The following is a 57,671-nucleotide window of genomic DNA, read 5'->3' as shown; positions in this document are numbered from 1 at the left end:
TTGTGTGATTTTTTTGGTAGAAATGTCTGGGCGGTTAGCAGCAGTTAGCAAACATACTTTAGCTGCTGCGGTGCGCGAACGTTTTGGATTTAATTTTTATATTATTCCACTGATTGCAGAAGTCGTAGTTGATTTTCTAGTGTTAGCAGCGGAAATTGGTGGTGTTTGCATTGCCTTACAACTGCTAACAGGGATTAGCTTTCAGTGGTATGCTTTACCCGTTGCCTTTGCAATTTGGTTGCTAATTTGGTATGGCAACTTTGGCATTATTGAAAATGGTATTTCCGTATTAGGCTTGGTGACACTAGTTTTTGTTGTCGCTACTTTTAAGTTGCATCCATCTCTAACACAACTTGGCAGTGGTTTGTTGCCAACTCTGCCACAACAAGATACCGCTCATTATTTATATCTTGGAGTTGGGATTTTGGGGGCTTTGATTAGCCCCTATTTATTTTACTTTTACTCATCTGGGGCAGTCGAAGATAAATGGGATGAAGAGTATATCGGTGTAAATCGTGCAGTTGCCGGTTTAGGGATGAGCTTTGGTAGCGTCGTATCGCTAGGGGTGCTGATTGTGTCAGCATTGGTACTCAAACCCAAAGGCGTTGAGGTAGATAGCTACGAACAAGCGGCGTTGATGTTGACAGAAACTTTTGGTTACTGGGGCTTTGTACTATTTGCGGCGTCCTTGGGCATTGCTTGCTTTGGTGCAGCACTGGAGGTGACTCTCGACACAGCTTATATTGTTGCTCAATCCTTTGGTTGGAATTGGGGCGAAAATCTGAAACCAAAAGATGCCGCCCGCTTTAGTTTGGTCTACACTGTGTTTGTCTTTCTCGCTTCTTTATTAATGGTATTTGGAATCGACCCGTTGCAATTGACTTTGTTTTCAATGGCGATTACAGCAGTGATTTTGCCGCCTGTGATTGTGCCATTTTTGGTATTGATGAATGATGAATTATATGTTGGCAAGTATCGCAACGGTTGGATAAGTAATAGTGTTGTCATCTTTACAATTGTGCTGACATTCGTGTTAGCGATCGTTGCTATCCCACTAGAAATTCTTGGAGGGTGATCGCTGCTGTGCGTTCTTGTTAATCATCAACTGGAAGTGAAAGAAAATGGACATTATTAGAGATGTACTCGATAACCAATTAGTTGACAGCGATCGCCGCCATCTGGGTAAAGTCGATGGAATTGTCATAGAGTTGCGCGATGGAGAACCGCCACGACTCACTTATATCGAAACTGGTATGACAATTCTTGCACGACGTATTCATCCACGTTTAGGCAGGTGGGTAGCAGCAATTGAAAGTAGCTGGGGTGCTAAACAAAGCGAACCCTTGAGAATTCCGTGGTCAAAAGTGCGGGATGTTGGTATTGATGTCGAAGTCGAGATTGAAGCTGACCAAACTCCGGCATTAGCTTATGAAAAATGGCTTCGGGAACACATTATTGGCCGAATTCCAGGGGCAGAACATGGTAAGTGAAATTCATCTGGAATTACTACTAGGCAAACAAGTATTGGATTCAACTGGTAAACCCGTCGGACGCATTGAGGAAGTGCGTGCCGAACAGCAAGGTGAAGAATGGGTTATTCAGGAATATCTAATTGGAACCACTGCGATGTTAGAAAGACTATCGGCTTGGGCAATTGGATTGAGAATCTTACACTTTCTTGGGGCACACAAGATTCACAGTGGCTATACAATATCTTGGAAGCAGCTAGATTTGACTGACCCTGAAAAGCCTCGTTTGCTCTGTACCTTAGATGATTTAAAAGCATTAGAGACTTCCAAAAAATAAAAATCTAACGTATGTTTGACTGCTCTGGCTATCAAGCAGTTTCACGAAATATGAGAGCTACGGAACTTGCGATCGCTTCTCTGAGTTGCATTTAAGGCTCAAGCCGATTTTTTTCAAAGTATTTTTGCATAAAAAATACTGTAATTAAGGAGAAATTGATTAAAGTTAATCAAATAATTGGTCACAATATCCATTCCGAAGAACGTTCGCCCAAATCTAGAGGGATGCTGACAGCCTTGCCAAGCCGGGGGCGGTCGCGGGTTTGGGCAATAAAAGTTTGTACCTGTGTTGACCCACCCAAGGCATGAAGATAATTGGCAATGCTATCGAGATGTTCTTGGTACTCTTGCTCGCTCAAGGGAAAAGAAGCTTGCTCTAGATATTTCCACATTACTTGCAAAAATATCTTTCCCTGTGCCCGCCGGAACTGGACATCGTAAGAATATCCCCACTTATCAAGCAACATCTGGCGTAATTCCTGTCCTGTCATAGCTTTTCTCAATCAGATTTTACATTTAGTTATGATGTTAAGTTCCGTGACTCCAGTATGATAAGGATATAAAGAAATGTAATGCTAACAGAAAAGATGCTTTTTATATCTTGGAACAAAGAATTATGGCATCGTTGTCAGCGCTAGCATTTCGACTTAGACAAGAGTTGCTCAAGTACTAGTACTTTTGTCAAAATGCTTAACAAAATACACAAAGAGCGCGTAGATTATGGCTCAATTTTCTGAATCAGCAGACGTGCCCGATATGGGGCGTCGTCAGTTCATGAATCTGCTCACTTTTGGGACTGTCACTGGAGTAGCTCTGGGTGCATTGTATCCCGTTGTCAAGTACTTTATTCCACCAGCAGCAGGTGGCGCAGGTGGCGGTACAACAGCAAAAGACGAGCTAGGTAACGATGTTAGCGTCACTAAATTTCTAGAAAATCGGAATGCAGGCGATCGCAACCTAGTCCAAGGACTAAAGGGAGATCCTACCTATATTGTGGTAGACAGCAAAGAGGCGATCAAAGATTATGGCATTAACGCCATCTGCACCCACTTAGGTTGTGTGGTTCCCTGGAACGTTGCTGAGAACAAATTCAAGTGTCCTTGTCATGGTTCTCAGTATGACGAAACTGGTAAAGTTGTTCGGGGGCCAGCACCTCTGTCTCTGGCTTTAGCCCATACCAGCGTCAACGACGACAAAATCGTTTTAACCCCTTGGACTGAAACCGACTTCCGCACAGGTGATGCACCTTGGTGGGGTTAATAATTTTGTCCTTAGTCATTTGTCCTTTGTTCAGGGCTTAATGACTAATGACTAATGACCAATGACTAATGACTAATTCAATTGTCGCCCTTATAGAGATGAGAAATGTTTTCCTAACAGCGAGGTTAACTCGCAGTGCTAGAGCGATTGTAAAAACATTGCTCATAGCGATCGCTACTGTGACATTTTACTTCACCAGCGATCTAGCCCTTCCCCAATCAGCTGCCGCCTATCCTTTTTGGGCACAGCAAACCTATCCCGAAACCCCCCGCGAACCAACAGGGCGAATTGTTTGTGCCAACTGTCACCTAGCCGCCAAGGTTACAGAAGTGGAAGTTCCCCAATCGGTGCTACCTGACACTGTATTCAAAGCTGTGGTGAAAATCCCCTACGATCTAAGCGCCCAGCAAGTTGGTGCCGATGGTTCTAAGGTTGGCTTGAACGTCGGTGCAGTACTGATGCTACCTGAAGGCTTTAAGATTGCTCCTGAAGACCGTCTTTCCGAAGAACTTAAAGAAGAAGTTGGCGACACTTTCTACCAACCCTACAGCGAAGACAAAGATAACGTCGTCATCGTCGGCCCATTACCTGGCGAACAGTATCAGGAAATCGTCTTCCCAGTTCTTTCTCCCAACCCCGCAACCGACAAAAACATCCACTTCGGTAAATATTCAGTTCACGTAGGTGGTAATCGGGGACGCGGACAAGTTTATCCCACTGGCGAAAAGAGCAATAACGCTGTTTACAACGCTTCCGCTACTGGCACAATTACCAAGATTGCCAAAGAGGAAGATGGAGACGGTAACGTTAAATATTTAGTTAACATCCAACCTGAATCGGGTGATGTTGTCGTTGATACGATTCCTTTAGGGCCAGACCTGCTTGTTTCTGAAGGTCAAGCAGTTAAGACTGGTGATGCTTTGACCAGCAACCCGAACGTCGGTGGATTCGGTCAAACAGATGGAGAAATTGTATTGCAAGATGCCTCTAGAGTCAAATGGATGATTGCGTTCATCGCTCTTGTAATGTTGGCTCAAGTTATGCTCGTGCTGAAGAAAAAGCAGGTTGAAAAAGTTCAAGCTGCTGAGATGAATTTCTAAATTCTTTGCTAAATCATTATTTGTAGGACAGGCATCTTGCCTGTCTTTTTTAATGTTAGTTACACGAGGTCTGGAAATTTTGTTGGGACTTAACTGCTAGTAAACTTTGAGTGTAAATGCTTTAAAATCACAACAAAATAGACCTTTTTCAAGAATAATTTATGGAAGAATTAAGTGTTTAAAAAAAATCTATTGATAAGATGGCAGAGTTGAGGTAGCCATTAAGCTAAATGCTTATGAATGGAAAAAATTAATAGGATTATACTTATACTTTAAACACTTTATCATAACATACTATGGCTCAAGGTTTCGTCTACATTCTACTCAATCCATCATTTCCCGATCAAGTCAAAATTGGACGAACAGAAAAAACTTCTCATCTTAGAGCAAAACAACTACAAACTACCGGGGTTCCAACACCTTTCATTGTGGTTTATGACGAGTTAGTATCGGATTGTGAAGTTGTTGAAAATATCTTGCATAGTAGATTTACAGCTTACCGCACTAGTTTAGATCGGGAATTTTTTCGAGTCCCTGTTCGTGAAGCTATTCGTGTTCTTCAAGAAATTGCAATGGCTTACAGAATTAGTGACGTAGCTCCGTCAAATCGAGTGGATATTCTACCGAGCATTGAACAGAAGTACAAAGATTATCTAAAGCCAAATATCGTTTCTATAGCAATTGTTCAGTTGACAGATGTATGTTTCTTAGAAGTTACCCAACTAACTTATCCAAAAGCAAGGGATCAGATTATCGAACGAATGGATCTTTCAATTTTTGGGGCTAAGAGTGGAAAAATGTTTCCAACTACAAATCCTATTGATATAAATGCCCATCGTTTCCTTGATGAATTAGATGATTACGATTTAATAATGACTGGTGCACCTCTCTTCACTAGTGAAGCCTGCAACCAGATAGCGTATGAATGGGAAAAGGAAGGAGGCAAACTTGATCAACGTCGCTCTCGTTAGTTTCAACTTGTTGCTAAACCAGCCACCTAACAATCCGTTGGAGCAAACTAAAGGGAAATATTGGGTGAGATGCAAAGGTTATTTGAAGCGCACAGTAAATGATTAACAAAGAAACTGCCGAGCATTATCTGTGGGGTAATAATTGTCATAGCTGGCATCTTGTTAAGCAACCATTGAGCCTGATTCACAAACTTATGCTACCAAAAACTTTTAAGGTGAAACATTATCACCAGCTTCGCACCAGTTTTTCTTTATCTTATCTGGAAAGGCAACTTTAGAAATCGATGGTTCCCACCAAATGCTTTCTCAACATGAAGGTGTAAAAGTTCCGCCTAATGTTCCTCATCAGATACTCAATGAAAGTGATGCCTACGGCTGGCTACGCCTACGCAATCTGGAATTTTTGGTAATTTCACAGTCTCCCAGTTCTGGCGATCGGGTTTTGGTTAGTTAGCTGTAGTAAGAAAATTATCTGTGGCACATTAAAGCAACACAAAGGTAATCTGAATAGTCCGCTAGAATTTCCTGAATTTTAAGTTGCCACTCAGCTTCTTCGTCACTGACTATCTGATTTCCCTCTAACGTATTTACAAAGGCTTTTATCCCTGCATCTTCGCCCAATTCATACCATTCACTATTGGGAGTTACAATCGCATACGGTACTACTTGAGGTAAATCAGCAACCCGACACGGATAGGGTATAGGTGTTCCTGATTCTACAGGTTCAAATTCTATAAAACGATACCAATCCCACTTGCCTTGAGGATTATAAGTTAATACTTTATATTCACCTTTTTCATCAATGCCATCTACTTCGTCTTCAAACCATTCCAATTCTATTTTGGCTAAAGCTTCCAAATCATTATTACAAACTTCCCAATCTGCTGCCATCTTTTCAATCTTGTCTAAAGGAAAAGTTTCAAGGCGTTTTATCTCGTTTGCCAGTTTTCCATAGTTCAAGTATTCTCTGTAAGGTTCAACTTCTATATTTTCATTGTAGAAACTTAAAAGTTCTTTTACTTTAGTTTCGATATTGTCTGTATCTAATGGCATTATAACTAAAGCAGAAAAGTGCATTTTCCCTCCAGTGCTATAACTAAACTTAGAGAAACATAAGAAATCTGGTTCACTTTTTATTTGGCTAAAGAATTCAGATGCTAAATTTAATCTAGCCCTAGTTGAGTTGAGTTACTACCCATGACAACCTCAGTAGAGTATATCCCCATTACCCCGATTGAGTATCCAGATGAGGACGGTAAGCCGATGGCTGAAGGTGATTTACAGCGCAAGTGTCTCGTATACGCTACGACTGTGCTGGAAATTTATTTCCAAAATCACCCAGATGTATACGTCGCTGGTAATCTATTTATTTACTACGAAAAAGGTTATCCAGAATCTGTTGTCGCTCCCGATGTATTTGTGGTGTTTGGAGTAGAAAACCGTGATAGACGCTCTTATAAAACCTGGGAAGAAAATAATCAAACCCCAGATTTTGTTCTAGAGATTACCTCAAAAACTACCCGTAGCAAAGACCAAGGTGCAAAAAAAGGAATTTACGCCTTTCTGGGAGTGCGTGAATATTTCCAATATGACCCTACAGGCGATTATCTCAATCCCCAACTCCAGGGTTTACAATTGGTCGATGGCAATTATTTTCCAATGGCAACCAATACCTTACCAAATGGTACAGTGTCTCTACACAGTGAAGTTTTGGGGCTAGAGTTACGCTTGGAGGCGGGAAAATTGCGTTTTTATAATCCAGCGACGGGTCAAACACTCCTAACTCATGAAGAGGAAGCAGCTGCACGACAAGCCGCAGAAGAGGCTCGACACCAAACGGAGCAAAAAGCGCAAAGATTAGCTGCTAAACTTCGAGAATTAAATATCGATCCAGATAGCCTTTAGCTAAAAATAATATAGGGTGAGCAATGCCCACCCTACTGCTGTTAATTATTTTTTGTGAGGCTATAGCGGACGGTAGACGCGATAGTTGATTTCGGGGAAGATATTATCCATTAACTCGACTTTTTCCAGCCAACCACTATCAATTTTGCCAACTTTAACGTCTTCATAGAGCTTATTGAACCGCATCAGGTGCGATCGCGTCCGTCTGACTGCATAGGGTACCATCGTTCCTGTCCGCATAATAAATGCCCAGTCGGAAGATTGTGCTAATAACAATTCCCGCGCTGCTTGGTTCAATGCTTTCCACCCCAACTCATCTTCTGGTTCCAGTTGCGAGATTTCAATCATCCGTTCAGCAGCTTTGTGCAAATGCGGATAAACCCACGCATTCGTTTCATTCAACCAATACTCGTGGAAACCCTTAAAACCCCAACTAGACTGCGAAGGACGACAAACTTGCTGCGTCGGCTGCTCCCGCAAATAGTCTGCTAAATGGGTCATTCGATATGTTCCTTGGTCATACCAAGACTTACGAAATAGGTAATCGATGAACCAAGGGCCTTCATACCACCAATGTCCAAATAACTCTGCGTCATAAGGTGAAACAATAATTGGCGGTCGTTGCATTATACCATAGAGATGCTCAGATTGCCGCTCTCGATTATACATAAAATTAGCAGCGTGTTCTGCTGCCTTTTCTCTAGCCCAATAAGGATCGTAGAGCGCCTTATCTGAAAGACCTAAGCCACGTCCCGTAATTTTGTGATATTTAATGCCCGTGTTTTTTCGTTGACCATTGGGCATAATGTAGGGCTTGATATACTCATATTCTGCTTCCCAGCCCAAATCTTTATAAAATTCCCGATATTCCGCTGCCCCAGGATAGCCTACTTCAGAAGACCATACCTGTTGGGAAGATTCATGATCTCGACCAAAAACAGCAACACCAGTTTCTGTATAAATTGGGGCATAAGTGCCAAAGCGCGGCCGGGGACGGGCGTAAAGGATGCCATGCCCATCAGTGAGGAAATAGCGTAACCCAGCATCAGCTAGCATCCGCTCTAAACCTTCATAGTAGGCACATTCCGGCAACCAAATGCCTCTAGGTGCTTGTCCAAAGGTTTGTTCGTAATGTTCGCAGGCTACCTTAATTTGCGCCCACACAGCTTGGGGATACATTTTCATCAACGGTAAATAGCCGTGAGTAGCGCCGCAAGTGATAATTTCCAGGTTGTTACTGTCTTGGAACTTCTTAAAAGCTGTCACCAAGTCCCCGTCGTAGCGTTCCCATAGCTGACGCGCTTCGCTAAACTCAGTCGCGTAATGTTCGGCTAAATAACGAAGATGCCCGTTGTTGACATTATGTTCTACTTCTAGTGCTACAAGTTCTTCTAGTTGAGCTAAGTGTAATTCATAGCGTTCTTGAAGCAGGGGATCGCGAAGCATCGACACTAAAGGGGGTGTCATACTCATCGTGATTTTAAAGTCGATACCGTCTCGCTTTAAGCCTTCAAATACTTTCAATAAGGGGATGTATGTTTCTGTAATGGCTTCATAAAGCCATTCTTCCTCCAGCACGTAGTCACTTTCTGGGTGACGAACGAAGGGCAGATGTGCATGGAGTACAAGCGCGACGTAGCCGATAGCCATAGTGATTTTGGGGTGATACTTATAAGTTGAAGGTCGAGAGGTTTGGCAGAAATTAACAATATTTTAAGACTTTATGGGGATCGTAAAGTAGATTTATAGCAGTTTTCAATCAATTTAAAAGTCTTGTGCCAATCTTTCAGCCCGTTATCATTCCTGTTCTAGTTTTTGGTTGGCTTATTGCAGTAAAAAAATCAGGTTTCTAAGTTACAGTCCTTTTGTGACCTTTACGGCTTGAGAGTTTAATAATTATTTTTGAGCTACGTTCGGGTAGTTTCAGTTTCAATCAGCGCTTCGCCGCGAATCGCTCAGTTGAACGTTTAATCCACCCCTGAAATTTTCTTCTTTACGAGACGCTATGCAAACAATTTTGAATGCATAAATTTTGCTTTCTCCAATCAAGTTGAGTTGGAACGATGCCTATGATGGTCACTGAGCCTGTCCTGAGCGTAGCCGTAAAGCCTGCGGCATAGCTACGCTTCGGGCGCAGCCTCTTGTAGAGAAGGGCGCAGCCGTACCACTTGCCTACGGCACGCTGTTTGCGTTCGTGGAAGCAAGCTACGCAAAGCAGACGCTCCAGAAGTGCGGGCTACGCCTACGCCAGAATTATACAAAAAATGCTGAACTCGAACGTCGAAACCTGAAACAATGATGATGTGATTTTGCGATCGGCCAGCAAAGTTGTGATCGCTATTTAATTGAGTAGCTTCGTAATTCTAAGTTTGAGGTTGTCCAAGGGACTTTATTCAGATATTGTTTGGTTCATAGCATTATTTTTCCATGTCTAGTTTAGAGCTAAAATTCTATTTTTCAGAATAATTGCTCAGGATCAATACCTGCGGCTTGCAAGCGTTCTGCCAATATTGCAGCCCGTTGACGTTCTTGTTCTAGTTGTTGATTTGTTTGCTCTAACTGTTGATTTACGTGCTCTAACTGTTGATTTGCTTCTTCCTCTGGCAACATCACCAGCTGCCTATCTGGGGTAAAAAAGCGTAATTTCCCTAAATATACTGCCAAATGCAGCCCTAACTGCTGACTCCACAACCAACCCGACTCATTGGGTACAAGTTCTTGGTATTGCCCATCAACTATGTGAAATCCCTGTAATTCTAGGTTATTTGGGTCAAACCAAAAGTAATCTGGAGTGCGAAATGTATTCTGGTATATTTGTTTTTTCAAACCTTTATCAACCGAGGCAGTGGAGTTAGATAATAGCTCAACAATCACATTGGGGTATTTGCCGTCTTCTTGCCATACAACCCAGCTTTTGCGGTCTTTTTTCTCTGTATCTAAAACCACAAAGAAATCCGGCCCTCGAAATTCTTCTGATTTTTTTTGATTGGGACTGAAATAGATTGTCAGGTTGCCGGTAGCATAAAAATCCTGACGATCGCGCCACCACCATTTAATCAGGCGGATAAGCAAATCAATTTGTTCCCGGTGTAAGTCAGATTCCAAGGGGGGTTCGTCACTAAAGATATCACCTGGTGGGAAAATTATACTCTCAGTGACATCTTCTAAACTAGCGGTGACAGCAAGGGGCTGAGACATACAAGATAGTTTTTTATGTTTGTCTCTATGCTATCGTGACTAACCTTTGCATTATGAGTGCATAGGTGCAGCCTGTTATAGACATCGCACTCCTTATTCCTCATCCCGATATAACTCTTGCAAGTCTTGTAACTGAGTCTTGCGGGAAATCCGGCGATATTTTTTACTTTCTAACTTGGGTTCGTATTGACTCTGCCCTTTGCCTTTGCTTTTGCTTTTTAACTTCATGGTGGATTCTGGATCGGCTTGTTGATGTAGCTGTGTTTGATGAGCGATCGCCGCGTCCAAAAATTCTAAATAATGTTCGTATCGTTCCCAGTCTCCCCGCACCACGCACTCAGGCTCGTCTCGATGCAGACAATCACTAAACCGACAGCTAGCAACTGCTAACCGCTTTCTAGCTTCTGGGAAATAATGGATTAATTCTTCTGGTATACAATCCATGTCCGGCTGATTAAAACCGGGAGTATCAGCCAGTAAACCACCGCTAGGCAACTCAAATAACTCTATATGGCGAGTGGTATGACGACCACGAGCTAGTTTTCCAGAAACTTCTCCGACTCGCAACTGAAGAGAGTCAATCAGCGTATTAATCAGGCTAGATTTGCCAACGCCAGAAGGCCCAGCGATGACGGTAATTTTATTGCTCAAATATTTGGCTGCTTGGCCAGTATTAATACCATCTTTAACACTGATAAATATCGGTTCATAGCCCCAACCGAGCAGGCGATCGCTAACTTCTTGTTGTTCTTGGAGTGAAACTAAATCACTTTTATTCAAACATAAAAGTACATCCAAGCCAGTAGACTCAGCCTTAATCAGAAATCGGCTCAACTGATAAGGTTCCAAAGGTGGATCGGCAACGGCAAATACCAAGAGAATTTGGTTGACATTGGCGATCGCGGGACGATCTAACTCACTTTGGCGGGGTAAAACCTCAGCGATCGCACCCCGTCCCCCAGCCCAATCTGGCTCTTCTACCACAACGCGATCGCCTACCATCACCTGTTGTCCAATTTTTTTCAGACGTGTTCGCCGAGTACAAAGCAGCAGAGAAGGCGAGGGCAAAGAGGCATTTAAATCCAGTTTCTCCTCTGCTCCCCTGGTTACTGAGCGCAGTCGAAGTATGCTCCTCTGCTCCCCTGCCTCTCGATCCATCTGTACTCGGTAAAAATTAGCTTGTACAGCCACCACCGTACCCAATAACTGTCCAGTTACGTCAAAATTTTTCCCTGTCATTGGCTAGCAACTGGACGGCGCACTAACAGAGAAAAATAACTAGTGCAGTCTGTAATTTGTTCCACCTGATAACCTGCCATTGTCAAACTATCAGGAACCTGCTCAATCGGCTCACCAGGGTCTAACCAGACTTCTAGCAAACCTCCCAATGGCATTTTCTCCAGACGTAGTTTTGTCCGCACGAAATTAATCGGGCAAGGGGTGCCGCGTAAATCAAGTTGAGCATCGGGAGTTAAAACAGAAGAGGGCATCATCACTTAAATAAATTTCCCAAGAATCCTTCTAGACCGCCTTTACCAGTCCGATCGCCCTTAATTTTAGCTAGCTTTTCCAGCAGTTCCCTCTCCTCTGGGGTGATTTTATTGGGAATATCAATTAATACGTTCAGCATGTGATCCCCACGACTTACGGGATTACCCAAGCGGGGTACGCCGCGATTTTCCAACTTCATCACTGTATTCGGTTGAGTTCCAGCTGGAATGATTAGTTCTACTGGCCCATCTACTGTATCTACCTCTAACCGACAACCTAAAATCGCTTGCAGGTAGCTAATTTTGATTTCCGAGAGAATATTAATCCCATCTCGTTGAAATTCCTCGTCCTCATTTACGAACAAGTAAACGTATAAATCCCCAGGAGGGCCACTACGTTGACCAGCATCTCCTTCACTAGAAATCCGCAAACGTGTGCCATTATCCACCCCCGCTGGAATAGTAATTTTGAGTTTCTTTGTGACTTGATTTGCACCCTTACCATCACATGCGTCACACTTATCTTCAATTACCATCCCTGTGCCATTACAGGTGGGACAAGTCGAGACCTGGGTGAAACTGCCAAAGGGTGTTCTAGTCACACGCCGTACTTGAGCCGAACCGCCACAAGTCGAACAAGTCCGAGGGCGGGTTCCAGGTTTAGCACCAGAACCGCTACAAACTTCGCAATTTTCTAGATGGGAAATGCGAATTTCTTTTTCGCCGCCAAATATGGCTTCCCGAAAGTCTAACTTCAAATCTAGCCGCAGGTCATCACCCCTGGCGGGCCCACTGCGGCGTCTTTGTTGGGTGGGATTACCCATACCGCCAGCAAAGCCACTAAAAATGCTTTCAAAGATATCGGCAAAACCACCCATATCGCCGACATCTTGAAAGCCCGCGCCAGCACCAGATACTCCCTCTGGACCAAAGCGATCGTAACGAGCGCGGGTTTCGGGTTCTGAGAGTACCTCATAAGCGCGGTTAATTTCTTTAAAGCGATCCTCCGCCCCCGGTTCTTTGTTCACATCTGGGTGATATTTCCGGGCTAGACGGCGATAGGCTTGTTTGATTTCTTCTTTGTCAGTGTCACGAGAGACACCCAGGATTTCATAATAGTCGCGGGCCATATAGCAAAGGTAAAAGTTAGAAGGAAGAAAGCTGAAGTCAGTAGAACGTCATTCACGGTCACTTGCTACCCTATGGATTAAGTGTTTTGCCTACAGAGATGCAAGAGCAACACATTATCCTTTAGAGGGCGGCTTGCCGGAGGGCAGGCAGAAGATAAAATTAATTTTTATTAATAACTGATTTTACCCTTTACCTTTTACAAAAATCACCGACAAATCTTGAGCAACAGATGCTTTCCTCGTGGGAGACGACAAAAGCTATAGAAGTTAGGAACAGGGGAAGCCTCTGCTCAGACTTCTCACTGCCGAGTCGGCTGTCTCTTTTACAATTGTGCTACGTAGGAGAGGAAAACCTCGCCCATCAACCAGAGGGGCTAGCCGCACCATTAGGTGTGGAAAACCACCCTTATGCAATGGAAGCGGCTCTGAACTTGCACATTGCCTAGCCCAAAGTAATTTGCTTCTACAATCTAGCAAAGGACTGAGGTCTTGTGAAACTTCGTTAAATATTTAAATATATTAAAATATCTTAATAAAAATTTGCAAATTAGGATATTGGGAATTGGGGATTGGGAATTGGGGAGGCAGTGCGGTCTTCTTCCTTGGCGCTAGCCTCTCCCTTTGGGAGAAGGGGAGACCCCATCGCCCTTGGCGTCTCCCCAAGTGGAGCAACTGCCGTCATTGGGCACTCAAAAGAGGCACAGGGGAAAACTAATCTCCCTGCTCCCTTGCTTCTTCCCCATGCCCCATACCCAATGCCCATTCCCTAATCTATCGCCTCATAATCAGCCTGAGCTGTACTTTCTTCGTCAAAATCAAAGTTGAATTGTGGTATTAGCGTGCCATTCATTGGTGAGTCTACTTCTGGGGTAAAGTGACTAGATGAACCCCCCTCAATCTCATCAGTTTGGCTGTTAGCTCGATTGTAGACATCAGCACCAATTGCAAACAAGGTTTGTTGGAAGTCGTCTAAGCGCTGCTTAAATTCCACTGGGGAAATGCTGGAGTCAATCATTGCAGCTTGGAGTTGTGCAACTTTTTCACTGGCCAAGGTCTTCATCTGGTCGCCGATAAAGTTGCTATTATCCTTGATTGTAGATTCATAACTGAACAACAAATTATCTGCTTGGTTTTTGAGTTCAACCAGTTCTTTACGTCTTCTATCTTCTTCGGAAAACAGTTCGGCCTCTTGGCGCATCCGTTCGACTTCGTTGCTACTCAAACCACCTGTATTGGTAATCCTGATACTCTGTTCTCTACCTGTACCTTTATCTTGGGCAGAAACCTTGAGGATGCCGTTGACATCAATTTCAAAGGATACTTCAATTTGCGGTACACCACGGGGCGATGGGGGAATTCCTGCTAGCAAAAACTTGCCGAGACTCTTGTTATCTCGTGACATCGCTCGTTCACCTTGGAGGATGTGAATTTCCACTGAGGTTTGCCCATCAACGGCGGTGGAAAAAACTTGTGACCGACTCGTAGGAATTGTAGTGTTGCGTTCAATGATTTTGGTGAACACTTCACCTAAAGTTTCAATTCCCAAGGACAGAGGAGTGACATCCAATAGCAAGAGATTATCGACTTCACCACCTAACACACCTGCTTGGATAGCTGCTCCCAATGCTACAGCTTCGTCAGGGTTGATGGAGCGATCGGGAGCTTTGCCGTTGAAAAACTTAATTAGGGCGTTTTGGACTGCCGGAATACGGGTAGAACCACCTACCAAAATAATCCGATCAATGGCTTCTGGTTTGAGATCCGCATCTTTGAGCGATTGGATTAGTGGTTCGATGGTCGCTTCAATTAATTTCGCGGCGAGTTCTTCAAATTTCGAGCGACTGAGTTCCATCTCCAGATGCTTTGGCCCGGTATCATCAGCTGTGATAAATGGCAAGTTGATGGAGGTATTCACCATACTGGAGAGTTCAATTTTTGCCTTTTCCGCAGCTTCTCGCAGGCGTTGCAGTGCCATTTTGTCTTGGGAAAGGTCGATTTTCTCTTGTTCTTGGAAACGTTCCATCATCCAAAGGACGATCGCATTATCAAAGTCGTCTCCACCCAAGTGGTTGTTACCACAAGTCGCCTTCACTTCAAAAACGCCATCCCCAAGTTGCAGGATCGATACGTCAAAAGTACCGCCTCCCAAGTCAAATACTAAAATTAGCTGCTCTTGGTCTTGCTTTTCCAATCCGAAAGCTAAAGCCGCAGCTGTTGGTTCATTAATGATTCGCAGGACTTCTAAACCTGCAATTGTGCCAGCATCTTTAGTTGCTTGTCTTTGGGCATCTGTGAAATATGCTGGTACGGTGATCACTGCTTGAGTGACTTCCTCACCCAAAAAGTTTTCCGCATCCTGCTTCAGCTTTTGCAGGATCATTGCAGATAATTCTTGTGGCGTATAATTTTTTGAGCGAATTTGGACATCAACAGTCTCGTCTCGACCTTTGATACAGTTGTAGGGGACGCGATCGCGTTCTACTTCAGTATCTTCCCAACGCCGCCCGATGAATCGTTTAATACTGTAAATTGTGTTTTCAGCATTGGTTACGGCTTGGCGCTTTGCCAATTGACCAACCAAGCGATCGCCACTCTTCCCAAATCCCACAATACTTGGAGTCGTTCGTCCCCCTTCAGAATTGGAGATCACAAGTGGTTGACCACCCTCCAAAACTGCGACGCAACTGTTAGTAGTGCCTAAGTCGATCCCAATAACTTTTCCCATATTTGCCAGTATTTTTACTGAATATTTCTGCTGTAATATGTCGCGGACTAATACCATTTTGGATTTGAGATTTGAGATTTTGGATTGTGAAACATCCATTGGATAAGTGTTTCAGTTTTCCATCTGTCGCAATCATTTTTCACGCTTGGTATAACTTTTTGCTAAGAACAAAGGCTAGCGGATAACGTCTGTGCAACCCCTGTTGCTGGTAGCAATCATAAAGTTGAAACACAGAGAGTTATCCAAAGCCTTGTCCAAGTTTGAGGTACGCGATGCTCGTCCTTGCTATAACCCAGGCACTTGAGGTCAGCGAGGCGAGCGACTACAGCTTAACTGCTGGCTGAACTCGACTGATCTTCTGGTGCAAAAGGTGTATTTTCCTTGGGAGCAGCTACTTTGACCATTGCATGGCGTAGCACGCGATCGCCCAAGTAATATCCGCGCACTAACTCTTCTAACACTGTTCCTTCAGGATGTTCATCCGTAGGTTCCCGCATTACTGCTTCGTGCAGGTTAGGATCGAATTCTTGACCTTCGGGACGCATTGGTGAGACACCCAAGCGCTTCAGGCTATCTACTAATTGTTTGTAAACGCCTTGGTAACTTTTGTGCATGGTCATTTCGCCCTCAGACTGCGGTTTGAGGTGCGATTCGCGCCCGCTCAAAATTATCGACTACTGGTAGCAATTCCAAAATTGTATTCCGCTTCACCTGCAACTCTAGGTCTTCTTTTTCTTTGCTAGTGCGTTTCCGGTAATTCTCAAAATCAGCGGCAATCCGCATATATTGAGTACTACGCTCTTCTAGTTGCGTTTTGACGGACTCGATTTGTTGAGTCAGTTCTGCCAAAGCTGCCCTTTCTACTTCAGTTTTCTCAGTTGCAGCGACGCTATTTTCTGAATTGACAGCAGTATCGCCTGATACATTTGTTTGGGCCGCTACTTGTTCTGTCACCTCGCTGCCAGATTCATTGAAATTAGTTTGGGCTGGGAAGTCACTCTTCATTGCTTGCTTTACCTCTGTTGGTTCACCCAATTACTGGCTTGTATTGTTTATCTGTTTATTTTCATCGATCGTTGTCTATTCATTCCAGATCCTATTTATGGCAGTGTATCTCCACAGCTTGCAACCGTCGTCATCCACGACGTGCCACTGAGGCTGATTTTATTGCCGACAAGTTTCTGGAAGCGATCTAACCGTCCTCTTATTGTGACAAATGGTGAACGCGTTAGCCCAGACGTTACTAAGGCGGGAACCCGAACGAGTAATTTGCAATAATAGCGCCAAATGCGACTCGTCCCTCATCTTATTTGAAAATATCTTGAATGCGTGAATTTTGAATTCAAAGCAAAGCGACGTGACTCAGGACTTTTTTGGGAAATGAGAATTCTATCTCCCAGTAGGGGAATACTTTAAGCAGAGGTTCCCCCTACTCATTCGCTCATTTATGACTTACTCGTCACCACAACGGCGCAGTACCGCTCTAACAACCAGAACAGAGTTTTCGCCCTTCGGCAACAAGCTAGTGCAATCTGGCTATGTCAATACCGAACAGATGAGGCAGGCATTAATTGAAAGCCGCAAATCTGGCAGACCCTTAACGGAAGTATTAGAGTCAATCACTGGGCAACAACTATCGCCTGAGTTGCTCAGGCAATACAAAAAACAGCAGCTATTTGAACTGAAAATATTATACGGAGTTGAATTCCTCGATCCAGAAGTCAATTCCGTTGGCAACACGATGATGGGGAACCTGATTGAAACCCTCATCCCAGTGGATATCTGCCGTCGCCATCGCTTAGTACCACTGTCGAAACACGAAGACCAAACCCCGCCCTCAGTTTTAGTGGCGATGGTCGCTCCAGATAATCTAGAGGCTTCCGATGACCTGAACCGCATCTTGCGCCCCCAAGGCTTGGCGTTACAGCGCATGGTAATTACCCAGGAAGACTACCAGCAGCTAATCAACCAATATTTGGATGAAATGGCTGTTCGGCAAAAACACCTAGAACGAGAAAACTCTACAGATATTAGTCAAGATTTAGAAAATCTTGGGAATCTCGATCTTGCAGATGCTCCTGAAGAAATGGAGGCTGATTTAGGCGCAGCGATGAAGGGTGCAGAGGATGCCCCAGTTATTAACCTAGTTAATAGAATCCTGGCTAAAGCCTTGCATGAGGGCGTTTCTGACATTCATATCGAACCGCAAGAAGAAAGCTTACGCATTCGCTTTCGGAAAGATGGCGTACTGCGTGAAGCTTTCCCCTTAATGCCGAAAAAAATCATCCCGGCGGTGACAGCCCGATTTAAAATCATCTCCAATCTAGATATTGCTGAACGGCGCCTACCTCAAGATGGACGTATCCGGCGGCTGTTTGAAGGACGTAAGGTGGACTTCCGGGTGAATACCTTACCCAGTCGCTACGGGGAAAAGGTGGTGCTGCGGATTTTGGATAACTCCTCCACCCAACTGGGATTAGATAAGTTAATTACCGATCCAGAGACTTTGAATATTGTCAAGGATATGGTTAGCCGTCCCTTTGGGTTAATTTTGGTAACTGGGCCAACTGGTTCGGGAAAAACAACTTCGCTGTATTCTGCACTTTCAGAAAAGAACGATCCCGGAATTAATATCAGTACCGTAGAAGACCCAATTGAGTACAGTCTTCCAGGGATTACTCAAGTACAGGTGATTCGGGAAAAAGGGCTAGATTTTGCTACCGCTCTGCGGGCTTTCTTGCGGCAAGATCCAGATGTGTTACTGGTGGGTGAAACGCGGGATAAGGAAACGGCAAAAACAGCAATTGAAGCTGCCTTGACCGGTCACTTAGTATTAACTACCTTACATACCAATGATGCCCCAGGAGCGATCGCTCGTTTGGGAGAAATGGGGATTGAGCCTTTCATGGTTTCTAGTTCCCTAATTGGCGTTTTAGCTCAACGTTTGGTGCGGCGTGTATGTTCTGAATGTCGTGTCCCCTACACCCCCACAACTGAGGAACTAGCTCGTTATGGTCTATCAGCTTCCTCAGATGTCGGAGTCACTTTCTATAAGGCTAACACCTTGACATTAGATGCGATCGCAGATGCCAAAGCCAAAAATAACCTTTGCCCAAAATGTAATGGTGTCGGCTACAAAGGACGTTGTGGTGTTTATGAAGTCATGCGAGTCACCGAAAATCTACAAACTCTGATCAACGAAGATGCACCCACAGAACGCATCAAAGAAGTGGCAATAGAAGAGGGCATGAAAACCTTACTGGCTTACAGTTTGGACTTAGTGCGTGAAGGTTCCACCACTCTAGAAGAAGTAGAACGAGTGACGTTTACTGATACTGGCTTGGAAGCAGAGTTAAAAGCCAAACGCAAGACTGGTCTTACCTGTCGGAGTTGCGATGCCACATTGAAACAAGAATGGCTGGATTGTCCTTACTGTATGACAGCTCGGTTTTAAGAATAGTCATTAGTCACTTGTACTGAGCGTAGTCGTAAAGCCTGCGGCATAGCTACGCTTCGGGCGCAGCCTCTCGTAGAGAAGTATTGGTCATTGGTCATTAGTCATTAGTCATTGGTGAATGCTTAATAACTTTAAACAAATGACAACGGACAAATGACAAATGACAAATAAAAAACATTAAAAGGAAGCAGAACTATGGAAATGATGATTGAAGACTTGATGGAGCAGTTGATTGAGATGGGTGGCTCGGATATGCACTTATCCGCAGGTTTACCTCCCTACTTCCGCATCAGTGGCAAACTTACCCCCATAGGTGAGCATGTATTGACAGCCGATCAATGTCAAAGGCTGATTTTTAGTATGCTCAACAATACCCAGCGTAAAACCCTAGAGCAGACTTGGGAGTTGGATTGTTCTTATGGTGTTAAGGGTTTGGCTCGTTTCCGGGTCAATGTCTATAAAGAGCGTGGTGCTTATGCTGCTTGCTTACGAGCATTAAGTTCTAAGATTCCTAACTTTGAAAAATTAGGTCTGCCAGATATCGTGCGGGAAATGTGCGATAAGCCTAGAGGACTTATCCTGGTGACAGGCCCTACAGGTTCCGGTAAGACAACTACTCTAGCGGCAATGATTGACTTGATTAACCGCACCAAGGCAGAGCATATTTTAACGGTGGAAGACCCAATTGAATTTGTCTATGAACCAATTAAAAGCTTGGTTCACCAGCGGCAACTGGGAGAAGATACTAAGAGCTTTGCTAATGCTTTGAAAGCAGCCCTGCGGGAAGATCCAGATATTATTCTAGTAGGGGAAATGCGCGATTTGGAAACAATTTCTTTGGCGATTTCTGCAGCAGAAACAGGACACTTAGTATTTGGTACGCTACACACAAGTTCCGCCGCCCAAACTGTTGACCGGATTATCGACGTTTTCCCTCATGAAAGACAAACCCAAGTGCGAGTGCAATTGTCTAACTCATTGGTAGGGGTATTTAGTCAAACCTTGGTATCCAAGAAAAACCCTAAACCCGGTGAATATGGTCGGGTGATGGCTCAAGAAATTTTGATTGTCACTCCTGCTATTTCTAACTTGATTCGAGAAGGTAAAACATCTCAAATTTACTCAGCAATTCAAACTGGCGGCAAATTGGGAATGCAAACTCTGGAGAAGGTTTTAGCTGATTTTTACAAAGCCGGAACGATTTCTTTTGAAGCAGCGATGTCTAAGACTTCTAAGCCTGATGAAATTCAACGTCTCATCGGTACTTCTGTACCACCGCAGGCAGCAGGTGCGAAACCTGGTACGGCGGCCAAAGCACATTAAAGGAACTGGGGAGTAATAATTTTAGATTTTAGATTTTGGATTTTAGATTGACATTTAATCCAAAATCCTCAATCCAAAATCAAAAATAAAATTGTTTCATGCCCAATTAATAACAACTATTTTGAATTTATTTTATGCCAAACTTCGTTGCCCGTGTTCGGGATTCGCAAGGAAAATCTCGAACAGAAAAAATTGTTGCTGAATCCTTGGTACAAGCTCGTACTAATCTTAGAGATCAAGGTTTTGTAATCCAAGAACTCAAGCAATCTCAGGGATTTCAGCCAGATGTTGCCTTGAAAAATTTCCAGAATTCCTTGGTTAAGGTTTCTGTGAAAGACAAAGCCGTTTTTTCGCGTCAATTTGCCGTTTTGATGAATGCGGGAGTTGCGATCGTTAGAAGTTTGGGGGTGCTTTCCGACCAGTGTAGTAATACTAAACTGAAACAAGCCCTTGTGGAAATTAGTACCGATGTTCAAAGCGGAATGAATCTTTCAGAGGCAATGCGGAAGCATCCTGACTGTTTTGATGGATTATATGTAAGCATGATTCAAGCTGGCGAAGTTGGTGGTGTTCTAGACGAAGTATTGAATCGTTTAGCCAAGTTGTTAGAAGATGTTGCTCGTTTACAAAACCAAATTAAATCAGCACTGTCTTATCCAACGGTCGTGGGTTTTATCGCAGTTGCTATTTTTCTTGGTATGACTATTTTTCTGATTCCGATTTTTGCCACAATTTTTGTACAACTTGGAATCACATTACCACCTCTAACGCAATTCTTGATGGATGCTAGTAAATTTCTGAGAAGTCCGGGTGCTTTAGTTCTTCTTGCTGCTCTTATCGGACTGAAATTTGCCTTTACACAATACTCTAAAACTCCTGTTGGTCGGATCACAATCGATCGTTTTTCCCTCAAAATGCCATTGTTTGGTGACTTAATTCAAAAATCTTCAGTTGCCCGTTTTAGCCGGACTTTTGGTTCTTTGACTCGTTCAGGTGTACCAATTTTAACTTGCTTAGAAATTGTCCGAGATACATCAGGAAACCAAGTGATTGCCAATGCCATAGACGCAGCCCGGATGGAGATTCAACAAGGAGGCATGATTAGCATTGCTTTACAAAAAGATGCCGTTTTTCCGGCTATGGCAATTCAGATGATTAGTATCGGAGAAGAAACTGGAGAATTAGATGGAATGTTGATGAAAGTTGCCGATTTCTATGAAGATGAAGTCGAGCAAGCAGTAAAAGCAATGACCAGTATTTTAGAACCGGTGATGATTGTGGTTCTAGGGGGAATGGTGGGAACCATTTTGCTAGCGATGTATTTGCCTATGTTTGCAGTATTTGAAAAGCTGGGATAAAGGATTAATAGTTAAGAGTTAGAAGTTATGAGTTAGGAATTAAAATTTTTTATTTCTAACTTTTAGCCGCTCGCTAATTAATTTTATTCTTAACTCCTGTACAGACGCGACGCCAGTCGCTACAACGGGGAGGCAGCGCGGTCTTGGGGGTTCCCCCCATGAGCGACTGCCGTGGGAACCCCCGCAACGCGCTGGCTCATTAATCGCGTCTCTACTCCTCACTATTTAATAAACTATGACTGTGCAAAAATCTCAGTACGAAGCGAGTTTGGCAGAGTACAGCAATCATCTAGCTGCGATCGCCTTACTAAAGCAATATCGGCCATACTTGGAGATGATTCCCAGTCTGCGCCGTCCTGATGAAAGTGTCATCACTATACCCTTGCCAATTGTTCGGCTTCGCAATCCTGCTACAACAGCCTTACAAACGATTTGCTTACCCTGTGATGTGGCAATTTTGATGTGCGATCCAGAGTGGAAAATTAAAACTGGAGCAGAAATTTTAGTCTTTATTCATCGCGCTGACGAAGACTTTTCTGATTTGTTAGGACGTTGGCGACAAACCCAAGTTTATCTAGACAATGATTATGAGTGGTTGATGCCTCTGCGTCACAGTCATATTTTGAGTGAGGGAGCTAATACTGTATATCCTCTGTTTATCGTTTTTAATGAGACTTTAGAACGCATCCAAAGAGGTCTTGTGGGAGCCGAACTCCCATTTATTGTGCAAACACCGGATTTGCTGGTTGAGGAGAATCTCACAGATATTTTCTCTTCACAAACTCCACCAGCTTAGGGACTGATACCAATTCAAAATTCAAAACTTGTACTGAGTTTCGGCTGCGCGGTAATCGAGCGAAGTCGAGATTCAACTACCGCGTAGCCGAAGTATTCAAAATTCAAAATTAAGAAAGTGAGAATTAGCATAGGTTTTATGGTTCGCATCTGTATCATATTTTTTGTGAATTGGTATGACAGCAGAATTCAAAAGTAAAATACGCTTTCTACCTGGGTAACAGACGAATCGTTGTGTACCTAACTAGTTTAAAATCTGCTGTATAGTCAAAAAAACATCATAAATGTACTAAGTGTAAAATTACATATTTTTACTTCCGGCTACGCCGTCCCCTTTTGCTAAACTAGAGGGGTTTTATTATGTGTATCTTCATACAAAATTTTTATAAATACCCACGCAACAGACTTTCACCTTTACAAAACTACAAATTAGCTCTTCACACATCCGTGAAAAGACTAATTCTACAAAAATTTATTTTTACTTTTTGAAGAGTAATGAGGATTTGGCAAAGATTCAGTAATCTTACTGTTGCCAATAAAGAATTGTCATAGAATTAGAGACGTTTAAGAGCAGATATTTTATACAAATGAATCGTTTTCCTCAAAAAATAACGAATTCTCAAGAGAGCATTTCACAACAAACTCAGTTGAGTCATATGTGTGGTTCCAAACGGCTATTTCGCGATCGCTATGAAATACTGCAAATTTTAGGTAGAGGTGGTTTTGGTGTAACATTTTTAGCCAAAAATGCCGTATTACCTGGGAAGCCACTGTGTGTTATTAAACAGCTTTGTCCAAAAGTGACTAGTCCTCAAAGTTGGCAAAGGGCATGTATGCGCTTTGAAAAAGAAGCAAGAATTTTGGGACAACTCGGTAGTCATTCGCAAATTCCCATGTTATTAGACTACTTTCAGGCAAATGGGGAGTTTTTTTTAATTCAAGAATATGTGCCGGGTTTGACTTTGGCGCGAGAAGTGCGGCAAACTGGGCCCAAAAGTGAAGCCTCAGTTAAGCAGTTCTTACAGGAATTATTACCTGTCTTACAGTATCTTCATAAACATCATGTGATTCATCGGGATATTAAGCCTCAGAATTTATTGCGATGTGAATATGATGGGCGCATAGTGCTGATTGATTTTGGTGCGGTGAAAGAGAAATTAGTTGATGTTTGTGAAAACTCAATCAATCAAGCTGTAAATACCAACTTTATCGGGACTAGGGGATTTGCACCACCAGAACAGTTTTCTTTACGTCCAGTTTATGCCAGTGATATTTATGCACTGGGTGTAACTTGCATTTTTATGTTGACTGCTAAAAGTCCTTTAGAATTGGACTACGACCCAAAAACTGGTGAAATATCTTGGCAAAAACAGGTAAATATCAGCAACAGTTTTGCCCAGATTTTAGGAAAAATGGTGAAAATTACTTTAGAGGAGCGGTTTAAGACTGCCGATGAAGTAATGACAGCTTTAAGTAATGAAAGTTATTTGCCTACTTTGGCTAACTGTTTAACTACCCAAAAATTAAATAATAAAAGTATTACACAACACGAAATTACACAAAATAAAATTACACAACATGAAATTATACAACACGAAAATTATGATGTATACATACCACCTGTAGCTAGAACTGCTAGTGCCATTCGGAAATGGAGAGCAAGAGCAAGATTCAAGGAAACAAGATAACATACAGCAGAATTCAAAATTCAGAATTCAGAATGGGCTACGCCCCGCTGCGCTAACAGGAGTAAAACATACTTTATACCTGGGTAACAGACTTAGCTTGTGTATCGCACTTTCCTTGAAATCTGCTGTATGTTGCAGCCTTTTTAGTTGAGGTATCAAATGAATAATTAATTATGGGCAATTTAAAATAGCTAAAACAAATTTAGTAAGCATTTTGACTATATTTGATAGTCAGTAATGATTTATTGATCGGGGTTTATATTCATTACTTAGTCAGTTGTCGCTTGCTAAGATACAAGCAAAATTACTATGTTTAAAAGTTCCTACCAATATTTTTATTTAAATTATTATATAATCGATAGAATAATTAATCTTATGGCTCTCGTAGTTTTCCACAGATGAGGAAGACTGACTACTATTTACAAAAGCTAACTATATAAGTAATTCCCCAATCCCCAGAACAGGGTTGATCTACCACAAGTAAGCGAGAGTCAATTATCTTAAGGGAAAGTTCGGGACAAACTTAGCCTAAGTTGTCATGCAGTCGCGCCTGTCAGATCATGATCTGCTGCTTAAATCCCGATTGCTCAAATCCCCTGAATCCCAATGGAAAGAAGTTTTGCCAAAGTTGTAGCACCCCGCTGGTGTCACTTTTAAGAAATCGCTTTCGTGTGATCCGAGTCCTTTCAGATGAGGGGGGATTTGGCAGAACCTATCTATCAGAAGACGTAGATAAACTCAATGAACGCTGTGTTATCAAGCAATTAGCTCCAAAATTCCAAGGAACTTGGTCGCAAAAAAAGGCGATGGAGTTGTTCGCCGAAGAAGCGCAGCGACTACAAGACCTTGGGGAACATCCCCAAATTCCGACTTTGATAGCTTATTTTGAGCAAGACGGCTGCCTATATTTGGTGCAGCAGTTTATTAATGGAGATAATTTGTTAAAGGAGTTGCAACAGCGCAAGGCTTATAACGCTAGAGACATTCAATCTATTTTGTTAGATTTACTACCCATCCTAAAATTTATCCACGATCGCAAAGTTATTCACCGAGACATCAAGCCAGAAAATATTATCCGCAATAAAAATGATGGACGATTAAGCCTAATTGATTTTGGCTCCTCAAAGCAATTTACCGCCAAAGTTCAGCAGAAATCTGGCACATCCATTGGTTCGCATGGTTATTCTCCCCTAGAACAAATTAGAGATGGGAAAGCTTTCCCCGCCAGCGACTTGTTCGGTGTGGGGGCTACGTGCTTTCATCTGCTAACGGGAAATTCTCCGTTTCAGTTGTGGATGGAATCTGGGTACGCCTGGGTAAGTAATTGGCGAGAATATTTGCGGAGTCCGTTAAATCCTGAGTTGGATTTTGTCATCGACAAGCTTTTGAAAAAAGATATCCAGGAACGTTACCAGTCAGCCGAAGAAGTCCTAAGAGACTTGACTCCCAAACAACTCCTCGCACTGCCACCTGCGGGTAAGTCATCTGGGAAATTACCAGCAACTAAAGCACCAGCTTTACCAAAAAGCTATCCCTTACTGAGGATTTTAATCTTGGTAAGTGCTTTCATTCTGTTATTTGGATTCAGCGAATCTTGGTATAAAAATTTTCGCCGGATTCAAACCAGTTTGGTCTCTAGGTTGATTCAACAAAATAGTCCTAGTAAAAATGATGCGATTTTGAGCCAGATTAACTTGGGTAAAGTTTCCTTAGCTAACACCCTCCAAGGACACGAAAACTCAGTTTTATCTGTCGCCATCAGTCCCGATGGTAAAACCATAGCCAGCAGTGGCGACGATGGCACTATCAAACTTTGGAATCTCGCAACCGGAAAACTAATCGCTTCACTCAAAGGGCATTTTCAGCAGGTGAATGTCGTAGTAATTAGTCCAGATGGCAAACTTCTAGTTAGTGCTAGTGATGACAACACGATTAAAATCTGGAATTTGGCAACGCGAAAACAAATTCGCACTCTTATAGGGCATTCTGACTCAGTTCATGCCCTAGCCATCAGTGCTGATAGCGAGACTTTAGTTAGTGCGAGTGATGACAATACGATTAAAATCTGGAATTTGGCAACAGGAGAGCAAATTCGGACACTAGCAGGGCATACATTCTGGGTGCGGTCAGTGGCTATTAGTCCTAATGGTGTGATTCTGGCCAGTGGCAGTTTTGACAAGACGATCAAAATCTGGAATCTAGCAAAGGGATACCCAATCCGCACACTAGAAGGAAATTCTCAAACAGTGACAACTGTGGCTATTAGCCCAAATGGTAAAACTTTAGCCAGTGCTAGCCGCGATGTCTACGACGGGCTACGCCTACGCACCATTAAACTTTGGAATTTAGCTACGGGAAGAGAACTTCGCACCTTAGCAGGACATAGCAATACTGTCACATCCGTAGCCTTCAGTCCCGATGGTAAAATTGTTGCTAGTGGTAGCCGCGATCGCACTATCAAATTGTGGAATACAGCTACAGGAGAAGAAATTCTCACATTAGCAGGGCACACCAACACCGTCACATCTGTTACCTTCACTCCTGATGGCAAAACCCTTGTTAGCGGTAGTGAAGATAACACGATTAAGATTTGGCGGTTGTCTCAGTGAGTGGAAATTAGGGATTGGGGATTGGGGATGAAGCAGAGTTAGAATCTCGTTCATCCACCTTTGAATCGCCAACCATTCCCCAGTCTCCAGCCCACGATCCCCAATTGCGATAAACTGTCTCAAATGGGGAGGGGTAAAAATGAGCAGCATCACCAATCATCGCCGCGATCGCAGGTTTGGGATTAAAATAACAAAACTGTTTTCGGGTTGGCAGCAAGTATTTAAAGAAGCACGCACCCGGATTTTGCTCTGGTACTTGCTGATTTTGGGGATAACATTTCTCATCGCCATTCCGGCGTTTCGCTATAAGCTCTACCACCGCATTGATGAGCGGGTTCGTCAAGATATGGTAGAAGACATGGCGGCTTTCAATGCCTTAATTAAAGGTGAAACCTTTGCTACAGAGGATTCGCGGACTGAGGACGATCCAGAAGACGTAGTAATTGGCCCGGAGCAATTGAAATGGTTGCTGGCTGGAAAAAAACAAATTGCTCCTCCCACTTCCAAAGAAGATTTGATTAAGCTTTTCAGAGCTTATCTGTTATATCGACTACCAGAGGATGATTCTTATTTCATCACCTTTGTTGATGGTGAATTTTATAAGTCTAGCCCTAGAGCGCGTCCCAAACCACTTGCCAAAGACTCACCACTCATGCAACGGTGGGCAAAACAAACTAAACCAGAACAGGGAGAAAAAGAATTTTCCGACCCCGATCTCAGTAAAATCCTTTACATGGTGGAAGCGATTAAAATTAATGGAAAAACGCGAGGTGTTTTTGTTGTTGCCCATAATACAAATGGTGAGCGAGCAGAGACACTGGAAGCAGTTTCCGTAATTATTGAAGTTTCTAGTTTAGTGTTTGTAGTGTCATTCTTTCTGGCGTGGTTGGCGGCGGGACGAGTGCTAGCTCCCCTACGGACAATTACCACCACTGCCCATGCAATTAGTGAGTCAGATTTAACCCAGCGCTTACCTACGCGAGGTAAGGGAGAACTGGCAGAACTAGCAACGACATTCAACGAAATGATGGACAGACTAGAGGCAGCTTTTGCCACCCAGCGAGAATTTGTCAACGATGCTGGGCATGAACTCAGGACTCCCATTACCATAATTCGCGGACATTTGGAACTGATGGGAGATGACCCTCAAGAGCAACAGGAAACCTTGGCACTGGTTATCGGAGAATTAGACCGAATGAGTCGTCTGGTGGATGACATGATTTTGCTGGCAAAGGCAGAACGCTTAGATTTTTTGCAGTTAGCGACGGTGAATGTAGCCGAGTTAACCCAAGAGTTATTTGCCAAAGCCCAGGCACTGGCAGAGCGGGACTGGCAAATAGATGCGGTGGCAAAGGGTCAGATTATAGTCGATCGCCAGAGAATTACTGAGGCTGTAATGAATTTAGCCCAGAATGCGACTCAGCATACTGGAAAGAATGATACTATTTCCATAGGTTCTGCGATCGCTAAAGGAAAAGTACGTTTCTGGGTAAGCGATACAGGCGAAGGCATTCCCCTTATCGATCGAAGACGGATTTTTGAACGTTTTGCTCGAACTCATAACAGTCGTCGTCGTTCCGAGGGTGCGGGATTGGGGCTGTCAATTGTCCGAGCAATCGCACAGGCGCATGATGGACAGGTATTGCTTCAAAGTCAACTAGGAAAAGGTTCAATGTTTAGTATCGTTTTACCCCTCGATTCCCCGCAAGAAATGAGTGCTTATGCCCAACATTCTCATCGCTGAAGATGAACCCCGCATTGCCTCATTTATTGACAAAGGATTGCGATCGCAAGGTTTTACAACGACAATAGTTGCCGACGGACTGCATGTGGTGGATGTTGTCCACAGTGGGGCTTTTGACTTACTAATTTTGGATTTGGGATTGCCTAGAAAAGATGGCTTTCAGGTATTGGAAGAACTACGGGGACAGGGAGAAGATTTACCTGTAATTATTCTCTCGGCTCGGAGTGACATTCACGATAAAGTCGCTGGACTAGAAGGAGGTGCGGATGATTATGTCACCAAACCTTTCCGATTTGAAGAACTTCTGGCGCGGGTAAAGTTGCGTTTGCGATCTGCTAGGTCAGTGAGAGATACCCCAGAGTTTATCCTCACAGCGGGTAATGTGGTACTCGATTTGCGGACTCGACGGGTAAAAGTAGGCGATCGCTTTGTAGAATTACCTGCCCGTGAATTTACAATGGCAGAAATGTTTTGTCGTTATCCCGGACAAGTTATTAGTCGAGAACAACTCCTAGATTTCGTTTGGGGGTACGATTATAATCCAGGTTCTAATATTGTTGATGTCTATGTTGGTTATCTCCGCAAGAAACTAGGCAGCAACATCATTGAAACCGTTAGAGGGATGGGTTATCGCTTACGAACCTAATACCAATCGCGGCAATTAGTCCTTGCTAATAAAGGGAAATTCGTAGACAGGGACAGACGCTACCCATTAATATCATCACAGCTCGTAAAGACGCTCGCAAACGAGCGATCGCACTCAAAAATAGAGCCAATGACTGTATTACCAAGCCATTTCGCTTCAGAGACTTACTGGAACGAATTGAAATCCATCTAAGTCGTGGTTGAGTATGAAATAGCACAGTAAGTTCGATACACTAACTTTTAAGCAATATTAGTGCCAAGAAAACTCCTAGCGTCGAAAAAAAACCAACTCATGGAAATAAAACCTTAATGTTTTCCAACAAGTTTATCCAATTGTTAGATTGCAAGCTGGCCAATTTTCTCACCAAAGCAGTGTTGAGTTAGCGATGTTAAAACCATTCATACAAATGGAGGGTTTTGAAACCTAAACTTTCAGTTACCCTGAAGTTAGTTGCCTAATTAATATTGATTGTTCCATAACATAGAATAGATGACTGAACAAACTTCTAGAATTTGTATCCTTGGTGGAGGCTTTGGTGGTCTCTACACAGCCTTGCGGTTAAGCCAATTACCTTGGGAATCTACGCAAAAACCCGAAATTGTTCTAATAGATCAAAGCGATCGCTTCCTATTCTCTCCTTTACTTTACGAATTACTCACTGGCGAACTGCAAACCTGGGAAATTGCCCCACCCTTTGAAGAACTTTTACAAGGCACAGGGGTGCGTTTTTATCAAGGCGTTGTGTCTGGAATTGACATCGACCAGCAACGGGTAAATATCCAAGAAGGCCCGGAAATCCCTTATGACCGATTGGTGCTGGCGCTAGGAGGTGAGACACCGCTAGATTTAGTTCCTGGTGCGGCAGCCTACGCCTACACATTCCGCACCATCTCTGATGCTTATCGTTTAGAAGAACGTCTGCGATTTTTAGAAGAATCCGATGCTGATAAAATTCGGGTAGCGATCGTTGGGGCTGGCTACAGTGGTGTAGAGTTAGCTTGTAAGTTAGCTGACAGACTAGGCCAAAGAGGACGCTTTCGGATCGTTGAAATCGCCGACCAAATTTTGCGAACTTCCCCAGAGTTTAATCGGGAAGCAGCAAAGAAAGCATTAGATGCCCGTGGTGTATTTATTGACTTAGAAACCAAAGTCGAATCAATCGAGCAAAATTGCATTTCCCTAGAGTACAAAAACCAGTTAGACACGATTCCTGTGGATTTGGTAATTTGGACTGTAGGAACTAAGGTTGCGCCCGTAGTGAAATCTCTTCCTCTCAAGCAAAATCAGCGCGGCCAAATCATTACTACATCCAATCTGCAAGTCCTCGATCGTCCAGAAATCTTTGCCTTGGGAGATTTAGCAGACTGCCATGATGCTGAAGGGCAGCAAGTCCCTGCTACGGCACAAGCGGCTTTTCAACAAGCTGATTATACTGCTTGGAATATCTGGGCAACTCTGACTAATCGCCCCCTCCTTCCCTTCCACTACCAACAGTTAGGAGAGATGATGGCGCTAGGAATAGACAACGCTACTCTCAGTGGTTTGGGAATTAAACTAGATGGCCCCTTAGCATACATCGCTCGCCGTGCTGCTTATTTATATAGATTGCCAACTTTAGACCATCAGCTAAAAGTTGGTTTTAATTGGCTATTCCGTCCGATTATAGAAACACTTTCTCGGTAACTTTCAAGGTTGAGAATTGGGAATTGGGAATTGGGCATTGGGCATTGGGCATTGGGCATTGGGGAGGCAGTGCGGTCTTCTCCCTTGGCGCTAGCCTCTCCCTTTGGGAGAAGGGGAGACGCTTTAGCGCATAGCGCTGGTGGCAAGCGAGTCTGCGAGCGTCTGGGGTCTCCCCAAGTGGAGGAGGCAGTGCGGTCTTGGGGTCTCCCCAAGTGGAGCAACTGCCGTCAACTGCCGTCATTGGGCATTGGTAAAAACCAAGATGTTTACGATGATTTGTTTAATTTCCGCCAATCTACTTAGCAGATGCTAGACTCAACCCACAGAAGCTTTGAACAAGCCAAAATCTAAAATTCAACATTCAAAATTTTCAAACTTTAATGGAACAACCGAAAGTTATTTTTTTAGATGCTGTGGGTACACTCTTTGATGTCAAAGGTAGTGTGGGCGAAGTTTATAGTCAGATCGCCCAGGAATTTGGCGTTACAGTTTCAGGCGAAACATTGAATACAGCTTTCATCCAAAGCTTTAAAACAGCGCCACCGCCGATATTTCCAGATGCAGAACTGCAAGATATTCCCCAGCGTGAGTTTGATTGGTGGCGGATAATTGCTCTGAACACTTTTGAAAGGGCAGGTGTTCTCAAGGAATTTTCTGACTTTTCGGCTTTTTTTAGCGAACTTTACATTCACTTTGGCACTGGCGAACCGTGGTTTGTCTATCCCGATGTTTTACCAGCTTTAATCAACTGGCGGCGGTTGGGAGTTAGCCTGGGGGTGCTGTCCAATTTTGATTCTCGGATTTACTCAGTATTGCAAAGTTTGGGATTGAGAGAGTTTTTTACCTCCGTCACCATTTCTACGCAGGTACGTGCAGCTAAACCCGACCCGCAAATTTTTGCCATTGCCTTAGACAAACATAAATGTTCCCCAGAGGCGGCGTGGCATATCGGCGATAGCATTGTAGAAGATTATCATGCAGCTAAAGCAGCTGGACTCAGAGGCGTTTGGATCGACCGTGGGAAATGAGGGAGATAGTTTCAATTTAACAATGCCAAATTTTTAAAGTGGAATCCAATCCAATCTATCAATCCACTCTTCTGCCTCAGTCGTTTCCCAAATCAAATAAATTGTTTCTGCCCAAATACTGAGGTTCCCACTGGAACGCAACCAAACTAGTCCCCAAATATGTCCTCCATCTCCCCAGTGTTCTTCCAGATGTTGGGGCATACTTTTGCGGTTGTCTGTAACTAATATTCGTTGGGATAATTCCAGGTAGCGCAGGATATCTGGGTCAAGCGTACCTAATGGTGGTGCTTCGACATCGCCTACGCGCAGAATATCTATTGCTGGATTGAAGCGCAAAACAGCTATCTTCAGTTTGGGCGACAAATTTTCATCAAGGAGAAAACGTACCTTCACCAAGAGTTTAGCAACTCCTGCTCGCGTTGCGCCTTTAATACTCTTAAACGTTGCATCAAAGTTGAAGGATTAGCTAATGATTCTTGATAGCGCTGTTCTCGCCACTTTGCTAGCCGCAACATATAAGCATCTATTTCAACACGATTATGCAGATAGTAGGTAAGCGTAGCGTAAATTTTCTCCAAATTCAGGGAAGGTAATTCTTCTAAAATTTGCTCTGGTGAATATCCTTGCAAGTAATATTGAATTACATTATCAATACCAATGCGATGCCCTTTGATACGGATGTCATCTGGGTCTAAAAACTCAAAATAATCTTCTAGTTGCATCCATCTACCTCTGAAATGTCTTTTAGCATTATCCTAATTACTCTTGGCTAATTCCATACGATCGCTGGGGTACTGTACTGTTGTTGCATTTTTTCCAACTTTTAAAGCGTCAGGGACATAAAACCTCTAGGTCTGACATGCTTAGTATTTATATTATCCACCTCAAAGACTCGTTCATTCCCCTTGCTCCGACTCCCTACTCTCCACTCCCTTATTCCCCAATACGGTTCAGATAAGGATTCTTCACCTCCCTTGTGGTTTGGGAAAAGGGGAAGGTGTAAAGGGGAAAGGTTTGAATTTACCCTTTACCCTTTTCCCTTTCCCCCAAAACCCGAACCGTATTGCCTTATTCCCCTGCTGCCCCAACACTCGTATGATCGAGATATCAGGAAAACATAACAGCCAGATTTTTACCGCAAAACATGGGCAGTATTTGGGAAATCGATTTTTACTCCCGTCCGATTTTGGACGCTAATCAAAAAAAAGTTTGGGAAGTCTTAGTCTGCGAAAGCCCCTTGAATATCGGCGCAAAAGTAGACTCTTTGTTTCGCTATGCTCAATATTGTCCCAGTACCCAGGTAAATTCGGGCTGGTTGCGGACAGCATTGCAGGAGGCTATTAACCAAGCTGGAAAAGCACCAATTAAAATCCGCTTTTTCCGCCGCCAAATGAACAATATGATTACTAAAGCTTGCCAAGATTTGGGTATTCCCGCCCAGCCTAGCCGCCGCACTTTGGTTCTCAACCAATGGTTAGAACAGCGGATGGAAGAAGTGTATCCTCAAGAGACAGGGTATCAAGAGGGGACTAATCCCTCAGTCCGCTTAGAGAAACCTTTGCCACAACGTTTACCAGATGCTTTAGAAGGACAACAGTGGGTATTTGTTACCTTAGATGCTGCGGATTTTGCTGATATGCCAGAGTGGGAAATTGGCTTTGGTGAGGCTTTCCCTTTAGAGTTGGCGAAAGTTTTACCCGAAGCCCGTATTCCTGGTATTTTGATTTTCTCATCGAGAGCGTTGCCCTTGGCTGGCTGGATGTCAGGTTTGGAGTTAGCTTTCTTAAGATTTGACGCCAGCGAAGAGGCGAGATTGCTTTTAGAAACTGGCGTAACTGAAAGTTGGATTGTGGCAAATATTAAAAAACCTCAAATCTTAGCAGAAGCCAAAGGTTTTGAAGCAGCCAAGCAAAAAGCTAATGGAGTACATTTTATCGGCGTACAGTCCGATCCCAAAGCAGAATCTTTTGCTGGTTTTTGGCTGTTGCAGGAGGTTAATTTGTAAAAATGGGCAGGGAGCAGCACTTCGGCTACGCTCAGTGACCGGGGGGCAGGGGAGCAGGGGAGCAGGGGAGCAGGGGGCAGCACTTCGGCTACGCTCAGTGACCGGGGGGCAGGGGGCAGGGGGCAGGGGGCAGGGAGCAGGGAGCAGGGAGCAGGGAGCAGGGAGCAGGGGAGAATAATAAATAACTAATGACCAATGACCAATGAGAAATGACCAATGACAAATGACAAATGACAAATGACAAATGACCAATACTTCGACTACGCTCAGTACAAGTGACAAATGACAAATGACAAATGACTAGATCCGTTGAGACATGACAATGATTTGGGATAATTAACTGCGTCCATCAGTGTCGATCTGCGGTTTCAAATCGTAACTGTAAAGAAACACTGATGATTTTTGGATAGTTATCTGCGTTCATCACTGGAAGGTGCGTAGGCGTAGCCCGTCGTAGACATCGCACTTCTCAAAAGATAGCGTTGATATGCGGTTCAAAATCCACAATTCACTAAGGGTCATGGGTTCTGAAAATTTGTCACAAGATACACTAGCCGAACAGTTGCTGGAACTAGCTATAAAATCTGGAGCAGAAGCTGCTGAAGTGTATCAGTCGCGATCGCTTTCTCGTCCCGTGTTTTTTGAGGCAAACCGACTCAAACAGCTAGAAACTAACCAATCTGAAGGCACAGCACTACGACTTTGGCGAAATGGGCGTCCGGGACTGACGGTGGCTTACGGTTCTGTCTTAGCCGAAGTAATGGTAGAAAAAGCTCTGGCTTTGAGTCAACTAAATCAACCGGAAATTGTCGAATTAGGCTCTAACTTTCAGCCTGACTACCCCAATTTAGGAGAAAGTTTCCCGATAGAGGTTTTGGTGGACTGGGGCAAAGAAGCGATCGCACTCATCCGTGATGCCTATCCCGATGTTGTATGCAATGGTGACTGGGAATGTGATATTGAAACCACCAGACTAGTCAACACCAAAGGTTTAGATTGTCATTATACAGACACTACCCTCAGCTGCTATATATCAGCAGAATGGGTGCGTGGTGATGATTTTTTAAGTGTTGCTGATGGTCAAACCAATCGGGGGGAACTCGACTCACAGAGATTAGCTAACCAAATTTTACAACGGTTAATTTGGTCTAGTGAAAATATTTCACCTCCGATTGGTCGGGTCCCGATTTTATTCACTTCTAAAGCCGCCGATATGCTTTGGGGTACTGTACAAGCCGCTTTGAATGGCAAGCGAGTTTTAGAAGCAGCTTCACCTTGGGCAGAACGTTTGGGTAAGGAAGTAGTTGCACCTAGTCTCACCATCTACCAAGATCCAGAAGCTGGTCCTTACAGTTGCCCTTTTGATGATGAAGGCACTCCGACTCAATCTCTGGTATTTATCCAAAATGGGATTTTACAGCATTTCTATAGCGATCGCACCACTGGCTCCCAACTGGGTACTAATACCACTGGAAATGGTTTTCGCCCTGGTTTAGGTAGCTATCCTACCCCTGGTTTATTTAATTTTCTCATCCAGCCTGGATCGGCATCGCTACCAGATTTGATTCAACAACTAGATGATGGCTTGATTGTCGATCAAATGTTGGGTGGTGGCGGCAGTATTTCTGGAGATTTTTCGATCAACGTTGATTTAGGCTACCGCGTCCAAAATGGTCAAGTAATTGGGCGCGTTAAGGATACGATGGTTGCAGGTAATGTTTACACAGCCCTGAAGCAATTGGTTACACTAGGCAGCGATGTTGATTGGAATGGTTCTTGTTATACTCCGTCTCTGATCGTAGAAGGGCTATCTACTACGGGAAGAAGCAATTAAATAATTCGTAATTCGTAATTCGTAATTCGTAATGGGCTACGCCCCGCTACGAAGACAGTAATTCGTAAGTGGGGACAATGCTTGTGTGGTAGCGAATTATATTTTGCCAACGACTTTTAAACATCTTCTGAAGATTCCACCGAACAGCTTTTTAGTTAAGATTTGTCATCAAAAATCGTTCGACTGAGCGTTCGCGAATGCGTCTCGTAGAGAAGTCGTACCCCTCTGGGGAGGCAAGCTACGCGTAGCGTTTTGCAGGAAAGTCCAAAATCTCAAATCCAAAACTGGTATGAATCAGCGTTTTCGCACCTGGTGGCAGCCTAGAAGAGGTTTAGCGATCGCCGAAGCCTGTATTATCGGTCTGGTTGCTGCCCTATCTGCGGTATTCCTGAAAGTCGGATCGGGATGGCTGGGGACATGGCGAGTGCATACTACCCAGCTTTTGCCGACATGGCTGGTACTACCTGCAATTGGTCTTGTCCTGGGATTTCTGGCTGGATGGTTGGTGGATAGATTAGCACCAGAGGCTTCTGGTAGCGGTATTCCACAAGTCAAAGCTTCTCTGGCCAATGTGCCTGTGACATTATCTTGGCGGGTAGCAGGTGTGAAGTTACTCAGTGCCATGATCGCCATCGGTTCCGGCATGACTCTGGGACGGCAAGGCCCTACTGTCCAAGTGGGGGCAGGTTTGGCAGCAGGGATGAGTCGTTGGGTTCCCACTTCCCCAGATCACCGACGACAGATGATTGCAGCTGGTGCAGGTGCCGGTTTGGCTGCTGCTTTCAATGCCCCGATCGCAGGTGTATTGTTTATCGTTGAAGAATTACTCCAAGATTTATCAGGATTGACTCTCGGAACTGCCATTATCGCCTCCTTTATTGGTGGAGTGATATCCCGACTTTTGGGTGGTGGCTCTCTTGACCTTAACTTGCAATTAGTAAAATCTTCCAGCCAATTTTCCATCCCAGAAATTCCCTTTTTTATACTGTTAGGTATTTTGGCAGGCTTGTTTGGTGCATTGTTTAATCGCGGCATTATATTTAGTATTAAATTTTACGAAAGATTACACATCAGTTTGCCCTTGCGCGTAGCTTTAGCTGGATTTATCTCTGGTGTTGTCGTGGCTATGCTCCCCCCATCCTTCCGTGATAATACTGGATTGCGGGAGTCATTAATTACTGGATATTCTCATCCTAGCGTCGCCGCGATCGCCTTTGCAGCCCAGTTCATCCTCACACTAATCGCATTTGGTTCGGGCGCGCCGGGGGGATTATTCTCTCCCAGTCTGATTTTAGGTTCTTGCTTAGGACACATCATCGGTGTATCTGAGTTATATATCACCGGAGTTGGTTCTCCTACGACTTATGCCCTAGCGGGTATGGGTGGATTTTTTAGTGCTGTCTCGAAAGTGCCAATCACAGCGATTGTGATTGTCTTTGAGATGACGACAGATTTCAACTTGGTACTACCTTTGATGATTGTTTCTGTCGCTGCTTACCTGGTTGCGGATAAGGTAATGCCTGGTTCGCTTTATGAAAAACTTTTGGAGTTAAAAGGGATTACTCTCACCAAAGAAGTTGCGATGGAAGGAGCATTAACCAAGTTAACTGCAAAAGATGTGATGCAAAAACGGGTAGAAACTCTAGATGCAGAGATGAGCTTGGAAGAAGCAATGCAAGCTTTTGCTCGTTCCCATCATCGCGGTTTCCCTGTGGTAGAAGATAGCAAGTTAGTGGGGATTGTAACGCAATCAGATTTGTTAAAAATCCGCGAGAGTACAAACCACACATTTCGCGATCGCAATTTAGCCGATATTTTCTTAAAAGAAATTATGACATCTGTGCCGATGACAGTATCACCAATTCACACTTTAAGTAATGTACTATATTTACTCGATCGCCATCAAATCAGTCGCTTACCGGTGGTAGATAGACGAAAACTGATTGGGATTATTACCCGTGCAGATATTATTCGGGCGGAAGCAGATCATCTCAATGGTGAAAATGCCACACCGAAACTGCGACCAGAACCTTCATACATAGTTTACCAGACGCGATCGCCCAGCACTGGTAGAGGTAGATTATTAGTACCCGTAGCTAATCCCGAAACAGCAGGTGTTTTATTACAAATGGCAGCAGCTATTGCCCGCGATCGCCATTATGAAATAGATTGCGTGCAAGTGATGCTGATACCCCGCCACAGTTCCCCATCAGAAACACAGGTAAGAACGGCAAAAAGTCGCCGCTTGCTACGACAGGCAGAAGTCTTAGCAAAAAAGTGGAAAATTCCTTTGCACACGCAGATTCGAGTTACCCACGATGTGGCGCAGGCAATTTTGGAGACAATCAACGAACAACACATCAACCTAATTTTAATGGGGTGGAAAGGTAACACATCTACCCCTGGTCGGATTTTTGGCAGCGTTGTTGATACCATAATTCGCCAAGCCACTTGCGAAGTCGTATTAGTAAAATTAGGCACTACTCCCCACTCAAAACTCCCCACTCAGCACGGGCTAAACGCCTCGCTTCCGCTAACAGAACTCAGCACTCAGCACTCCTTTAACCGTTGGCTAGTTCCAGTGGCTGGTGGTCCCAATTCCCCACTAGCAATTAAATTGCTACCGGCTTTAATTACATTGGGAAACGATCCGAAAATTCGCCTGACACAGGTGTTTAAGCCATCTGAACTCAAGCCAGATATGTCAATTTCAGAACAAGCCATCCGCCGTTTGATGCGTCGCCGTAAATTGTCGAATACTGTAATTGCTCTCCCGGTGCAAGCTAATTCAGTCGCCGAAGGTGTGATTAACCTAGTGGAAACCGAAGGTTACGACGTTGTAGTTTTGGGAGCTTCCCGCGAGGGATTGCTACAGCAAGCGATTCAAGGTAATATTCCCGAAGCGATCGCCTCTGGTGTTGAAAGTACAGTGATTTTGGTTAGAGGTGCGATTCAAAAGTAAAAAAACATAGATTTTAGTGAGTTTTTAATGATAAAATACACCAATAATTAGAGTAACAATTATTGGTATTAAGATGGGAATAGCAACTATAAGTCCCCACTTACCAAACTTAATTTCCTCACCCTCAGATTTGAGAAACGCAATCCAACCTACAACTCCCATCAAAACCCAAATAAATCCAAAGGCAAGAAATATAACAAATATTGAATCGTCCATTTTTTTACCAAATTTTATTAAATTGTAACTAATTACTACTAATTAACTTTGCTAAACTTTCCCGAAACTGGCTAAAATCAAAAGCTTCAATAGTTTTTTGTTGTAAGTATTCTGGTTGGTAAATTACTGGATTAGAGCAATCACCTTGTAGGATTTGAATTAGATTATCGGCAATTTCTTCAACATTATCAGGATCGACCAAACATCCCAACTTCCCCTCAGCCAAGGGATCTATAGAACCATCTTGATTACCCGCCAATACAGGTTTACCACAAGCTAAAGCTTCTAAAAAAACAATTCCAAATCCTTCTCCTTTACTAGGCAGAGCAAAAACATCGCAGAGATTGTAATGATCGCACAATTCTTGCTCTGGAACAAATCCGGCGATTGTCACACAATCTTGGAGATTTAAGTTGGTAACTAAAGTTTTAATTCGAGGTATATCATCTCCTTTACCTGCAAGAATAAAGTGAACATTAGGGAGATGCGATCGCACTTTCACTAAAGCATAAAGGATTTGGTCATAACCCTTGTATTTTGCCATACTTCCCAGCCGCGTTACTGTTAAAATTATCGGCTGTTCATCTGTTAAGTTATATCGCTTGAGTAAGTAGGTAGGTTTAGAATTTATTGGAAACTTACTAGCATCAAATGTATTAGGCAAAATAACTATTTTGTCGGAATCAATATTTGGATCTTGAAGCAAACGCTGGCGAGTATAATTACTAACACTAATGATTTTATCTGCTTTTTGTAAAGCAAATTTTGTTGCCTTATTTTCGATATCCCAAACTTCTAAGCCATGAGCAACCACCCAGTAAGGAGTTCTAGTAAAAAATTTGACAATATAACAAACAATCGCGTAGTTAACATGAGTGGAAATCACTATAACGGGATGTTGAATAATAGCTAAAATAATTATTTTCGTGGCAAATAAAATTGGTTGCAATAATTTTGGTAAATCTCCAAAATAATGAAATCTTGTTGAACTTAAAAACTGCAATTTCTCTGGCTGTTTTAAACTATACTTATCATATTTGAGAAACACATCATAATCAGCTTCAGGATATATATCTTGTAAAGCTTTCAGCAAAAATTTTGAGTAAACTTGAATACCTCCCTTGAAATCAAATATATTCGGAAATATTAAGTAAAGACGAGGTTTAACACTCATATTTTTTTGGCATTTTCAATAATTTCAGGTTTTAATTGGGTGACAACATCTTTTCGAGAATTGATAGCCGCTGCTATAAAATAAAACTCAATAGTTGTAAAAGTATAGTCTTCAGTAAAAACATCTGGAATTTGAGATGCTAAAAACATAATAATTGGAACAGTAATTAAAGGATTAGCATATTTAACCTTCAATGCTATTCTCGTTAAAAAATTAGTAAATAGCAATAATCCAGGAATTCCTTGCTCTGCTGACACATTTAAAAATATATTATGTGCGTGATAACTTTTTTTCCCCCAAACTTTCACTCCTATCTGGTCTGGAAAAACTCCTATGCCTATACCAGTAAATGGTCTTTTAATAGTTTCATTAATAGCTGCCTGCCACATTTGAAACCTTGAAAGACCTGTTCCCATAAGAGTAGGAATTTTTTTTTGATTTGGATTGACTGAACTTGAATTATCTAAAAATATATTAGTTAATGGAAATATTTTACTATCTGCTAAACCAATTCTCCGTGTAGAAACTGGTGCAGTTAAAATGAATAAAAACAACAAGCTGATTAGATAAATCATTTTTCTAAAACTAATAATTTTATATATCAGCAAAAGCAGCATTCCAATTATAAAAATTACCCAACCATTACCGCTGGCAGACAAAGCTAAGGGAATTAGAAAAATGAATTCGTTTATATGTAATTCAATTTTAGAAATTTTATTCTGGTTTTCTAAAATCAGGCTTAAACATAATCCAATAGCGACTATGACCCCAAACTGATTAGGGTTTTGCATAATTGAACCAATCTCAGGATAAAAGCTAGGAAACTTTAATAATTTAAAAATCCAGTTATTAGGAAGTAAAACCTCTAAAAAACCCAAACCTGCAATTATCTGTAGTAAATATAAAATGCAACGATAATAAAATGTTAAAGATGGTGCGGTTATATTCTTAAAGGTTAATACTAAAAAAGCAAAAAATAATATGTAATAAGTTGAGTATTTTAGACTATAAGTAATAGCAATATTTGGGAAGTCGCTTATTAATGAGGAAAACCACATCCACAAATACATCAGACTTATAGATATCACAATTATTTTATGCTTCTTAACAACTTCTGGGAGACATTTTAAAGATAAACTAATGATTCCAAAACTAAATACAGGAAGTAATAAATAATGAATCCCAATATTTATTCCTGGAAATTTAATTCGCCCTAAAAGTGAAGAAAACAGTATGAGTAAAAAAAATATATTAATCATAACTTTTATTTAAAATATTTTTTCACAGGATAAAATTTATCTAACCCACTTTTGCAGGTTTAAGGATAGATTTTGAGATTTTTTTCAAGCTATAATCCCGAACACGTAGAGAATATTAGCATAATACAGGCTTCGCCAATATCATCTTTTGAAGCTAGGATTAATTTGGTATTTTTGCACAGCTAAATGTTCTTTCTGAGGTAGAACCCAAAAAAGTTGCAATGTATTCCGAATGTACGCTATCAAATATTTTTAATTAATCATCTGCCAAATTTTGAGAATGTTCTCACCACTTCCACCACCGGCAATGGTTTGTCCATCTGGGCTAATGGCAACGGCATAAATATATCCAGAACCTGTCTCCAAAGTGCGGATTTCCTTTCCTGTCACTGGGTTCCAAAGTTTGATTGTCTTGTCACTACTGCCACTTACAAGGGTGATACCATTTGAACCTACGCTTGGCAAAAAGGCGACAGAATTAACCTTATCATTATGTCCTTTTAAGGTGTGGATTAACTTTCCTGTTTTCAGATTCCACAATTTAATTGTCTTGTCTTTACTACCACTGGCAAGGATGACGCCATCAGGAGCAAAAGCAACTGAAAGAATCGATTCTGGACTTCCCTCTAAGGTGCGGATTAACTTTCCTGTCCCTAGATTCCACAATTTAATTGTTTTATCCCAGCTACCGCTGGCAAGGGTTTTACCATCAGGACTGAAAACTACAGATGCAACACCACTGGTATGTCCTTCTAAGGTGCGGATTAACTTTCCTGTCTCCAGATTCCACAGTTTGATTTTCATATCCTTACTAGCAGTGCCACTGGCAAGGGTTTTGCCATCAGGACTGAAAGCTACAGAAGTAACTCCGTCGTTATTTCCCTGCAAAGTGCGGATTAACTTTCCTGTTTCCACATTCCACAGTTTGATTGTCTTATCCGCACTGCCACTAGCGAGGATTTTGCTATCAGGACTGAAAGCTATAGTCCAAATCCAATTGGAATGTCCTTCTAAAGTGCGGATTTCCTGTCCACCTGTCAGATTCCATAGCTTGATTGTCTTATCATCACTGGCACTGCCAAGGGTTGTACCATCAGGACTGAAAGCTACGGAATTCACGTCACTAGAATGCCCTTTGAAGGGTTTGGGTGAATAAGAATTTTCTGAAACGTTCTTTTGGGGCTGAATAGGCTGAGAAACAGGCTGAGAAACAGGTTGAGGAGCCTCGCTGACTATCTGGGGACGAGACTGAAAATACCAAACTCCCCCTAATCCCAAGACTAAAATGCTAGAACCTAACAGCAGTTGACTTTTCAGATTGTTATTTGATTTTGGTGAAACTAGCACCTTGTTTGCTGGAGGAGCTGCAAATGTTGTTGTCAGTATAGTTGGGGGCACTGATGACAATGATGGCATTTGAGGTGTCAAGTCATTGATGACTTCATCAGCCGATTGATAACGCTTTTGGATGTCTAATTGCAACAGCTTATCCAAAACTTCACCCAACTCTACAGATATAGAAATGCCATCCCTACCTGAACTGGTTAAATGTTGCCGCCAAGATGCAACCCAACCATAACCCTGGTGTATCCACAGTTGAGATGGGCGAACCCCAGTCAGGAGATGAAAACAAGTAGCCCCCAAACTGAATAAATCACTAGCTGGGTAAGCTTTTCCCTCTTGCATCTGTTCAAGTGCAGTGTAACCGTGTGAGCCAATCACAGTGCCCATTCTAGTATGCACTGTTGCTGTCAACAGCTTGGAAGCTCCAAAATCAATGAGGATTAATCGCCCGTCACTTTGACGGCGAATAATATTCTGTGGCTTGATATCTCGGTGAATCACTCCCCGCAGATGGATAAACTTCAGTACTGGCAGTAAATCTAGTAAAAGTTGGCGAATCTCCGTTTCGTTATAGTTTGCCCGCGTTTCCGATTCTTTGAGCAAGTTTTGCCCATCGATAAACTGCTGCACCAAAAAGAGATAGCTATTTTGCTCAAAATAAGCCAATAAAGTTGGAATTTGTGGATGTTCTGCCAGTTCTTGCAGTCGGCTCGCTTCTTGTTTAAATAGTTCAACGGCCTTGTTTAGCGGCCCAGTTCCCTGAAGTTTTGGCGCGAATTGCTTGACAACACAGCATTCATTCAGTTTGTGTACATCTTTGGCTAGATAGGTTCTACCAAATCCACCCTCGTCTGATAAAACCTGAGTGGGACGATAGCGACCTCCTAGCAGGGGTATCAATTCCGCTCTACAACTGTGGCAATAGTTGTTTTTATCAGGATTTAAGGGTTTTTGGCAATCGGGATTCACACAACAGAGCATACTGGGAATCCATTTCAGTTGGGGTATATATTCATCTTAAGTCATGCAGTATAATCTCTGTTGTTAGTAAATATTACTGAGACAGCATACAAATCCCCAATTTCCTTACCTCATCAGGTATTGAACAATTTAGATAAATTGCAAAAAATTGTGTTTGAGCGATGCCTTTTGACGAATTGATAGGCGTCAAGTCTTTATGTATTACATCTGTATGAGCAATTTAGTCAGGTTTACAAAAATATCTGGGCAAAATTCCGAAAAGCAGCAATTTAAGTTTGTAGCTCAGTATATACCTACGAAATTGAGATTTCCTCTAGTAGTCTAAATTGAAAATACAATTTTTCCGATTTGATTGAGGCAAACATTTGGGTATCTAGGATATAGGAATTCATTTGATTACAGGCGATGCCTTTAGCAAGCCGCTAAAGTATATACGCTAAATTTCCCTTTTCATTTACATAACTGCTGTGGCTAAAACAGCAACTAGTATTAATTTTGTTTTTCAAGAAAAGACAAAATTATCAGCAAAATTAGGAACGTAATTATGCTATTAGACAACAAAAACTATCGTCGCAAATTAAGTCATGTTTTAATTAGTTGCGTGAGTAGTAGTTTGTTAATTACAAGTAATGTGCTGCCTATAAGTGCTTTGGTGAAATCTCACAGTTCTCAAGATTTCATAATTGCTAAATCACCAGATGAGAGACAACCAGAAGCAGTAAAAAAAGGAATTGAGCAAATTCCTGCTTCTCAGGCATCAACATCTCCAAGACGGAAGATATCTATTGAGTCACCAGTACAAAAGGCTCCTCGTGTATCGTCTCATAGAGAAAATTCTCAGCGAACTTCCAGGGTTTCAGATAATAGCTCTACTCCTAGAGCATCTAGACGTAGAACTTCTAACTCAAATTCTAATCGTTCTAATGGTGGTGGCTATGCATCTAGATCGTCTAGAGCTAGAATTGCTAACTCAAACGCCAATCGTTCTAATGGTGGTTCTGGGAGAGTTCGCAAGCCAAGTTATAATGTCGCTACAGGAAACCAAAATCTCGATAATTCAGCGATTTCTTCACCTGCAACCCCAACTTACAAACAGATTAACTTTGTAGATGTTGCATTAGGTATTCTGAGTAAAGGTGACTTTCAATCTGAAGGTAGATATTTTCATTTCTATGAGTTTGAGGGCAGAGAAAATCAATTAGTTCAAATTAGATTGATTGGCAGTAATGATACACGCAGATCCAATAACTTGAGTTTAAAACCGTTGTTGTTTCTGCACGATCCTGATAACAATATCATCGTTAAAAAAGGCGCTTTGGATAAAAGCAGTGGTGGTGATGATGCATTTATTTTTGCGCGACTGCCTAAAAATGGCATTTATAAGATTGCTGTTACTAGTCAAGATCCTGGAGATACAGGCCGCTATAGTTTGGCTCTCAGGAATGATAGAGCTAGCTATACTTTAGATGAATCAGGCCAACTAACTGCTAAAAGCTCAACCTTGAAACAAAATGGAGGCGCTTACAATGTTTCTAATTTTCAAGGTAGAAAAAATCAACTGATAAGTATTCGTGTAGATAGTGTTGATGAAGAGTTTTCTCCCTATGTAGCTTTGCTAAATTCTAAAGGACAGACGATCGCGATTGATAAAGACAAAGACAAAAGTGGTGTCTACAGTGCTTTAATTGACCGAGCTAGGTTGCCTGAAGATGATACATACTATATAGTTATTACTTCCAAAAATCCACAGGAACGTGGTAAATATAGATTGACTATTTTCTGAAGTAATTACCAAATCTTGTATCGAGACTATTGCTATGAGTGGATATAGCCCGGAATATTTTTTTATTTACCGTAATAGTCTCGATGCCATTGTACAAAGTTCATTTAAGGGTTATTAGTGTAGATAATTGGTCTTTAAAGACGCGATAAATCGCGTCTTTACATGATGACTTTCATGGGAATTTCCCGCAGATTTCAAGGCATACATTGCGCTGTAATGTCCACCTAAGCGCAGTAATTCTTGATGCGTACCTTGCTCTAAAATCTGTCCGTCTTCGATGTAGAGAATTAAATCGGCTTGTTTAACGGCTCTAAGATTATGAGAAACTATAAAGGTTGTGCATTTCTGAGTCAAGCGATCGAGTGCTTCATTGACAGCGTGTTCGTTTTCGTTGTCTAAACCAGTGGTTGGCTCATCTAAAATTGCAATCGCAGCTTCACGAATAGCAGCACGAGCAATAGAAATTCTCTGCCGTTGTCCTCCCGAAAGCGTTGCTCCTCTCTCACCCAAAATAGTCTCGTAGCTTTCGGGTAGCGCCATGATAAAATCGTGAGCATTTGCTAAACGCGCAGCTTGTTCAATTGCTTGGTCTGAAGCTCCCAAACACCCGTAGGCAATATTGTCTTTGACGCTGGCAGCAAATAAAATGCTCTCTTGTAATACCACGCTAATTTGCTGGCGAATAGATTGCACCTTGTATTGCCGCAGGTCGTGACCATCAACTAAAATCCGCCCTTCTAAGGGGTCATAAAGTCGCAACAACAAACTTACTAAGGTGGATTTACCGCCACCAGACGGCCCCACTAAGGCGACGTGTTGACCAGGTTGCACCTCAAAGTTGATGTTGTGTAAAGTTCTCTTGGTCGGTTTGTAGGCAAAGGTGACATTTTCAAACCGCACACCTCCCAACAAAGGCGTTGCATCCATTGCTTTTTGCGAATCGCGGATTTCGGGTACTGTATCCAGCACATCCAAGATACGCTCCCCGGAAGCAGTAGCTTTAGCGATTTGTCCGGTGTATTTGGCAAGTTGTCGCATCGGCTTAAAAGCAATCCTGAGATAGTTGACAAATACGAGCAAATCCCCAGGTGTAATTGCCTTTGCCAATACCAACTGCACACCCCGCCATAACACTAAAGCAGTGGCAATTCCTACCAGCAGTTCCACCATCCGTTCTAAACCGGCTGCGAGTTTTTGCGCCTTGGCACTTTCTTTTAAACTTTGGCGATTATGACCGTAAAAGGTAGTTTCCAGCATATTTTGCAGAGAAAGAGCTTGCACTACTTTGATTGCCCCGATGGATTCCGCCGCCGTTGCCGCCATTGCACCTTCGCGTTGACGTTGCGATCGCACTACTTGTCGGATGCGTTTTGTCAAGCGCGTGGTGAAGAAAATAAATAAGGGAAACACGGCGACAGCAATCAGCGCTAGTTCCCAATTCAGCCAGAACATGACAAAAATCATCCCGATTAAGGTGAGGGAATGGGCAATTAAGGGTAATACTGCCATCACCGTCACCTCTCGCAGTCGTTCAATATCGGAGGTAACGCGGGTAATTAAATCGCCGGTCTTGACTTTGTGATGAAATGATAAAGAGAGATTTTGGAGATGGCTGTAAAGTTGAGAGCGAATCTCAGTTAACACATTACTAGCTGCCAGTGCCATGCCCACTACACTGAAGTAAGCAGCAGTAGCACGAAGTAAAGCGATCGCAACTAACCCCAACGTCAAGCCTGTTAATAGGGCAAACGAACTAATTCTTGAAAGTAGGGGAATACCCAAAGACTGAGACTGAAAACCAGCTACAAGGATGTAATCAAAAATAAACTTTAGCGGCCAAGGTTCTAGCAGGTGCAAGAAAATCTCAGCTATCAGTGCCACAAAGGATACAATTAGCAGCGCCTTTTGTTTGCTCAACTGGGGCGAAAACCGCTGCAAAATCCGTACTATTCCTGGTAAAGCAGCTTTCAGACTTTTGGGATCTCGATGCGCCATATCATACCAACCAATTCTCCAAAACCTGACGAATTACGAATTACGAATTATGAGTATAGCGATCGCTAATGTAGTAATTTAATTTTCTTTCAAGAGCGATCGCTATTTTCTCCAGCCACAGGGGATTTTGCCCAAAGGTAAGACGACTTAGCAACGGTTTTAAAAATCCCTGATGGCGACGATGCCCCATCCGCTTATAGCGCTTCTTGAAATACTTGTCATTCATTGTCAAATTCCACTTTTTAGAAAAGTGTTCTAAACTAGCAATTTCCCAAGCATTACTCCAACGCAGCATAAAGAATGCTAGTTCCGATAATTCAAACTTTAGCCCTGGTACATAAGTAACTACCGAAGTCGGTTGACAGTAAAATGTACCTCCTGCCTCAGCTACTTTTAGACCAAAATCGATGTGTTCTCGTGTGCTTAGAAATCCTTCATCTAACAGCCCGATTCGCCCAAAAATCTCGGTGCGAACTAACATACAGTGAAACTCGGCAAACTCACATTGTTGGCGATGAAGTCGATCCTGCACCTCAGCAACTTTCCGATTTACAAAGTAATGTTTTTCATGCACCCGTCGCTTAATTCCAGTCTCTTGCGATTCCACAACAATATGAGCTTCACCACCTGCTAAATGTACTGTTTCTCCCAATGGCTTACCAATACAAGTTAGCGGACAGACTACAGTCGCTTTTGTTTCTTTGGCGCATTCAAGTAAGGAGTTGAGCCAACCTGGACTGACAATTACATCGTTGTCAATAAATACTAAATAATCGCTATTAACTTGTTGTAAACCAAGGTTACGGGCTTGGTTGGGTGAAAGGTAATGTTCTGTGCGGATTAATTGAAATCCTTTTGCTGCGGCTTGTTCTTGAAGGTAGCGCTGGATATGCTGAGGTGAACCGCCATCGATATAAATTAGGGAAAAAGGTAATTGAGTGTGTTCATAAATGCTTTCTAAAGATTCGCGGGTGTAACTGAATCGCTCACGTTGCGAAACAATTATCGTGATTTGTGGTTTGTTCATGGTTAATTTTTAATTTTAAATTCCAAGCAAAGTGACTTAATATTTTCTATTAAGAATTCAGTACCCAGGAGTCAGAATTTATCAGGAATCTAGAGTGATTGATATATTTATTCATCAAATGCTCTGCTGATTTTTTAACTATTCACCAATCCTGAGTTCAGAAGAACTGAATTCTGACGTTTTCTATACGAGATATATTTCGCCTAACAAACCTGCATCAGATATTCCTAAGACTCGTTGGTAAACATTCATCCAGTTTTGATATTCTACTGATGGGGCAAGCTGTTGAGTTACTTTTGTCTTAGCTGATGCACCCAACTTTTGTCGCAGTTCTGGTTGTGTTGCCAAATATCGGATTGCAGCAATTAATTCCTCTGTACTGCCGGGGTTGATAAGTAAACCGTCTACACCATCTTCTATGATTTCTGCGATCGCATCTACACGAGTGCCAATTATTGCTCGACTCGCCAACATTGCTTCTAAGAGGGTATTCGGACAACCATCATGCAGTGAAGGAATTGCAAAAATATCTAGATGTGGTAAATAAGCTAAAGCTTCTTGTCGGCTGGTAATTCCAGTAATATGGAGGCGATGGCCAATTTCACTTTGTTGTATTTGTTCCTGCCAATACTTTCCTTCTTTTTCAACAAAATCACCTATCAGTAAGAGTGTTAAATCTAACTCTTTACCCAAATCGGCGCAGGCATCGAGGAGAAATTCAATTCCCTTCTTATCTCGGAATCTACCCGATGAACCGATAACAATACCTGGCAATTCTTTAACTAAAGATGGGGTGGGGAATTGTTCAAAGTCGATAGGTGCAATGGAATTCCAGAAAGCGGATGATTTTAACTTTACACTTGGAGTAATAACACTAGCTCTTTTGAGCAAGTCACGGCTGACAAATGTCACCCAATCAGAACTCTCTAAAATCCATGCTATCTGAGCATGATTTTTAGGATTAAAAATATGTTTGTGCAAGTCGCTACCGCGAACACTATTGATTATTGGAAGATCATTTTCTTTTGCTAAAAGCGTCGTTACATAACCTGTTTCATTCAGAAAAAAGGCGTGAAATAAGTCAAAATTATGTTTTTGATGCAGACATTTGAGTTGAAAATAAACGTCGCTAAAAAAGTCTTGAATTTCTGTTGTTTGAGTACGAACGGCTGACTTAATGCGATGCACAAACACACCATCTTGAAGCGTTGAGATGCAACTTGCTCGTCTGTGACTTCCATCAGAAACTAGCCGTTGTTTCGAGCGAAACACTGCAATGTGAACTTCATAGCCTCTGTCAATTAGCATCTTTGTAATTCGATGCACTGATTCACCTACCCCGCCGAAATCGGGTGGATATTCAAGCGTAGTAATACAAATTTTTGTTTGATCCATGATTGGATTTTCTGCGATTCGATCGATTATTATTTTTTGTATTTTGGAAAAAATCAATATACTCTACTCACTTTCTCAAACTAGGCAATTTTTTGCTTGAATACTAAAGCTTTTAATATGTTTGCAGTTTTTTCAACTCCTCCAAAATCAAAGCTAATTTTATTAGGCTGCTCTTTGAGGTAATTAATAATATTAATTGCCAGGTAATCAGGTTGTAAATAATTATGATTGAGAAATTTGACAACTCCTAAATTGCTTAACTTTTCGGCTCTAATTGTTTGTTCTCTATCCTGATTGCCTGTGAATGGAAGAATCATCGCTCGTACACCTGTAGTTAAAATATTCATTGTGGTGTTATAGCCAGACATATTGATCGAAAGGTCTGCTTTTTTCATGTAATTTAGTAAGTAAGGAGTATAGCGTCGAATATAGATGTTTTTACTAAATTTTGCCATTTCTTGCAGTTCCTTAAATTTGGAATTTGGGATGAATGGCCCGGTAAAAACCTGAATATTATGTGGCAATACTTTCTCTAAGAAAGGGGCTGTATTCACTACACGTTCAAGCAACTCATGACCAAATCTACCACCTCCTACACTGGCTAGAATCAGGGGTTTGTCTGATTTAATAATTTCCCGGTCTTCATCAGTTAAAATAGGGTTTTTTGGTGGCTCTTGCACTACATATCCGGTGTAATATAATTGACATTTGAGGTCATTGACTCTCGAAAATGTTGCTTCTAGTGGGACTAATTCTGGGTCGCTGTGAACCAACAGTATATCGAAATATTTGTTGATTAAATTACATACTTTTTCTTCATGTTTTACTTGTTTTTCAGGTTTAACAACTACAATGTCTCGCAAACTAGAAACTATTTTAGTTGACCCTTTATTTGATTTTGCCAATTTTAATAATGGAATTAATTCAAAATAAAAACGTCTTCTCCCAAAAGGAAATAACTCAACAATCAAAATATCAGGCTGGAATTGCTGAAAGATTTTTAGAAGTCGATTTTTTCTAATTTCTTTGGCTTCATCAAGGCTAAAAGCATCATCTACTACTTGTAGTTCAGAAAATTCTGGGTCAGTTTTAATTGCAGGCAGATTGATAACTTCCACACCAGCAGGAATTTCAAATCCTTGAATTATTTCACCACCATTAATAAAACAAACTTGGAAGTCTTTAGTTAAGCCTCGCACAATTTCGCGGCTGCGAACCAGATGCCCCATACCTAAAATATGTTGGCAGTAAAACATAATACGTTTCATAACAATTTTACCTCTGTGATTTTGGATGGTTGGAATCAGGCAAATGAAAGATAAAAAAATAATTTTCTTACTTTTTACTTAAACAATTTTGGCAATCATTGCTAATTTCGGTAATTGGACAACTGGGTTGTAGCAAAATGGAATCGCGCTCTTTTTTTTTGCTAGTAAGGTAGAGATGTATTGGCTAATTTTGGGCAACCCATTAAGATTAATTTTCGGTTGGGAAATCTGCGGAGTTTGGAGTTGTTGTAACAGCGATCGCAGTAATATATCTGGAGTCAGATAATTAGGATGAATCGCTGCTAAAATCCCCAAATTTGCCAAATTTTCTGCACGAATGCACTGTTCTCGTGATGGCTTAATTCTGGGTACTACTACTGCTGGCTTACCCACTGAAAGAATCTCGCAAATTGTGTTGTAGCCACCCATTGCGACTACGGCATCTGCGGCGGTGATGTAACTCATTAAATCATCGGTAAATTCGTCTATCTGCACTTGGGGATATACAGCAGCTTTTAGTTTCAGTGCAGCTTGGTGTTCTAGGGGCATTTCTGGGCCACATATAATTAAACTTCGTAATTTATGGGACGCTGGCAACAATACCAAACTCGCTAAATATGTGTCAATTAAGCTGTAACCATCTTCGCCACCACCCGGCGTAACTAAAATGAGTTGTTCTTCTGGATTTAATCGCAACTCACTACGGATGATATTTGGACTTTTACGCCCTAGTTGTTTGCGTATATAGCCACAAAACTGTACCTTTTGGGCAACCATTGACGGTAGTTGATATTCTTGGCAAATGTCGAAAACTTCAGGATTACCAACAACAAGCACGCAATCGTAAAATTTTTCTATTGCTTCGTAGTAATTATGTTTTTGCCATTCTGGGATTGTCACATCTGGATGATCTAAAATGTCGCGCAGCAGGAGAATTAGGGAAGTTTCCGGCAACTTTATTTTGAGATATTCGATAGCCGCTTTTAATTCATTACGGATACCATAAGGCTTTTTATCTACTAGAAATATATCAGGTTTAAAATTAGCGATCGCAGATAAAATTAACTCTGAGCGTAATTTCACTGTTTCATTAATTTCTGCATCCAGATACTTGACAGAGATTTCACCTAATGCATCCCGATTTAAGCAGGGTAATTTAATATAATCGAGTCTTTTCGGAATCCGAAAGCTGTGCAGCATCGGCGAACCAGAAACAACTAAAATAGAAAGCTCTGGAATCGAATCAAGTAAGTGAGTGCAGATTGCCAGCATTCTGCGAATATTACCGAGACCGAAGCCATCGTGGGAATATACCATCAGTCTCATGGTTAAATGTCCCTAAGTTATTCAGTGAATCGATGCCATACTAACTTAAGTAGCTTCCTAAGGTTACATGAGTCTTTTATGAAACTTTGATGAGAAAATTTTCATCATTATGTTTGTAGCAATTGTGTAATAGATTTGACAAAAATCTTACAAGATTCAGTCTAGTAAGTTAAAGCAGACTTTTCCAAAGCACCAAAAGTTTTTGAGAAATTAATCATCAATTAAATCTCCAGTTATATAACTATTGTCACGGTTATCTAACTGGAGATTAGCTATATTTAACAGTTAACGGCTAAAAGGAGTTAAAGAGATGGAAATTAAGCCAACTGACCCATCGCTAGCACTCATAGAAATTCCCCCAGGCTATCTCAATATTATGGGTTACGTCGATCGGTCAGAAGTTAATGGCCCTGGTTGTCGTGCAGTCGTTTGGGTACAAGGTTGTCTGCGTGAATGTCCTGGCTGCTTTAATACTAACTCCTGGTCTTTTGAGGCTAACCAATTAATTGCTGTTGATGCTCTTGCGGAAAATATTCTCAGCAATCCCCACAACACGGGTGTAACATTCTCTGGTGGAGAACCATTTTGGCAAGCAGCTGCACTGGCATCTTTAGCCCAGAAGGTAAAAGCTGCTGGTTTAAATGTCATGTCTTTTTCTGGCTTCACTCTTAAGCAGCTACAGTCTCAATCTGCACCGCCAGGTTCCCAAGCATTGTTAGAACAACTCGATATTTTGATTGACGGGCCTTTTGTACAATCTCTAGCAGTTAATTCTCCCAATTCTCCAGTTTCTTCTAGCAATCAACGGGTTCGGGTGTTGAACCCGGCTTTCCAAGACCAAATTACTTGGGCTAGCGACCAGATCGAAATCCACATCCTCAAGGATGGTGGACGCATTGTCACTGGCTATCAAGGTGGACTGGAACTAACGTAGGGGCAGGGGAGCAGGGAGCAGGGGGCAGGGGGCAGGGGGCAGGGGAGCAGGGAGCAGGGGGCAGGGGGCAGGGGGCTGAGGGGCAGGGGAGCAGGGGGCAGGGGGCAGGGGGCAGGGGGAAAGAGGGTTTCCTGGTTTTTGCACAGATGCGGGAATTATAACTAATTAGGCGGACATGATATTAAAACTTAAAAATTTCGTGAGTTTGACGAGTGCTATTTTGACCTCTCCCCCAGCTCCTCTCTCCCAAGGGGAGCTACGGTGTATACATAAGTCAAATTACCCCCCTTAATCCCCCCGATGTATTGGGGGGAAACAAGAAATCTTGTTCCCTCCCCTTGTAAAGGGGAGGGTTAGGGTGGGGTAAAACCTTGGTTCATCAGCTATTTCAGACTTGTGTGTACACCGCAGCTCCCCTTGGGAGAGGGAGACTGGGAGGGAGAGGTCTGTGAACTCACGTTAAAAATTGAGCTTCTGAAGGTCAACATTGAGCTTCTGAGGGTCAACATTGAGCTTCTGAGGGTCAACATTGAGCTTCTGAGGGTCAACATTGAGCTTCTGAGGGTCAACATTGAGCTTCTGAGGGTCAACATTGAGCTTCTGAGGGTCAACATTGAGCTTCTGAGGGTCAACATTGAGCTTCTGAAGGTCAACATTGAGCTTCTGAGGGTCAACATTGAGCTTCTGAAGGTCAACATTGAGCTTCTGAGGGTCAACATTGAGCTTCTGAGGGTCAAATTTTTAGATTCCTGCTCTCTCATCGAGAAGCTATCTTTAAATGCAGCTTTGTTTGGGACGGATTATATTAAAAAAAAATACATATCTAAATTTGACTAGACCATTTCAGAAAATTTTGACTGAACACCGCGTATTTTGGGCTGTCTTACTTTTTGGTACAGCACTGGTGGTAACGCTAGCGCTGTCGCTTTCTCAAGGAGCAGTACCTTTAAATATGTCGGAATTTTGGCAAGCCATTCTCCACAAAGGCGATCCGGTTAAACAGACAATTCTCTGGGATTTACGTCTCCCGCGCATTACTGCTGCGATTATTGTCGGCGCAGCTTTGGGAATGTCAGGGGCACTGCTGCAAGGAATGTTACGCAATAGTCTCGCCGATCCATTTATTTTGGGCATTTCAGCGGGTGCGGGACTACTTGTAATTCTGATGATTGTGTGCCACATATTCCCGATCGCAATTCCTTTAGCAGCATGGATAGGAGCAATTTTAACTGCCGCGATCGTCATTTTACTCGGTCGTTCGGGGTCGGGAATTTCTGTTGAGCGGTTGATTTTAGGCGGAGTAGCGGTGAGTTCTTTATTTGGTGCTGTACAAAGTACATTGCTGCTTTTAGCTGAAGATGGGCAAATTCAAGTTGCGCTCAGTTTTCTGGTTGGTAGTCTTAATGGACGGGGTTGGCAAGAAATTGCTACAACTGGCCCTTATATCATCGTTGCATTGATTGGGGGATGCTTGCTAGCGCGATCGCTAAACATCCTGGCTTTGGGAGATGATTTAGCTGTGAGTTTAGGGCTTTCGTTGACGCGATATCGCGCCTGTTAATCGGTGGTGTCGCCACTCTATTAGCCGCAGGTGCAGTCAGCATCAGTGGCTTGGTTGGATTTGTCGGTCTAGTTGTCCCTCACGGTGTCCGCCTGATTGTTGGTACAGATAATCGCTTTGTTTTACCACTTTCCGCCCTTGCAGGTGCATGGTTACTCACTTTTGCAGATTTACTCTCTAGACTAGGAGCAGTAGAACTACCAGTAGGTTCCGTCACTGCCTTGCTGGGTTCACCCGTGTTTATCTGGTTACTTTATCGTCGTTCTGCTGGGTTTAATAAATTTTGAGCGATCGAACCGCTATCCATCTCCACCATATATACGGATCGGGTTTTTTGCGCATTCTGATAAACTGAGACAAAGCCTTCTTCAACTATTTAAGCCAAAATTCTCCATAGGGAAACACAGCTGTATAACCCTACTTTCTTATCCCTGCTCCCTGCCCCCTGCTCCACTTCGACTACGCTCAGTGACCACCTGCCCCCTACCCCCTGCTCCACTTCGACTACGCTCAGTGACCACCTGCTCCCTGCCCCCTGCCCCCCTGCCCCCCCGCCCCCTCAAGGAGGTTAATCGATGTTATGTGTTGAGGAATTAATCAACTTAGACCCATTTCAACAACTTCCCAAAGAGCGATTGCAGTGGGTTTGCGATCGCGCTCAAACAGTTGAACTTTCCCCCGGAGATGTGTTGTCCCATGAGGGAGACCCTGTATGTCGCTTATTTATCTTAGTCAAAGGTAAAATCAACATGACCCGCCGCAGTGAAGGAGTGGAAATTCCCATTGGGCAACACGAAGCCCCATCCTTTTTTGGTGAAATTCCAGTACTCACAGATGAACCTGCACCTGTGACAATGCGGGCATTTTCTAATTGCCACATCTATGAAATGAAGGGAGAAGACTTCCGCAAACTGCTGCATGAATGTCGTGATTTTGAGCGGATGGTCTTCCGAATTATGCAACGTCGTGTCCGGGGGCTAGAGTCTTTCATTCGTGGGCGGGAAAAGATGGCAGCTTTAGGGACTCTTGCCGCCGGTCTTGCTCATGAACTCAACAACCCAGCCGCAGCCTTGGTTCGGACTTTAAAAGAAATGCCAGCCGCCATCTTAGAGTTACAACGAATGAACTTAGTTTATGGGCAACGCAATGTTGAGGAAGCCCATACTCAACACTGGTTGAGAGTACGCGATCTTGGCTATGATGCGATTTTGAATAATCGTGTAGATCCGGTGACACTAAGCGATCGCGAAGAGATATTGCTGGAATGGTTAGAAGACTATGGTGTAAACCAAGCCTGGAAATTGGCAGAACCTTTAGCAGAAGGTGGTGTTGAAGTTGAAACCCTAGAGCAACTCATGAAACGTTGGCGCAACGACAACACAGAATTGCGAGAATTGGGATTGCACTGGCTAGCGCTTTCCTTTGAAGTCATGTCGATGATTAAACATGGTTTGCGAGGATCTGAGAGGATTTCCGAACTAGTGCAAGCGATGAAGTCTTATTCTTACCTCGATCAAGGCACTCAGCAAGAAGTAGATATACATCAAGGTTTGGAAGATACCTTGCGATTGTTTGCTCATAAACTCAAGTGCGGTGTCCAAGTGCAACGCAATTACGATCGAAGTCTTCCAAAAATCTTTGCCTATGGCAGCGAACTGAATCAAGTGTGGACGAACTTAATTGACAACGCCATCGATGCAATGGATGGTAAGGGATTGCTAGAAATTACAACACACCATTGCGATCGCTATGCCCATATTGACATCATTGATTCTGGCAGTGGAATTCCACCTGAAATTAAAACCCGTATTTTTGAACCTTTCTTCACTACCAAATCAGTAGGACATGGTTCAGGACTTGGTTTAGAAACCGTTCGCCGAATTGTAGAAAATCGCCATCACGGTACGCTTTCATTTGAATCGCGCTCAGGTAGAACTTGTTTTACCATTTGTCTACCCTTATCAAAGCAATAAATCAATCAGAAATGGGATTAGAGATGAAAAAAAATGGGAACCAATGGTTCCCAAAATCTAGCAGCAAGTGAATATTTTTGTCAGACTTCTAGTTAGAACTTACGCATTGACAAGTGGAACAAAAAGTGTATAACGAAAATGTAGAAAAATACCAGCGATCGCTAGTTAATAGAGGCATGAAAAACAGATAATTTACCTGTTTGTGTTTAGGGTTCGGACAATCAGAGCAATTACAAAACCATCCACTGCCAAGTGTGACCTCAACACTTACACTTTGTTCTTGCTAGCAGAATCAAAGTATTCAGGTTGCCAACGTTTGGCGCAGATAATGAAAAATTTGTCTCATGATAGCGTCAATAGATTTTTGCTGCGTGAGCAGTACGAACCCAAGGATTTATTTGAAGAAATCAAACCACACATCAACTTAATTGGAGGTACTTTAAGTGGTGACGATACAGTAATTGATAAGCCTCATAGCAATCCAAAAATAACGGAATTAATTGGTTACTATTACTCAGGTAGACACCATCGTGCCGTTAAAGGAATTCAATTAATTACCTTGTATTACACGGATGTATCTTTTAAGTCTGTGCCAGTAAATTATCGCATTTATAACAAACAGGATGGAAAGACTAAAAATGATTATTTGCAAGAAATGATTGCTGAGGTTTTGGATTGGGGTCTTAGTCCAAAAACAGTGACTACTGATAGTTGGTACT

General features: G+C 42.5%; 48 protein-coding genes and 3 pseudogenes (2 of these 51 running past the window's edge). 31 read left to right on the top strand and 20 right to left on the bottom strand.

Annotated features, from left to right (window positions below):
- The 3 genes in view from ACR5KR_RS02295 to ACR5KR_RS02285 are tightly spaced (at most 46 nt apart) and all read left to right on the top strand, a layout consistent with a single transcriptional unit that may run on beyond the window.
- Nucleotides 1-1,075 carry the 3' portion of an Nramp family divalent metal transporter gene (locus ACR5KR_RS02295; RefSeq protein ID WP_448265299.1) on the top strand. Its footprint begins 140 nt before the window's first position, so 1,075 of the gene's 1,215 nt are visible here — the last part of the coding sequence; its start codon lies beyond the left edge, outside the window; its stop codon occupies nt 1,073-1,075.
- Between the two features lie 46 nt (nt 1,076-1,121).
- A complete protein-coding gene (locus ACR5KR_RS02290; protein ID WP_448265298.1) occupies nt 1,122-1,490 on the top strand; it encodes a hypothetical protein in 369 nt (122 codons plus the stop codon).
- Entirely contained in the window at nt 1,480-1,806 is a 327-nt protein-coding gene (locus ACR5KR_RS02285; protein WP_448265297.1) for a hypothetical protein, read from the top strand. The genes ACR5KR_RS02290 and ACR5KR_RS02285 overlap by 11 nt, the downstream gene beginning before the upstream one ends.
- Nucleotides 1,807-1,987: 181 nt before the next feature.
- Here the strand turns inward: ACR5KR_RS02285 and ACR5KR_RS02280 are convergent, their stop codons facing one another.
- Entirely contained in the window at nt 1,988-2,296 is a 309-nt protein-coding gene (locus tag ACR5KR_RS02280) for a DUF3067 family protein (protein ID WP_448265296.1), read from the bottom strand.
- 229 nt (nt 2,297-2,525) lie between these two features.
- Between ACR5KR_RS02280 and petC the strand changes: the two genes are divergently transcribed.
- The 4 genes from petC (at nt 2,526) to ACR5KR_RS02260 (ending at nt 5,590) form a co-directional block, all read left to right on the top strand.
- The gene (petC, locus tag ACR5KR_RS02275; protein WP_289797433.1) at nt 2,526-3,065 is read left to right on the top strand and encodes a cytochrome b6-f complex iron-sulfur subunit; all 540 of its coding nucleotides are present in this window, start codon (nt 2,526-2,528) and stop codon (nt 3,063-3,065) included.
- A 98-nt stretch (nt 3,066-3,163) separates the two neighbouring features.
- Nucleotides 3,164-4,165, top strand: coding sequence for a cytochrome f (petA, locus tag ACR5KR_RS02270; protein ID WP_448270063.1), 1,002 nt, complete (start codon nt 3,164-3,166; stop codon nt 4,163-4,165).
- Nucleotides 4,166-4,461: 296 nt separating this feature from the next.
- Complete coding sequence (locus ACR5KR_RS02265) at nt 4,462-5,136, top strand: GIY-YIG nuclease family protein (RefSeq protein ID WP_448265295.1); 675 nt, start codon at nt 4,462-4,464, stop codon at nt 5,134-5,136.
- 253 nt (nt 5,137-5,389) lie between these two features.
- Nucleotides 5,390-5,590, top strand: a complete 201-nt coding sequence (locus tag ACR5KR_RS02260; RefSeq protein ID WP_448270061.1) for a cupin domain-containing protein — start codon at nt 5,390-5,392, stop codon at nt 5,588-5,590.
- Nucleotides 5,591-5,604: 14 nt separating this feature from the next.
- Here ACR5KR_RS02260 and ACR5KR_RS02255 read toward each other — a convergent pair whose 3' ends face one another.
- Nucleotides 5,605-6,213: a hypothetical protein gene (locus ACR5KR_RS02255; protein WP_448265294.1), complete on the bottom strand. Its 609-nt coding sequence runs from the start codon at nt 6,211-6,213 to the stop codon at nt 5,605-5,607.
- 120 nt (nt 6,214-6,333) lie between these two features.
- On the opposite strand from ACR5KR_RS02255, the gene ACR5KR_RS02250 reads away from it, so the two are divergent.
- A complete protein-coding gene (locus tag ACR5KR_RS02250; protein ID WP_448265293.1) occupies nt 6,334-7,041 on the top strand; it encodes a Uma2 family endonuclease in 708 nt (235 codons plus the stop codon).
- A 60-nt stretch (nt 7,042-7,101) separates the two neighbouring features.
- On the opposite strand, the gene ACR5KR_RS02245 is transcribed toward ACR5KR_RS02250, so the two are convergent.
- From ACR5KR_RS02245 to dnaJ, 5 genes are all read right to left on the bottom strand, one after another.
- Nucleotides 7,102-8,691, bottom strand: coding sequence for a glycoside hydrolase family 57 protein (locus ACR5KR_RS02245; protein WP_448265291.1), 1,590 nt, complete (start codon nt 8,689-8,691; stop codon nt 7,102-7,104).
- Nucleotides 8,692-9,498: 807 nt separating this feature from the next.
- The gene (locus ACR5KR_RS02240) at nt 9,499-10,239 is read right to left on the bottom strand and encodes a Uma2 family endonuclease (RefSeq protein WP_448265289.1); all 741 of its coding nucleotides are present in this window, start codon (nt 10,237-10,239) and stop codon (nt 9,499-9,501) included.
- A gap of 93 nt (nt 10,240-10,332) precedes the next feature.
- Nucleotides 10,333-11,478, bottom strand: coding sequence for a small ribosomal subunit biogenesis GTPase RsgA (gene rsgA, locus ACR5KR_RS02235; RefSeq protein ID WP_448265288.1), 1,146 nt, complete (start codon nt 11,476-11,478; stop codon nt 10,333-10,335).
- Nucleotides 11,475-11,732 (bottom strand): sulfurtransferase TusA family protein, encoded by a 258-nt coding sequence (locus tag ACR5KR_RS02230; protein WP_099102520.1) that lies wholly within the window; start codon nt 11,730-11,732, stop codon nt 11,475-11,477. Before ACR5KR_RS02230 ends, rsgA begins: the two co-directional genes overlap by 4 nt.
- A complete protein-coding gene (dnaJ, locus tag ACR5KR_RS02225) occupies nt 11,732-12,859 on the bottom strand; it encodes a molecular chaperone DnaJ (RefSeq protein WP_322668135.1) in 1,128 nt (375 codons plus the stop codon). Before dnaJ ends, ACR5KR_RS02230 begins: the two co-directional genes overlap by 1 nt.
- A gap of 230 nt (nt 12,860-13,089) precedes the next feature.
- On the opposite strand from dnaJ, the gene ACR5KR_RS02220 reads away from it, so the two are divergent.
- Complete coding sequence (locus ACR5KR_RS02220) at nt 13,090-13,305, top strand: hypothetical protein (protein WP_448265287.1); 216 nt, start codon at nt 13,090-13,092, stop codon at nt 13,303-13,305.
- Between the two features lie 320 nt (nt 13,306-13,625).
- Here ACR5KR_RS02220 and dnaK read toward each other — a convergent pair whose 3' ends face one another.
- Complete coding sequence (dnaK, locus tag ACR5KR_RS02215; protein ID WP_445632197.1) at nt 13,626-15,584, bottom strand: molecular chaperone DnaK; 1,959 nt, start codon at nt 15,582-15,584, stop codon at nt 13,626-13,628.
- Nucleotides 15,585-15,913: 329 nt separating this feature from the next.
- Nucleotides 15,914-16,619: pseudogene (grpE, locus tag ACR5KR_RS02210) on the bottom strand (nucleotide exchange factor GrpE).
- Between grpE and ACR5KR_RS02205 the strand changes: the two are divergent.
- The 13 genes and pseudogenes from ACR5KR_RS02205 to ACR5KR_RS02145 all read left to right on the top strand — a co-directional run bounded on the left by ACR5KR_RS02205 (nt 16,589) and on the right by ACR5KR_RS02145 (nt 31,915).
- Nucleotides 16,589-16,780 carry a hypothetical protein gene (locus tag ACR5KR_RS02205; protein WP_445632269.1) on the top strand — a complete coding sequence of 64 codons (192 nt, stop codon included), beginning with the start codon at nt 16,589-16,591 and terminating at the stop codon, nt 16,778-16,780. The pseudogene grpE and the gene ACR5KR_RS02205 sit on opposite strands and share 31 nt — an antisense overlap.
- A 251-nt stretch (nt 16,781-17,031) precedes the next feature.
- Nucleotides 17,032-19,038, top strand: a complete 2,007-nt coding sequence (locus tag ACR5KR_RS02200; protein WP_445627962.1) for a GspE/PulE family protein — start codon at nt 17,032-17,034, stop codon at nt 19,036-19,038.
- Between the two features lie 195 nt (nt 19,039-19,233).
- Nucleotides 19,234-20,364, top strand: a pseudogene (locus ACR5KR_RS02195) (type IV pilus twitching motility protein PilT); the annotation flags it as partial.
- A gap of 134 nt (nt 20,365-20,498) precedes the next feature.
- Nucleotides 20,499-21,722, top strand: coding sequence for a type II secretion system F family protein (locus ACR5KR_RS02190; RefSeq protein ID WP_445627963.1), 1,224 nt, complete (start codon nt 20,499-20,501; stop codon nt 21,720-21,722).
- A 235-nt stretch (nt 21,723-21,957) separates the two neighbouring features.
- The gene (locus tag ACR5KR_RS02185; protein ID WP_445627964.1) at nt 21,958-22,518 is read left to right on the top strand and encodes a hypothetical protein; all 561 of its coding nucleotides are present in this window, start codon (nt 21,958-21,960) and stop codon (nt 22,516-22,518) included.
- A gap of 586 nt (nt 22,519-23,104) precedes the next feature.
- On the top strand, nt 23,105-24,205 hold the full coding sequence (locus ACR5KR_RS02180; protein WP_448265285.1) for a protein kinase domain-containing protein: 1,101 nt from the start codon (nt 23,105-23,107) through the stop codon (nt 24,203-24,205).
- A 560-nt stretch (nt 24,206-24,765) separates the two neighbouring features.
- Nucleotides 24,766-26,814 (top strand): protein kinase domain-containing protein, encoded by a 2,049-nt coding sequence (locus tag ACR5KR_RS02175; RefSeq protein ID WP_448265284.1) that lies wholly within the window; start codon nt 24,766-24,768, stop codon nt 26,812-26,814.
- Nucleotides 26,815-26,953: 139 nt separating this feature from the next.
- On the top strand, nt 26,954-28,558 hold the full coding sequence (locus ACR5KR_RS02170; protein ID WP_448265283.1) for a sensor histidine kinase: 1,605 nt from the start codon (nt 26,954-26,956) through the stop codon (nt 28,556-28,558).
- On the top strand, nt 28,536-29,204 hold the full coding sequence (locus ACR5KR_RS02165) for a response regulator transcription factor (protein ID WP_448265282.1): 669 nt from the start codon (nt 28,536-28,538) through the stop codon (nt 29,202-29,204). The genes ACR5KR_RS02170 and ACR5KR_RS02165 overlap by 23 nt, the downstream gene beginning before the upstream one ends.
- A 38-nt stretch (nt 29,205-29,242) precedes the next feature.
- Nucleotides 29,243-29,407, top strand: a complete 165-nt coding sequence (locus tag ACR5KR_RS02160) for a response regulator (RefSeq protein ID WP_448270059.1) — start codon at nt 29,243-29,245, stop codon at nt 29,405-29,407.
- A gap of 286 nt (nt 29,408-29,693) precedes the next feature.
- Nucleotides 29,694-30,887 carry an NAD(P)/FAD-dependent oxidoreductase gene (locus ACR5KR_RS02155; protein WP_445627970.1) on the top strand — a complete coding sequence of 398 codons (1,194 nt, stop codon included), beginning with the start codon at nt 29,694-29,696 and terminating at the stop codon, nt 30,885-30,887.
- A 9-nt stretch (nt 30,888-30,896) separates the two neighbouring features.
- Nucleotides 30,897-31,190 carry a hypothetical protein gene (locus ACR5KR_RS02150; protein ID WP_448265281.1) on the top strand — a complete coding sequence of 98 codons (294 nt, stop codon included), beginning with the start codon at nt 30,897-30,899 and terminating at the stop codon, nt 31,188-31,190.
- A gap of 77 nt (nt 31,191-31,267) precedes the next feature.
- Nucleotides 31,268-31,915: an HAD-IA family hydrolase gene (locus tag ACR5KR_RS02145; protein ID WP_448265280.1), complete on the top strand. Its 648-nt coding sequence runs from the start codon at nt 31,268-31,270 to the stop codon at nt 31,913-31,915.
- Between the two features lie 33 nt (nt 31,916-31,948).
- On the opposite strand, the gene ACR5KR_RS02140 is transcribed toward ACR5KR_RS02145, so the two are convergent.
- Nucleotides 31,949-32,308 (bottom strand): DUF5615 family PIN-like protein, encoded by a 360-nt coding sequence (locus ACR5KR_RS02140; protein ID WP_448270058.1) that lies wholly within the window; start codon nt 32,306-32,308, stop codon nt 31,949-31,951.
- Entirely contained in the window at nt 32,305-32,637 is a 333-nt protein-coding gene (locus ACR5KR_RS02135) for a DUF433 domain-containing protein (RefSeq protein ID WP_445627973.1), read from the bottom strand. The genes ACR5KR_RS02140 and ACR5KR_RS02135 overlap by 4 nt, the downstream gene beginning before the upstream one ends.
- Before the next feature lie 422 nt (nt 32,638-33,059).
- On the opposite strand from ACR5KR_RS02135, the gene ACR5KR_RS02130 reads away from it, so the two are divergent.
- The 3 genes from ACR5KR_RS02130 to ACR5KR_RS02120 all read left to right on the top strand — a co-directional run bounded on the left by ACR5KR_RS02130 (nt 33,060) and on the right by ACR5KR_RS02120 (nt 38,716).
- Nucleotides 33,060-33,920: a Tab2 family RNA-binding protein gene (locus ACR5KR_RS02130; protein WP_448265278.1), complete on the top strand. Its 861-nt coding sequence runs from the start codon at nt 33,060-33,062 to the stop codon at nt 33,918-33,920.
- 520 nt (nt 33,921-34,440) lie between these two features.
- Entirely contained in the window at nt 34,441-35,754 is a 1,314-nt protein-coding gene (locus ACR5KR_RS02125; RefSeq protein ID WP_445627978.1) for a TldD/PmbA family protein, read from the top strand.
- A 289-nt stretch (nt 35,755-36,043) separates the two neighbouring features.
- Nucleotides 36,044-38,716 carry a chloride channel protein gene (locus tag ACR5KR_RS02120; RefSeq protein ID WP_448265276.1) on the top strand — a complete coding sequence of 891 codons (2,673 nt, stop codon included), beginning with the start codon at nt 36,044-36,046 and terminating at the stop codon, nt 38,714-38,716.
- A gap of 24 nt (nt 38,717-38,740) precedes the next feature.
- Here ACR5KR_RS02120 and ACR5KR_RS02115 read toward each other — a convergent pair whose 3' ends face one another.
- The 4 genes from ACR5KR_RS02115 to ACR5KR_RS02100 form a co-directional block, all read right to left on the bottom strand.
- The gene (locus tag ACR5KR_RS02115) at nt 38,741-38,932 is read right to left on the bottom strand and encodes a hypothetical protein (RefSeq protein ID WP_448265275.1); all 192 of its coding nucleotides are present in this window, start codon (nt 38,930-38,932) and stop codon (nt 38,741-38,743) included.
- A 28-nt stretch (nt 38,933-38,960) separates the two neighbouring features.
- A complete protein-coding gene (locus ACR5KR_RS02110; RefSeq protein WP_448265274.1) occupies nt 38,961-40,106 on the bottom strand; it encodes a glycosyltransferase family 4 protein in 1,146 nt (381 codons plus the stop codon).
- On the bottom strand, nt 40,103-41,365 hold the full coding sequence (locus ACR5KR_RS02105; protein ID WP_448265272.1) for an O-antigen ligase family protein: 1,263 nt from the start codon (nt 41,363-41,365) through the stop codon (nt 40,103-40,105). Before ACR5KR_RS02105 ends, ACR5KR_RS02110 begins: the two co-directional genes overlap by 4 nt.
- 252 nt (nt 41,366-41,617) lie before the next feature.
- Entirely contained in the window at nt 41,618-43,690 is a 2,073-nt protein-coding gene (locus ACR5KR_RS02100; RefSeq protein WP_448265271.1) for a protein kinase domain-containing protein, read from the bottom strand.
- 544 nt (nt 43,691-44,234) lie between these two features.
- On the opposite strand from ACR5KR_RS02100, the gene ACR5KR_RS02095 reads away from it, so the two are divergent.
- Nucleotides 44,235-45,473, top strand: a complete 1,239-nt coding sequence (locus ACR5KR_RS02095) for a peptidase (protein WP_448265270.1) — start codon at nt 44,235-44,237, stop codon at nt 45,471-45,473.
- Nucleotides 45,474-45,587: 114 nt separating this feature from the next.
- Here the strand turns inward: ACR5KR_RS02095 and ACR5KR_RS02090 are convergent, their stop codons facing one another.
- The 5 genes from ACR5KR_RS02090 to ACR5KR_RS02070 form a co-directional block, all read right to left on the bottom strand.
- Entirely contained in the window at nt 45,588-47,468 is a 1,881-nt protein-coding gene (locus tag ACR5KR_RS02090; RefSeq protein ID WP_448265269.1) for an ABC transporter ATP-binding protein, read from the bottom strand.
- Between the two features lie 40 nt (nt 47,469-47,508).
- Entirely contained in the window at nt 47,509-48,495 is a 987-nt protein-coding gene (locus ACR5KR_RS02085) for a glycosyltransferase family 2 protein (RefSeq protein WP_445627986.1), read from the bottom strand.
- Between the two features lie 183 nt (nt 48,496-48,678).
- The gene (locus ACR5KR_RS02080) at nt 48,679-49,890 is read right to left on the bottom strand and encodes a glycosyltransferase (protein WP_448265268.1); all 1,212 of its coding nucleotides are present in this window, start codon (nt 49,888-49,890) and stop codon (nt 48,679-48,681) included.
- An 80-nt stretch (nt 49,891-49,970) separates the two neighbouring features.
- Nucleotides 49,971-51,158, bottom strand: coding sequence for a glycosyltransferase family protein (locus ACR5KR_RS02075; protein WP_445627988.1), 1,188 nt, complete (start codon nt 51,156-51,158; stop codon nt 49,971-49,973).
- Between the two features lie 78 nt (nt 51,159-51,236).
- On the bottom strand, nt 51,237-52,484 hold the full coding sequence (locus ACR5KR_RS02070; RefSeq protein ID WP_448265266.1) for a glycosyltransferase family protein: 1,248 nt from the start codon (nt 52,482-52,484) through the stop codon (nt 51,237-51,239).
- 310 nt (nt 52,485-52,794) lie between these two features.
- On the opposite strand from ACR5KR_RS02070, the gene ACR5KR_RS02065 reads away from it, so the two are divergent.
- The 5 genes and pseudogenes from ACR5KR_RS02065 to ACR5KR_RS02045 all read left to right on the top strand — a co-directional run.
- The gene (locus ACR5KR_RS02065; protein ID WP_445627990.1) at nt 52,795-53,418 is read left to right on the top strand and encodes a 4Fe-4S single cluster domain-containing protein; all 624 of its coding nucleotides are present in this window, start codon (nt 52,795-52,797) and stop codon (nt 53,416-53,418) included.
- Between the two features lie 396 nt (nt 53,419-53,814).
- Nucleotides 53,815-54,255 (top strand): hypothetical protein, encoded by a 441-nt coding sequence (locus ACR5KR_RS02060; RefSeq protein ID WP_448265264.1) that lies wholly within the window; start codon nt 53,815-53,817, stop codon nt 54,253-54,255.
- Nucleotides 54,197-55,266, top strand: a pseudogene (locus tag ACR5KR_RS02055) (FecCD family ABC transporter permease). Before ACR5KR_RS02060 ends, ACR5KR_RS02055 begins: the two are co-directional and overlap by 59 nt.
- A gap of 288 nt (nt 55,267-55,554) precedes the next feature.
- The gene (locus tag ACR5KR_RS02050; RefSeq protein WP_448265262.1) at nt 55,555-56,952 is read left to right on the top strand and encodes an ATP-binding protein; all 1,398 of its coding nucleotides are present in this window, start codon (nt 55,555-55,557) and stop codon (nt 56,950-56,952) included.
- A gap of 220 nt (nt 56,953-57,172) precedes the next feature.
- Nucleotides 57,173-57,671: the start of an IS701 family transposase gene (locus ACR5KR_RS02045; RefSeq protein ID WP_448270056.1), read on the top strand. 533 nt of this gene lie beyond the right edge of the window; only the first 499 of its 1,032 coding nucleotides appear in the window; the start codon lies at nt 57,173-57,175; its stop codon lies beyond the right edge, outside the window.

The organism is Nostoc sp. DSM 114159 (assembly GCF_053470285.1).
This window is presented reverse-complemented; position numbering and strand designations above follow the sequence as displayed.

What these genes read in the sequence shown, in the direction of transcription:
- ACR5KR_RS02155 (WP_445627970.1), top strand. Translation starts at nt 29,694, where the DNA reads ATGACTGAACAAACTTCTAGAATTTGTATCCTTGGTGGAGGCTTTGGT.
- ACR5KR_RS02230 (WP_099102520.1), bottom strand. Translation starts at nt 11,732, where the DNA reads ATGATGCCCTCTTCTGTTTTAACTCCCGATGCTCAACTTGATTTACGC.
- ACR5KR_RS02095 (WP_448265270.1), top strand. Translation starts at nt 44,235, where the DNA reads ATGCTATTAGACAACAAAAACTATCGTCGCAAATTAAGTCATGTTTTA.
- ACR5KR_RS02110 (WP_448265274.1), bottom strand. Translation starts at nt 40,106, where the DNA reads ATGAGTGTTAAACCTCGTCTTTACTTAATATTTCCGAATATATTTGAT.
- ACR5KR_RS02175 (WP_448265284.1), top strand. Translation starts at nt 24,766, where the DNA reads ATGATCTGCTGCTTAAATCCCGATTGCTCAAATCCCCTGAATCCCAAT.
- ACR5KR_RS02250 (WP_448265293.1), top strand. Translation starts at nt 6,334, where the DNA reads ATGACAACCTCAGTAGAGTATATCCCCATTACCCCGATTGAGTATCCA.
- ACR5KR_RS02245 (WP_448265291.1), bottom strand. Translation starts at nt 8,691, where the DNA reads ATGGCTATCGGCTACGTCGCGCTTGTACTCCATGCACATCTGCCCTTC.
- ACR5KR_RS02145 (WP_448265280.1), top strand. Translation starts at nt 31,268, where the DNA reads ATGGAACAACCGAAAGTTATTTTTTTAGATGCTGTGGGTACACTCTTT.
- ACR5KR_RS02190 (WP_445627963.1), top strand. Translation starts at nt 20,499, where the DNA reads ATGCCAAACTTCGTTGCCCGTGTTCGGGATTCGCAAGGAAAATCTCGA.
- ACR5KR_RS02090 (WP_448265269.1), bottom strand. Translation starts at nt 47,468, where the DNA reads ATGGCGCATCGAGATCCCAAAAGTCTGAAAGCTGCTTTACCAGGAATA.
- ACR5KR_RS02255 (WP_448265294.1), bottom strand. Translation starts at nt 6,213, where the DNA reads ATGCACTTTTCTGCTTTAGTTATAATGCCATTAGATACAGACAATATC.
- ACR5KR_RS02065 (WP_445627990.1), top strand. Translation starts at nt 52,795, where the DNA reads ATGGAAATTAAGCCAACTGACCCATCGCTAGCACTCATAGAAATTCCC.
- ACR5KR_RS02105 (WP_448265272.1), bottom strand. Translation starts at nt 41,365, where the DNA reads ATGATTAATATATTTTTTTTACTCATACTGTTTTCTTCACTTTTAGGG.
- ACR5KR_RS02135 (WP_445627973.1), bottom strand. Translation starts at nt 32,637, where the DNA reads ATGCAACTAGAAGATTATTTTGAGTTTTTAGACCCAGATGACATCCGT.
- ACR5KR_RS02115 (WP_448265275.1), bottom strand. Translation starts at nt 38,932, where the DNA reads ATGGACGATTCAATATTTGTTATATTTCTTGCCTTTGGATTTATTTGG.
- rsgA (WP_448265288.1), bottom strand. Translation starts at nt 11,478, where the DNA reads ATGACAGGGAAAAATTTTGACGTAACTGGACAGTTATTGGGTACGGTG.
- ACR5KR_RS02180 (WP_448265285.1), top strand. Translation starts at nt 23,105, where the DNA reads ATGAATCGTTTTCCTCAAAAAATAACGAATTCTCAAGAGAGCATTTCA.
- ACR5KR_RS02200 (WP_445627962.1), top strand. Translation starts at nt 17,032, where the DNA reads ATGACTTACTCGTCACCACAACGGCGCAGTACCGCTCTAACAACCAGA.
- ACR5KR_RS02125 (WP_445627978.1), top strand. Translation starts at nt 34,441, where the DNA reads ATGGGTTCTGAAAATTTGTCACAAGATACACTAGCCGAACAGTTGCTG.
- dnaJ (WP_322668135.1), bottom strand. Translation starts at nt 12,859, where the DNA reads ATGGCCCGCGACTATTATGAAATCCTGGGTGTCTCTCGTGACACTGAC.
- ACR5KR_RS02165 (WP_448265282.1), top strand. Translation starts at nt 28,536, where the DNA reads ATGCCCAACATTCTCATCGCTGAAGATGAACCCCGCATTGCCTCATTT.
- ACR5KR_RS02100 (WP_448265271.1), bottom strand. Translation starts at nt 43,690, where the DNA reads ATGCTCTGTTGTGTGAATCCCGATTGCCAAAAACCCTTAAATCCTGAT.
- petC (WP_289797433.1), top strand. Translation starts at nt 2,526, where the DNA reads ATGGCTCAATTTTCTGAATCAGCAGACGTGCCCGATATGGGGCGTCGT.
- ACR5KR_RS02170 (WP_448265283.1), top strand. Translation starts at nt 26,954, where the DNA reads ATGAGCAGCATCACCAATCATCGCCGCGATCGCAGGTTTGGGATTAAA.
- ACR5KR_RS02075 (WP_445627988.1), bottom strand. Translation starts at nt 51,158, where the DNA reads ATGAAACGTATTATGTTTTACTGCCAACATATTTTAGGTATGGGGCAT.
- ACR5KR_RS02240 (WP_448265289.1), bottom strand. Translation starts at nt 10,239, where the DNA reads ATGTCTCAGCCCCTTGCTGTCACCGCTAGTTTAGAAGATGTCACTGAG.
- dnaK (WP_445632197.1), bottom strand. Translation starts at nt 15,584, where the DNA reads ATGGGAAAAGTTATTGGGATCGACTTAGGCACTACTAACAGTTGCGTC.
- petA (WP_448270063.1), top strand. Translation starts at nt 3,164, where the DNA reads ATGAGAAATGTTTTCCTAACAGCGAGGTTAACTCGCAGTGCTAGAGCG.
- ACR5KR_RS02080 (WP_448265268.1), bottom strand. Translation starts at nt 49,890, where the DNA reads ATGGATCAAACAAAAATTTGTATTACTACGCTTGAATATCCACCCGAT.
- ACR5KR_RS02130 (WP_448265278.1), top strand. Translation starts at nt 33,060, where the DNA reads ATGGGCAGTATTTGGGAAATCGATTTTTACTCCCGTCCGATTTTGGAC.
- ACR5KR_RS02050 (WP_448265262.1), top strand. Translation starts at nt 55,555, where the DNA reads ATGTTATGTGTTGAGGAATTAATCAACTTAGACCCATTTCAACAACTT.
- ACR5KR_RS02285 (WP_448265297.1), top strand. Translation starts at nt 1,480, where the DNA reads ATGGTAAGTGAAATTCATCTGGAATTACTACTAGGCAAACAAGTATTG.
- ACR5KR_RS02120 (WP_448265276.1), top strand. Translation starts at nt 36,044, where the DNA reads ATGAATCAGCGTTTTCGCACCTGGTGGCAGCCTAGAAGAGGTTTAGCG.
- ACR5KR_RS02265 (WP_448265295.1), top strand. Translation starts at nt 4,462, where the DNA reads ATGGCTCAAGGTTTCGTCTACATTCTACTCAATCCATCATTTCCCGAT.
- ACR5KR_RS02070 (WP_448265266.1), bottom strand. Translation starts at nt 52,484, where the DNA reads ATGAGACTGATGGTATATTCCCACGATGGCTTCGGTCTCGGTAATATT.
- ACR5KR_RS02220 (WP_448265287.1), top strand. Translation starts at nt 13,090, where the DNA reads ATGCTTTCCTCGTGGGAGACGACAAAAGCTATAGAAGTTAGGAACAGG.
- ACR5KR_RS02280 (WP_448265296.1), bottom strand. Translation starts at nt 2,296, where the DNA reads ATGACAGGACAGGAATTACGCCAGATGTTGCTTGATAAGTGGGGATAT.
- ACR5KR_RS02290 (WP_448265298.1), top strand. Translation starts at nt 1,122, where the DNA reads ATGGACATTATTAGAGATGTACTCGATAACCAATTAGTTGACAGCGAT.
- ACR5KR_RS02185 (WP_445627964.1), top strand. Translation starts at nt 21,958, where the DNA reads ATGACTGTGCAAAAATCTCAGTACGAAGCGAGTTTGGCAGAGTACAGC.
- ACR5KR_RS02085 (WP_445627986.1), bottom strand. Translation starts at nt 48,495, where the DNA reads ATGAACAAACCACAAATCACGATAATTGTTTCGCAACGTGAGCGATTC.